The following is a 54,324-nucleotide window of genomic DNA, read 5'->3' as shown; positions in this document are numbered from 1 at the left end:
CGGTGAACCGGTCCGGCTCGGCGGTGGCCAGCTCCCGGTAGAGCTGGTCGGTCTGCTCGATCACCTCCAGAGCGCTCGCCGGCAGGGTGCGGCCGATCCGGGCGGCGAACCGGGCCACGCAGACCTCGAGGGCGCCGGTCAACAGGAGGGTGGCGTCCGGCATCGCCCGCCACTGGCGGGCGGTGGCCAGGATCTGTTCCGCCACCGTCCGGACGGGCGTGGCCCGGTGCTCGGCGTGCAGGATCGCCCCCTGGCACACGGCCACGCTGTCCACGCCACGGTCCTCGACGATCACATCGACGCCGTCCAGCAGCTCGGGGGTGAGGCGCTCCACCTCACGGAACTTCAGCGCCAGCAGCGCCAGCGTCTCCACGACCGGGTGCCCGGTCCGCAGGCAGACGTCCCCGCCCGAGGCAAGGGCGGCGATCACCCGCCCGGGCAGGGTGTCGGCGGCCTGGTCGGTCAGCTCGCCCAGCCGCAGACACCGCGAGCCGAGGGACGCGGCCGCCGCACAGACAGCGGTGGTCTTCCCGACCCCGTTGATGCCCTCCACGCTCACCCACAACGGCCGGCTGCGTCCCTCCCCGGTGCGGCGCGGCCCGGGAACCGTGATGGTGGTCATGACGGCCTCCGGCACACGAACAGCAGCTCGGTCGCCTGGCCGGGCACGGCGACAGCCGAGACCGCATCCAGCAGCGCCTTCGGCACCCGGGCAGCCAGATCCCGGTACCAGCCGACCGCACCGGCTCCGTACCGCTGGGTCAGCTCGGCGGCCACCTGCTCCGGCCCGGGCGGCAGCAGTCCCATCACGTCCTCCACGACCAGGCCCGCGGCCTCGACCGTCTTCGTGACCTCCTCGCGTGACCACTCGTACACGTGGACCCGGTACTGCAGCGGGCGCGGCGGCGGACCGAATGCCTGCGGCGTGGACAGGTACAGGACTCCGCCGGGGGTGAGCGCGGCTGCCGTGGCGGCGAGGCTCTTCACGCCGAGGTCGTACGGCAGGTGCTCGAGCGCCGAGGTGTAGAGCGCGAGATCGAACGGCGGCAACTGCGGCCAGGGCGCGGCGACATCGCACTCGACGAAGTCGACGGGGAACGGGCTGCCGTACTCCCTGCGCAGGCTAGTGAGCCTGATGCGGGCTTCGGCGAGGTTGTCCGGGCTGATGTCGAGGCCGACGTAGCGGACGATGTTCGGCGCGTACCGGTGCAGGAGAGGCAGGGCCAGGCCGCGGCCGCAGCACACGTCGAGCACGTTCGCGCCGTCCGCGCACCGCTCGGCGACGATCAGGTGCTGCATCAGGTTCATCACGCCGGACGGCTTCGCCTCCCCGCGGGCGAGCGCGGCGTAGAAGTCGTCCATCTGGTTGGTGCTGTAGGGGCCGATCATCGGGGTGCCCGGCCTCGTGCGGTACTGCTCGTCCTGTTCAGCGCTCATGCTGTCCCTCCCAGGGGAAGACGACCCAGGTGTCCGTCAGCGATGCGATGTAGTCGATACAGCGGCGGGGATCCGCTCCCTGCGTCCAGTTGGCCCGGTTCACGGCCAGGACGGCGGTGCGCACCCGGATGGGATGGAGGTCGCGGATCATCCGGGCGGTGTGGGCGAGGGTTGCGCCGCTGCCGGCGATGTCGTCGACGAGCAGCACGTCCAAGCCCGTGAGGTCGCCGAGCGAGGCGGGGTTCCGGGCGGTCGGGAGCGTGGTCTTGGCGGCGTTGACGCCGTCGCTGGTGGTGTGGGTGACCTCGACGGCCCGCACATCGTGGATACCGAGCCGGTGGGCGATCCACACGGCCGGGATCATGCCGCCGCGCACGATGCCCACCACGGCCTGCGGCGCTCCTGCAGCCACCGCCTGTTCGGCAAGGGTCCTCGTCGCGGCGGCGATGTCGTCCCACGTCAGGTACAGAGGGCCGGGCCGGTCACCCTCCACGAATGTCGACGACGTCGGCGGCGTGGCCATCTGCTCCACCTCCTCCTTGGTCCTGTCGCTGATTGGGGATCAGGCCGCGTTCCACTGGTCGGTGGCGAGGGCGAGGAACTGCTGGGAGAGCACCGCGTCGCTCTCGAACCGTCCACCGCGGTGCAGCGAGGTGGTGCGGGCGGCCTCCATCCGCACGCCCCGCATGCTCATGCACAGGTGCGTGCCGCGGACGGCCACGGCCACGTCGCCGCTGCCGATCACGCCGGCGACCTCTTGGGCGACCTGCCGGGTGAACCGCTCCTGGACCTGCAGGCGGCCGGCGTGCCGCTGTGCGATGCGGCCGAACTTCGACAGGCCCACGACCTGGCCGTCCGGCACGTATCCGGCGGCGACCTGAAGGTTCATGGGCAGCATGTGGTGCTCGCACAGTGACCACACGCTCATGCCGCCCACGACGACCAGCTGACCGTTCACGTGCGGCTCGGTGAAGCACGTCGCCGCAGCGGCGGCGGCGTCCGGGGTCAGGAAGGCGTGCCACCAGGCCGCGACCCGGTCCGGGGTGCCGGCCAGACCTTCGCGGGCGGGGTCCTCGCCCAGCTCGGTCAGGAGCTGGCTGATCAGGTCGGCGACCCTGCTGGTGTCGATGCGCGGGGCCGGCTGGGTGGGCGCGGGTACGGCGGGGATGTGCCTGGCGACGGAGCTCGTCATGAGCGACTTCTCTCTTCCGGAGGATGGAGAAGGAGGCACGCCGGTCAGCGGCCTCGGGCGTCGGGGAAGGCCAGGACGTGCAGCCGGGTGGTGAAGTACCAGTGCCGCCTCGCGACCGCGTCCGCGAGGAGACGGGTCATCGCGTTAACCGCCTCCACGGTGGTGCCCTCCGGCATCACCCACACCGGCGCGAGCCGGTGGGCGTCGGCCAGTTCGGCGATCCGGTCGAGGTCGGTGACCGAGGAGGCGACGAACTTGAACACGGCCCGTTTCGAGGCCACGAAGGCCTGCAGCGCGGCGGACGAGATGCTCCTGCCCTCCTCCACCCCGAAACTGGCGAGCTTCAGCGAGACGTTGAACCGGACTCCGTCGACCAGCAGCGCGCAGTCGGGCGCGATGGTGCCGTTCGTCTCGAACTCGACCCGCTTGCCGGCTGCCAGCAGCCCCTGGACGAGGGGCACCAGGCTGCGCTGCTGGATCAGCGGCTCGCCACCGGTGATCACGACCAGCTCGACCGGCGAGGAAGCGGCCCAGGCCACCAGATCCGTAACCGCCCGCTTCGTCGACTCCTGACGCGGGTCGAACTGGGACCAGTCCCAGGTGTACTTCGTGTCGCATCGCGTGCAGGTCAGGTTGCACCGGGACAGGCGTATGAACAGAGCCGGGTGCCCACAGCTCGGGCCCTCCCCTTGGAAGGTCGGCCTCTCGATGCCGAAGCACTCCGCAACAATCAGCCAAGCCCCGGCGTCGTTCGCCGGTAGTGCCGCGGAGGCCGGGCCCGGCGTGGTCACTGTGCCTTCACGTCGAACCGGGCCCAGCTGCGCGCGGTCTCGCGGACGCGGACAGCGACCAGGCGGCCGGAGATCGTCGGCTGGACGTTGTGGATGAACCAGGTGGCCAGGAACCGCGCCAGGCGTTCCGAGGTCGGCTCGAAGGGGAGGACCTCGTGCAGGTTGTGGTGGTCGAGTTCGGTGTCCAGGTACATCTTGAAGGGGGCGAGCGCCCCGAAGTCCGTGACGAAGCCGGGCTCCTCCAGCTCGGGCGCGGTCAGGATGACCTCGACCTCGTAGCTATGCCCGTGCTGGCGGGAGCATTTGTGCTCAGGCGGCAGGCCGGGCAGCCGGTGGCCGGCCTCAAAGTTGAAGGTCTTGCCGATGGTGAACGTTCCGGACGGCATCGGTAGAGCGCTGGCGTCCATGGACATGTCCTTCACGGTCGACGGGCGAATGGGCAAGGTTGGCGCGTCGGTCTCGCCAACCGCTGGTTTTTCGCGTCGGTTGGAAGCCAGCCTGAGAGGTGGTCCCCGGCAGCGGTCCCTCCTCCTCATGCGACCAGCTCCCAGGGCTCCAGCGGAGCGAAGGTCCTGCGCAGAGCCTCGATGAGCTTGCGCCGTGCGAGATCCACGACGATGACGTGGTGGTCGCTGATCCCGGCCATGTCCACGACCGTGACCTCCTGCACGGCCTGGACGGTCCAGGCGTCCATATAGCCCCGGTCGATGCGGCTCTCACCACCCTGTCCGATGCGGGCGTACCCGGCCGTCGCGGACAGTGCCTCGGGCTGGCCGAGGCGACGGGCCGCGAACCGGGCGGGATCGTGCATGCCGCAGTCGTGCATCATCTCGTCCAAGAACGTGCAGCTCTTCCACGTCCCGTCCGGCTGCTTGACGGCGCGGTGGCATCGATGCACCAGATCCGTGATGTCAGGCGAGTCCCAGTCGATCTCCGGTCGCGGCTCGCCGGTCGGCACGGGGTACTCGTTGGTGTCTCCGAATAGCCAGCAGGCGGCGCGTGAAAGGCCAGGCCGGGCACCGTGCTGCATCTTGACCTTGTCCACCAGCGCCGTCAGCTCGTACTCCTCCGCCTCCCGACCGGCCGGCGAGCAGAAGCTGCTGTGGAAGACAGCCGTGATGATCGACACCTCGGGGACGTCGGGCAGTCGCAGCACCACGTTGGCCGGGGGCGTCCGAAAGGTCTTCGGATGGTGGTACTGGGTGCCGATGGTGAAGGCGGACTCCCGTACCAGCAAGCCGACCGGGTTCCGGCCCTGGCCCATCTTCGCGCGGAAACCGCGCATTCCCAGCGCCTGCTGGGCGGCTCGCCATCGCCGCTCGGCGGCGGCCTTCTCGCCAACGGTGGCCTCCGGCCTGGTCTGGGAGTACGTGAGCTCCGTCATCCCGAGCCAGTCAGGCCGAAGCGGTTTCAGAACCTCCTCGTACGCCTGCCGCCACCGTGCGGGTAGCACCCCGGGCTCGTCCTCGGGGCCGCCGTCGTGCTCCAGGTTCATCAGCACGATGCGGACAACTTCACCGGACGCTATGCCCACGCTTCCCTCCCGTACCTCGCAGATCCAGCCAGCACCATCCCGGCGTCGGGGAGGCGAACCACAGGCGAACTAGGCGGTGGGCCGATCACGGTACTCGGCGGCGCGACACCGTGAACATGGTGGACGCAGCCAGCAACGCCGTCATCAGCCAAGACACCGGGGACGCGCTCCAGCACAGCGGCATGGTCCGGGGTGACGGTCGCATGGACGACATGGTGGGCGTGGCAGACCTGGACAGGGCTCAACAGCGAGGCAGCCTGCTGGATCAGGGCGAGGGCATGGCTGCCCATATGGAGACAGACGCGTACCGGTAGACCACTGGCCGACAGTTCGACGTGGCCGGTGACACTCATAGTGACCTTGAGCACGATGGCTGGATGTGCGGTGGTGGACTGGTCAGGCTGCCGCATTCTTGATCACCTCCACGCCCTCAATACGCAGAAGGTCTTCGACAGCGTTGCTGAGGCATGCTCCGTGCCACACGCGCAGTTCGAGGTCTTCGCTGGGGGTGGCGGTCTCCAGCCAGCATGCGTGGGCAATACGCCATGCATACCGGCGCTGTTCAACGATGTTCGGCGCCGGGTTCGCGGTGGTGGCGGCTTTCACACACGGTATGAGGTAGCGGAGGGCGTCAGTTAGCTCGTCGAGATGCTGATCAAGGATGTCCCGCGTCGGGCTGGAACGGCCTCGGCGCCATGCCCGGATGCGTCGTGCCATCTCCGGGACCCGGGCCAAGTCGGGGACGACAGCGGCTCCTTGGCGAGAGGGCGGCTCACGGCGGCGGAGCGTCAGCTGGGCCGCTGCGGTGGGGAGCGCGTCGACGACCATCGGGCTCCTGCCTCCTCTGTGTACCTGTATCCGGCCTTCGGCGAGGAGAAGGTCCTGGACGGCGGTCATCGTGGGTTGGGATATGGCGAAGCTGCGCATGAGGTTGCGCCGTGGCGGTAGTGGGGTGCCGGGCGGGTAGAGACCAGCGGCGATCTGCTGGACGAGTTGGTCGGCCAGGTGGCGCACGAAGTGGTCACGGTGCCCGCCGAGACGGGCGACGAGGATGCGGCGGCCAGAGGTTTCGGCCCTGCCGGCGGCGACGAGGTCGCTGAGAGCCAACTGCACGCGCTCGGGCCGCTCTCCGAGGTCGCGGGCTACGTTCCCCGGCGATAGTACGGAGCCGGGCGGGTAGGTGCCGTCCGCGACGGCTTGGGTGATGCGCGCGGCGATGCTGGCCACGGAGGAGGTCGGCGGGGCACTGTCCCGGACGGCACGGAGCAGGGCCCGCACGTGGAAGCTCCGCAGGACGACATCCTCGTACTGGGGCCCGTGGCGACGCAGGGTCGAGGCGAAGGCGGAGGCGATGAGTGCTTCCCACCGTGCCTGGTCCGCCGCGGACCCTGCTGCCGCCGCCCGGTACTCGTGCGCGGTCTGTTTCCACCGTCCGGCGATCTCGTCCAGCGTGCTGTGGGCACGCACGACGGCGGCGGGAGAAGATGCCGTGGGCGTGGAGACGGCTTGCCGCAACCGCTCGAGGTCGGCACCCAGCTGGTCTGCCTGGGCAGGATGCGGGTCCTGGTGTGACATCAGCCGGTCTGTCCTTCCTTGTACGGGGTGGCGTCGCGGTCGTTGGCCGGCGGGAGCTGTACCCCGGCACGGCGGGTCTGCAGGTGCTCGGGTTCGGTGACCGGGTGGCGTTGGACGCCGACTCCGGGCCGGTACCAGTACTGGGTGCCGTAGACCTGCGGCAATCCACTGTTCACACGGCACCGGTCGTACAGGCGCGCCCACTGATCCGGCCGCGCGGTCCCCTGACCGACTGCTGTATGGATCGCCTGGAGCGCGGTGTGCTGGAGGGCTGTGTCTCCGTCTGCGTGGAGTGCGATCTGCCACGCGGCCTCGGCCCCGGGAACGCCGACCAGATGGGTCCCGGGCCATCCGTGGACGTCGACGATGCGGTGGAGTACCCGGGCGTTCGCGAGATCGAGCTGTTGCATCGCGGCGAGCTTGGTCTCGGTGAAGTCGGCGGCCAGTCGGCGTCGGTACTGCCTCGCCGTCGTGGCCCGGTTGAGCAGGTCGTCGGCGATGTCGGGGCGCTGGACCACGGCGCCCGTCGTCGCTGCACGCGCCGAGGCTGCGGGAGGTGCATCCGCGGGGGCGTCCGCTTCCTGCGTCTGGGCGGGTGCGGCCGCTATGGAGTCGTGGGTGAGGGTCATCGGATCCTCCATGACGCGGGCAGCGTGCTGGCCGGGCGCGGGCCCCACAGCGGGCCTCGGGTCAGGGCCAGCAGGTGCATGTCGGCATCCCGGCGCTCGTGCTTCAGCCCCGCGCGGTGGCGTCGTTCGGCCAGCAGTTCGAGGCTGGCGACCGGGTGGAGGTGCACGGTGGTGTCGTGCAGCAGCACGTACTGGGTGCCGTACAGCTGCGGCTGCCCGTCGTGCATCAGCAGGCGGTCCGTCAGGTAGGCGAGGTGCCGGTCGGGGGCTCGTTGGTGGTTGACGGCCTCGGTCAGCAGGTGGAGGGCGAAGCGCTGGAAGTCGAGGTACCGGTCGCTCATCAGGACCGACCACCACGCGGCTTCGGCGGCAACGTCCCCGACCATGGCGGGTCCCGGCCAGCCGTAGGTGTGGAGGATCTGCGCGAGTTCGCGGGTTGCTCGCTGCTCCCAGCGGACCATGGTCAGCAGCTCGTCCTTGACGGGCACCCGGTCGCGCGTCGTCCGGGCGGTCAGCCCCTCCTGATGCAGACGGCACAGCAGCGCTGCCACCTCGCGGTTCAACGGCCCGGGAGACGAGAGCCCGGAGGTGTACGTGGTGTCGGGCTGGTGGGCTGGGGGGTGTTCGTGGGCGAGCAGTTCACGCATGCCGCGGGCCTCCCCACTGAGGGTGCCGCGCGCGGGTGCTGGTGGCCGGCCGCGCCCTACGGGAACGGTCTCCGTGGCCGGCTCGTGGCGTCGAGTGGGCTGCGCGGGCCTTGGGCTGGCCGGCGTCGTAGCGCCAGTGGGTCACGAGGGGCTTGTGGTCCAGGTCGCAGACGAGGCCGAGCGTGATGCCGGATCCGTCGTGGAGGTGGTAGTGCCCAGGGTGGTCCGGGACGAGGCCGGTGAAGCGGCCTCGGATGATGGCGGCCGCGGCCAGGTACGCCGGTACGACGGAGGTGTCCGTCACCTGGTTGTTCCCGGTCTCCACGCGGGCGACGGCGCGCAAGGCGGTCGCGGACAGGTTGACCGGCAGGGCGGCACTGGTGCGCAGCACGTGCCGCCAGGGACTCGCCATGCCCCGCGGGGGCAGGGCGGGGCTGTGGAGGTCGGCGAGACAGGACTCTCCTGCGGGCGCGGGCGGGGCGGGTGACGGGCAGTCGGCGTCCGGATGTGCGGTGGCGTAGTGCTGGAGGGCGCGTCCGGTCCGGGTGAGCAGAACAGCGTGGCACAGCCGCTCGCCGTCGCCTGCGGCGTCGTGCAGCAGGTACATGTCGACTCGGTCGTTGTAGGCCCAGGCCCCGGTGGCGGCCAGGTCGGCGAGCATCGGGCGGATCAGGCGCCGGCCGAGCCAGGGCTCGATTGCGTGAGCGGCGGCGAAGGCCCGGGCGATCCCCGGCGGGCACGCGAGCGTGTACGCGTCCTGCGGGTTCATCGGCGCGCACGTGCTGCTCCAGGTCCCGGGGAGTGCCGCGAGGGACGGCGGCAGCGTGGTGGCGGTGACCTGCTTCATGCGGCGGCCCCGGTGGTGTGGGGCGTGGGGCGGTACGGGGGGATGATGGAGCCGTCGGGCAGGAGCAGGCCGGTGTCCTCGAAGCGGATGATCCCGTTGCAGCACAGCCCCCATCCCTGCTGGGGGTAGGTGATCACGGGGTGCGCGGCCTCGCGGTCGGAGGCCTGCGCGCTCGGGCACGCGGGCGAGTGCGGACACGTACGCATCGTTCTTCCTCGGCAACTCGGCGGTGGAGACCCGCGCCGCGAAAGAGCGGTGCAGGCGAGGGTCATGGGTGGGGTGTGCCGTCAGGCGGCGCGCGGGCGGCGGCCGCTGGGGACCAGCGGCTCGTAGCGTCTGGCTCCGGGACGGCTGAGTGATCCGTCCTTGCGGAGGGCCGCCAGGACGACCGCGGTCTCGACCAGCCACACGCACTGCGGGCATGCGTGGATATCGGTGTGGAGACCGGCGGCTTCAAGCGTGCCAATCGTCAGCGTCGTGGTCCGGAGCCGGCCGCACCACAGCCAGCAGCGTCCGCCCTGGCCGGCGCGGACCTGCCGCAACAGGTCCTGGAGACATGGAGCGCAGGAGAAGAGCGGCAGGTGTGTGCCAGCGGTCACGGCGACGCCGACGTGGTGCAGTTGCCGCTGCGCGGGGTGGGGGCCGAGCCAGCAGCAGCCGTCGGCGAGTTCCTCCGGAGTCATACCGGCCCCCTCCGGGGCAGGGACTGCGCGACGGTGCCCGTGATCGCGGGAGTGATGCTCCAGACGGAGGTGATGCCAGCGATGGTGATGCCGGCCCGAAGGCGGCGCCCGTCCCGGCAGGCGGCCGTGTGAGCAGTCCGGCTGGCGGGATCGGTGATCCATTCGACCAGCAGCATGGCAGTCCGCGGCGGGAGGAAGGAGGAATAGGTCCGCAGTTCGGTGTGCAGCCACCGCACAGCGGCCTGCGGGTGAGAGGGGCTGTATCCCTCCCGCAGCACCTGAACCTCCGTCGTCCTCGGACTGCGCCCGTGCCGCTCGCACACCCAGACGACCTGCGACACGTCAGCGGGAAGCGGTGCCGGTTCTCCCCAGTCGACCGAGACCATGGCATCCTCGCCGTCCTCATCGATCCGTAAATCCTCCGCGCCGGTTGCCGGGGCGCCCCGGCGCGCGCTGACCATGCCGACGAGCCTGCTGCCCCGCTCCCCGGGGACCTGGGATCCGGACGGGGGGCTGTCGGCGGCGATGCCGGTGAGAACGGTGCGGAGCTGACGGGCGTCAGCCAATGGGACCATCCCGTCCCCGCGTTCGTCCGGCGGGCACAGCCATCGCAGGCCAAAGGGTGTGCCCTGGACACTGCAGCGTGGGGGCGGCAGGACAACGGTCGCATCGTCCCTCAGCAGCGCGGCCCCCGGGACGTCGCTCTTCGCGAGCACGCGCGCCGCGACGAAGAAGTAGACGCAGCCGCCTCGCTCGTCCAGCAGGACCGGGCCCGTACGCAGGCCGTGCGCGGCGAAGACCCGACAGACGCGCCGCGCGAGATCGGACGGCATCCGCACGGCGTCCCAGGTCTCGCCCGCCGCGGCCGCACAGGCACGGTTGACCACCAGCGATGCGCTCACAGCCGTTCTCCTCTCTCACCGGGACCCGCGGTGCGCTCTATGCCGGGGCTACGGGCGCTGTCGAAGGGGGGAAGCAGCATGGCCATCGCGGACGGCGTGAGGCGGTCGGGGCTGCGAGCTGCGTGATCCAGCGGGGCGCGCCGGCCGGGCTGTAGCGCGAACGTGGGCCGGACGGGGCTCGTGATCACCGCGGACATGACGTTCACCGAATCCCCTTCGGGGCAAGGTCAGTTGTGGGTACGTTGAGCAAACCGCGACAAGCGCCGCGCGGGTATGCAGCCGAGGGCAGCAACCGCGCTAACGGTGCTAAAGATCGTTTCCAGGGCGGGAGGACACGATGGCGCGCACGCGCAACGACCGGCTGGCGGCCGTGATCAGCGAAACCGGGTGGACCCAGGCCCAGGTGGCGGCCCGCTTCGTGAAGGTCGCCGCCGAGTCCGGGGCCCACGAGCTGACGCACATCGCTCGCTCGCACATCTCCTTGTGGGTCCTGGGTGCGATCCCCAGTGGCCGGGCACCTCGTATCTTGTGCGAGACGCTCTCCAGAGGGCTCGCCCGCCCTGTCACCCTTGCCGACATCGGGCTCGCCGCTGCGTCCCCGGCAACCACGCAGCCTCTGGGCTGGGATGCCGACACACTCACTGCCCTTCACGAACTCGGGGGAGACGACATGGACATGCACCGTCGGCACATACTGTCGGCCGCCGCCTACTCGGTCGCGGGCCTCGCGCTGCCCGATACCGCCTGGTGGGACACGACGGCCGCGCACGCGCGGCAGCGCCCTGCGGGAGCAGGCCGCCTCGTCGGCCGCAGCGACGTGGACGCCGTCCGAGAGCTTCTCGCGTTCTTCTCTCTGCGCGACCAACGCCGCGGCGGCGGTCACGGCCGCCTGGCCGTCGTCGCCTACCTGCACACCGACGTCGCCCAGTGCCTGAGCGGCCGATACCCCAACGAGACCGTGCAGCGGGAGATGCTGTCCGTCGTCGGTGAACTCACCTACCTCAGCGGCTGGATGGGCTTCGACGCATGCGAGCACACCATCGCCCAGCAGTACTTCACGCTGGCGACCAAGCTCGCCGCCGAAGCCGACGACCCCACACTGGCCGCCCACATCCTGCGGGCCATGGCCCACCAGGCCGTCTACCTCGGCCACCACCAGCAGGCCCTCGACCTTGCGGAAGCATCGGTAGAGCGCCACCGCTACACCCTCGCCTCCCCGCGCGAGCGTGCCCTGCTGGGCGTCGTCCACGGCCGCGCCCTGGCCGCTGCCGGCCGCAAGAAGGAAGCCCTGGCCGCCCTCCAGCAGGCCGACCGCGACCTCGATGCCGCCCGCCCGGGAGACACCGAGCCCGGCCGGGTGTGGTTCTTCCAGGAGGCGAGTCTGTCCCATGAGACCGCCTGCGCCCTGCGCGACCTGGGCGATCTCAAGGGCGCCGAGGCCGAGTTCGTGCGCAGCGTCCGCACCAGGAAGGCCACCGCCTTCACCCGAACCCACGCCGTCACCCTCGGATACCTCGGCGCGGTCCAGGCACAGCAGGGCAGCGTCGAAGCAGCCTGCGCGACCTGGTCCCGGGCCCTCGACGCCATGGACGGCATCCAGTCCGGCCGGGCCCGGGACACGGTGACCACCATGCGCCGTGTGCTCTCCCCCTTCCGCAACCGCGGCATCCCAGCCGTCGCCGAGGTCGATGCCCGCGCCGCGAAGATCCTGCGCCCAGTAGCCTGACCGGGCCATGGCAACCGTCAGCCACCCGGCCAGGGCACAGTCCTGCCGCAGGCACGAGAAGGGACGGCAATGAACGCCGAGCCGATCAAGGTAGAGCCCATCGCGACCGTCATCGGAGGACGGGTCGACCCGACCGACGACCACTGGGGCGGCACCCGCGCCATCATCCGACTGGACCCGGCCTACCCGCTCGAAGTCGTCCAGGGCCTGGAGGAGTTCTCCCACCTCATCGTCGTCTGGCAGTTCCACCGCGCCTCGCCCCAGGACATCGCGCTCCACGCCCGCAGCCCCCGCAACAACCCTCGCTGGCCAGCCACCGGCACCTTCGTCCACCGCAACCACCGCCGCCCCAACCAGCTGGCCACCAGCTTCCCCCGCCTCCTGAGCGTGGACGGCCTCGATCTCCACGTGGCCGACCTGGACGCGGTCGACGGAACGCCGATCGTCGACCTTGCCCCCTACTTCCAGGAGTTGGGCCCCCGCGGCTCGCTCCGGCAGCCGGACTGGCCCGGTGAAATGCTGAAGCACTACTGGGACGACCCGACCGGACGCTGACGGCGCTGCACAGCGTGCTCGCTGTGCGGGAGCCCCCGATAGCGCTCGTGCTTCGTGGCGGCCCTGCTCGGTTCCCGGAAGGACACAGGTCACCTGGCGCCGGGTCCGGCGCCGCGCGCAGGCAACGTTCACCGAATCCCCCAAGGGTCGACGGAGCCCCGGCTTCCGTCGGAAGCCGCCCGTCAACTCTTCGACGCGTACGTATTCAGCGCATATTGCAATACGTAATACGGTGTGGCGGCAGCAACGGTCCACAACAACGCCGGCCCCGACGATCAGGCCGGCGCCCGGGGGACAGCGAGGGAATGCGCATGGGCATGCCACGGCGCGAGGAACGCCAGGTCGGTCTCGGTCGACACGGAATCGACGGCCACTACAACCCCGGCGTCCGGGGCCGTAGGACCCCTGGGCGGCGGTCGAGCGGGGTGCCCGAAGAGGTCTGGGATCAGAACGACGTTCGAGACGCCTTAGCCTCTTACGACTTCGGTGCACTATGCAGGCTGATTCGCCAGCACACTGGGTGGGGCCAGCTCAAGCTGGCCACCATTCTGGGGGTCAGTCAGAGCCTCGTGTCGCAGTGGGAATGCGGCAAGAGTCGTGTCACGGACATCAACAAGCTCGACGTCCTTCTCCACGCGCTGGGAACCCCTCTCGCCGTCTTTCCGCTAGGACCGCAGACTTCAACAGCAGGCACCAACGCAGGACCTGTGCAGCCAGTCGACTCCCTCACGGAACAAGCAGCAGAGGAGTCCCTCGCCTTCGCACGGCTGATCGCTCCGGGCAATGTCGACGAGAGCGAGCTGGACCGGCTGTCCACCGAGCTCTGTCGGATCGCGATCGACTATGTGCACGCCCCCGTTCGCCCCCTGTTCAAGGACCTGCGCAAGGTCAGGAACCGAACCTTCGACCTCATCCACGGTCAGCAGCACATTTCCCACCGGGAAAGGCTGTTCCTGCTCGGAGGAACAGCGTGCCTCCTTCTCGCCCACGCATCGCAGAACATGGGAAACGAGGCGGCCGCACTAGCGCAGTTGCATACGGCCTGGACGTGCGCCGAACAGATCGACCACCGTGGGCTCCAGGCCTGGACGCGCGGCACCGATGCCCTGGTCGCCGAATGGTCTCCCCGCCGTCGCCGCGCTCTCGCCCTGGCCCAAGAAGCCGACAAGCTAGCTCCCCCTGGCGAGTCCCGCATCCGCATCGCGGCCATCGAGGCCCGCACCGCAGCACGCCTCGGCGACCGCGACCGCGCGTTGACCGCCCTGGAACGCATGCAGGACGCCCAGACACAGAGCCCCGTCGAAGACGAACTCAGTGATCTCGGCGGCATCCTCAGCTTCCCACCCGCCAAGCAGCACTACTACGCCGGAACCGTTTACAGTCTCCTCGGCGACCACGAACAAGCGGAACACCATGCCTCCGAAGCCCTTCGCCGATACGCCTCAGGACCGCCAGAAGAGCGCTCGTACGGCGACGAGGCCCTCGCACTCATCGACGTCATCACCGCCCGCTTGGCCCTCGGAGACCTCGATTCCGCTGGCGCTCACCTACAACGGATCCTCGGCCTGCCGCCAGCCCTGCGCATCCGTCAGCTCGAGGACGGGCTCCACCGTGTGGACGCGATGCTCCAGAAGCCAGCCCTTGTCAAGAGCCGTGAAGCCCAGCAACTGACCGAGCTCACCCGGGGATACGAGGTCATCAGCAGCGTCCTCCCGATAGCGTCCACGTGATGACGACCATCACCACACAGCCAGAAGACGCCGCCCGCGCCGGCTGCCACGCGCTCGGCATCGATGCGCGAGGTCTGATGCCCCTACGCGAGCACGCGACCTCCGTCTACCGCCTACCCAACGAGGACGCCGTGGCGCGAGTCAGCCCCCGCGCCAAGAGCGATGCCATCGTCAGGGGCGTCGCTCTGGCTGGCTGGCTCGTGGATCAGGGTTACCCCGCGACCGAACCGCTGGATGTCGCACAGCCATTCACCCACGGGCCGTACGTGATCAACTTCTGGCGGTACTACCCCCAGCACAACCGCGACCAGCCCGCCCCTGAACATCTCGGTCGGCTTCTGCGCCAGCTCCACGACCTCCCGCCCCCGCCCATGGCACTGCCGGTATACCAACCGCTCGCCTCGCTCTGCACCGCCATCGGACGGAGCCGTCTCCCGGCGGAGATACGCAGTTGGCTCACCGAAGCCACCCGCGAACTCCTGGACGCCTACAGCCGTCTGGACTTCCCCCTCGGCACTGGGCTCATTCACGGAGATGCCTACCCTGGCAACCTGATCTGGGATGGCTCCTCCGTCCGGCTCGGTGACTGGGACGAAGCTGCCCTCGGCCCCCGCGAGCTCGACCTCGCCAGCACCCATCACGGGGCGGTCAGGTTCGGCCGCCCGCAGCAACTGATCAACGCATTCACTCGCGCCTACGGCTATGACGCGTCCGCCTGGAGCGGCCTCTCCACTCTCGTCGCCATCCGCGACTTCCACACCCTCGGCGCCTTCATCAAGCGCGCGGACGCAGGGGACCTACGTGCCGCTGCCCAGCTCCATCACCGGATTGCCACCCTCCAGGACGGGAACCGCAACGCACGCTGGAACACCTTCTGATTCCGACCAAGCTAGGCATACTCCGCGGGCTTCACTGGCCATTGCGCTGTTTCGTCACGTTCAAGGTGTTCGGTGATCTCGCAGCGATCGCCTGGCATCAGGCGGATCGTCACCTCCACCGGCGTGTTCGTTCGGGCAGAGGTTCCCACAGTGGTGGACTCGAGAAGCGGCACCCCTGTGGAGATGCGCAGCATGGCGGCTTCTTCTCGACTGGGCATGCGGGCACCCCATGTGCGCTCCCAGGCGAGCGGCCCATGGCCAGCCTCTTCCAGCCGGTCGAGGTAGTCGCCGGGCCCTGATGACGGCTCAGCCACGTGGGGGGCCTCTTCAGCGGCCGCAGGGGCGATCCAAGTTTCGACGAGCTGACATGGGTCTTGTCCTGCCGACGCTGCCACGTGTTGCAGCCGAAGGGTCTTGTGGCCGGGTTCCAGGCGCAGGAGCTCTGCGATGCGAGGGGGTGCCGGCTCGGAGCTCGTCCGCGGGGCGCTGATCTCCCAGGCGTCGTCCGCCGGGCCGGCGTCCGTGAAGTGGTACCCCGCGGTGTCGCGCGTGACGAGGCCATTGTGGACGAGGCGTTGCCGCGACGGGGTGTCGCATACAACGGACCCGCCGCGCCGGCTCTGGCGGATGAGCCCCTCTTGTTCCAGGGCCTTGTAGGCGTGGTGAGCGGTTGCGTAGGCGACGCCCTGGCCAGCTGCGTAGTCGGCGATCTTCGGCAGGACGGTTTCTGGCGGGTAGGTGCCGTCCTTGATCTTGCCGCGCAGGTCGTCCGCCAGCTTCTGCCATTTCGGCGTCCGGGGCTCGGCCATCGGGGTTGAGGTCTCCTCAGCTCGTACTGCTCTCTGGCCGCCAGGTTAGGCCACGCCCTCATCGCGTTCGACCAGTTCCCGGGCACCCACCCTCCCCCGAACCTCAATAGATTCAGATCTATTGACCTCTCGCCCCTCCTCGTGGTGTGATCAGTCCCGCGAATAGATCTAGATCTATTCGCGGGACTGACTGTATTTGCACCTCTTTGGGCTGCATCCACCGGGCGAACAGCCCTGCTCGTGGGCGTGACTGCGCAGCAGGGCGGGCCTGAACCGAACACTTCACGACTTGAGGAGCTGAGCTGTGCCGAATCTGATGGGTGCGCTCTCCCCCGGCAACCTGCGGGGGGACGCCGACGGCAGGGGCAGGGCCTCCAGCACACCGTCCACTCGGTTAACCACCGAGTTGCTCACGGTGCATGAACTGAAGGCTCGGCAACGTCCGTGCTCCGAGGGCCGGGTGCGCCTGGGGGCCGTGAACGTTGCGGGCCACGTCACCGCCGGCGCGACCGCTCGGGTATCGGTGACGGTCACGTCTCGGTCCGTCGACGCCGAGTTGGTGGCGGCCCGGACTGGTGCCGCGGTGCTAAACGATTTCGTGCGGGTGCTTGAGGCGGCGGGCATCACGCGGATCACGAGTGGCGGCACTGTCGTCTGCCGGATGGGCCGGGGGACTGTCCGTCTGAAGGTCACGGTGCCGTCCATGTGTGTGCCGGCCGTGGCGCTGGAGAAGCTGGTGACCGCGGTCGAAGGGCCGGGGCGCTCCGTTACCTTGCCGCTTGCAGGGCGGTGGGCGATATGAAGGTCCCGCTCCGGCTGATCCGCTCCGCCACGCTGAAGACGCTGCAGGACGACTCCCTCGCGCTGGCCTTGATGCGCGTGATCACGGTGGTGCAGCTCCGGGAGCTGCGTTCCTCCTGCTCCGAACTCGCCGACGAGGCGCAGCTGCTCCGGTTCCGCCGGAACCGTGCGCTGGATGTGCTCGGACAGATCACCACCGATGACCCCGTGGTGTCCGAACTGCTCCGCGTCGCGCGCGAGATTCTCGCGAGCGACGACGGGCTGGTGGACACCGACGGTTCCTCGGCGTGGCGCGAGGAGGAGCAGCAGTGACTGCTCCGGGCCCCCTCGCCGAGGTTCTGGCCGGCTTTCGCCGTACTCAAGGAGATCCCCGCTCCTGGACGCCGAATCAGCGGGCTGTCCACGAAGCTCTTGCAGCGCTCGCTGCCCAGGAGTACGCCCGTGAACGGGCGCGCGTCCTGCGGGCCTGGCGGAACGGGCCGGCGGGCAACCGGCAGCGTGAGGACGGGGCGCCGTGGCCGTCCTGATCCCTCGCGATGGTGTCCGTGCCTGTGACGGAATGCCCCTCGAAGTCTTCTTTCCTCCTCCCGGTGGTGGCAGCAGGAGCACGGCCAAGGCCCGGGCGATCTGCAGCGGTTGCCCGGTCCGCGAGGAGTGCCTGGCCGAGGCGATGTCCTTCCGTGCGGACCAGCAGTACGGCGTCTCGGGCGGGAAGACCGCCCGGACCCGGCAGAAGCTTCTGCGCGCCGCCGACCCCCGCCCGGACCCCGGCGATCCGCTCTGATCCCGGGCGCCCCGCGACTGAACCGCCCTTCCGGGGCCTGCCCCCGCCGTCCCGGGGTGCAGACGAATACCGACAGCACCACGTACTCGCAGTGCCCATAGGGGCGCGGGCTTCCGCCCGCACAACCAGCACCGTCAGCTCCGCCGAGAGGATCCGCCTGTCATGCCACGCACCAGCCCGTCCCAGAATCGCAGCAGGAAGTCCGCTGCGAAGAAGGCGGCGTCCGCGGCGCTGGAATCGGCGGTCCTGGACGAGGCCCGTCTCAGGGCCGACGGCCTTGTCGGCGAGGCCGAGCAGAAGGCGAATGCCCTGCGCTCGGAGGCGGCCAACTCCGCCCAGCGTGTGCTCGTTGAGGCGCGCGCCCAAGCCGAGACCCTGCTCGAGGACGCCGAGCGTCTGGCGGAGACGACCCGGGCCGAGGCCCTCGCGGAGGCCGAGTCCACCGTCACCGAGCTGCTCGCCGAGGCCGCGGCCGAGGCTGACGAGGTCCGGTCCGCCGCCGAGGGGAGGGCCGCCGCGGTCCTCGACGACGCTCGCAGCAGGGCCGAGAAGCTCGTCGAGCAGGCGACGGCCGACGCCGAGACCGCGGCCGCCGAACTGCTCGCCCAGGCCGAGGACGGCGCCGCGGCTGTCCTCGACGACGCTCGTCAGGAAGCCGGCCGAATTCGTGGCAGCGCTGCGGCCTGTGCAGAGAGGGCGCGCTCGGAGGCGGAAGCGCTCGCCCGTGACCTTCGCCTCCAGGCCGAGCGCAAGGCGGACGACCTCCGTGCCGCCGCGCAGGTTGAGGCCGACGAGATCCGGGACACTGCCACGCGCGAAGGCGAGCGGATCCTCGGCCAGGCCCGCGGGCGCGCTGATGACGTCCTCGCCGATGCGCAGCGGACTCTGGCGGCCGGCCGGGCCGACGCCGAGCAGATCCGTACCGACGCGACCGCGGAAGCCGACCGCGCCCGTGCTCTCGCCGCCGAAGACGTCGGCAGGGCCCAGGCTGAGGCCCGTCGTACCCGTGAGGACGCCGACCGCACCCGCGCCGAGGCCCTGGGAGTCGCCGAGGCGATCCGCGCGCGGGCCGAGGCCGCTGCGACTGCTCTGCGCACCAGCGCGCAGGAGGAAGCGGAACAGCTGCGGACGCAGGTTCAGGCAGAAGCGGAATCTGTTCGGCGCTACACCGAGGACATCGCTGCACAGCGCATCAAGGCGGCCACGGACAACGCCGAACTCATCCGGGTCCAGTTGGTGAAGGACCTCGAGACCGCTGCTGCCGTGCGCGCCGCCGCGGAGCAGGAGAAGGAGGCCGCCGCAGCTCTCACCGCCGAGGCCGAGCAGAAGATGGCCGACGCGCTCAACCCGACCGTCGTCAAACTGAAGGCCCGGCAGCTGAAGAGGAAGGACCGGGAAGCACAGCGCAAGGAGCGCCTCGAGCGCCGGCGGACCGGTGGCGAGGAGGTCACCTGGGTCCACTGGGTGCTGATCGGCGTCATCATCCTCGGTGCCGCGGCGATCGGCGCGATCGGCTTCACCGGCTCCTACACGGCCGTCCGCGACCTGGCGATCCAGAAGGGCTTCGGCGGGTTCTCCAACTGGCTGCCGATCGGTGTCGACGCCGGGATCATCGTCCTGCTCGCCTTCGACCTGCTGCTGACCTGGCGGCGCATGGCATTCCCGCTCCTGCGGCACGCCGCCTGGGGCCTGACAGGCGCAACCATCTGGTTCAACGCCTCGGCGAGCTGGGGCGATCCGGTGGCGGTCGGCATGCACACCGTCATGCCGGTGCTGTTCGTCCTGGCCACCGAGGGCGGCCGGCATGCCGTGGCCCATGTCGCCGCGATCAGCAGCGGCCGGCACATCGAGCCGGTCGGCCTGGACCGCTGGCTGCTGGCGTTCCCCTCCACCGCTTCTCTCGTCCGTCGCATGCGGGTGTGGAAGATCCGCGGGCTGGACGAGGCCCTGGAGCAGGAGCGCGAGCGCGTGGTCTACCTGAGCAAGCTCAAGCAGAAGCACGGGAAGTGGAAGTGGCGATGGAAGGCCACCGAAGAGCAGTTGCGGCCGCTGCTTCTCGCCCGTCTCGGTATCCCGGTCTCGCAGACCCTCGCCGAGCAGAAGGCCGAGACCGAGACCGGGATACCGCTCTCGCCGGGGTCTCGTCCGGGACCGGGCGAGACCGGGACCGGGTCTCGCGAGACTGCCGGGACCGGTGAGACCACGTCCCGTGAGACCGGCGGGACCGAGTCTCGTGAGACCCGGTCCCGCCGTCGGCGGAGGCGCGAGACCGAGACCTCCCGTCCGGCCGAGACCGGCGAGACCACGTCTCGCGAGACTGCGAACCCGCAGGTGGAGACCCAGTCTCGCGAGACCGAGACCCCGCAGTCTCCCCCGAAGAGCGAGACCGGGACCACGAAGGTCTCAGACCTCGGCCCCATCCAGTCCGAGATCCAGAAGCTGCTGGATGCGATGTGGTCTCGCGGCGGTGCCGAGACCGTGAAGCTCGGCACCGACAAGAAGCCGGGTGAGGCCGAGACCATCACCGGCCGGCCCCGGGCCACCGCCGCCAAGCGCCTGAACGCAGCACGCGCGCTGTACAAGACCGGCCGCCGGCACGTGGTCGCGACCGAGACCCCCCGCGAGACCGAGACCCAGGCCAGACCCCGAACCGGAACCGAGAACTGACCCGCCGACACCCAAGGGAGACCACCGTGGCGTACACCGAGCTGAAGGCCGAGACCGCTCTCGGCACCAAGGACATCCTGCGGTCCGCCCGCACCGAGATCATTGCCGAGATGCGGCGCCGACACCCCGGGGACACGGACGCGCAGTTCAAGGCCCTGGACCTGCCGCTGCGCATGACGATCCACTTCGGCCTCGCCGACCTCGACAGCCACCACCCCGCGAAGGGCGCCACCCCCGTGTCCTCCGCCACGCTGACCGCGGCGACGGCCCGCGGCGCCCGGGACATCCTGAGCTCCGCTCTCGACCGGCTGGAAGCCGAGATACTGCGCCGCCACCCGGGCGACACGCGCGCCCAGCTCGCCGCGCTGGAGGCGCCGCTGCGCACCGTCGTCCACTACGACATCGCCGACCTCGACCTCGACGGCCCGCTGTCCGTCGACGCGTGCCTGCACCCGCCGTACGACGCCGCTCCTCGCGCGCTCACCGGCCCGACCCCTGACGGATCGACACATTCAGTGACCACCCCCGGCTCTCCCGCCGGTCAGGGCGACGTTGCGGATACGGCGCCCGCCAGCAGCCGTGCGCCGTTGTGGAAGGCCGCGCTGGACCTGCTGCGCCCCGGCCGCACGGGCGCAGCAGCAGCCCCCTCCGGCCCGGACAAGCCCCACCCCGACAGTCACCATGCGTGATGTAAAGCGGGGTGCGTCAACGTCAACGTCAAGGACGCCAAGGTGACGCAGGCGCCCCAAAATCCTTCTCAGGGCCGGAAAATACGCCTCTGATCAGCAATTTTGACGTTGACGCGGCTGCTCGACGTTGACGTTGACGCCACAGCTTCACATCACAGCCACCACGCAAAGTTACGAGCATCGCCCGCCCCTGAGTGGAGGAACAGCACCGTGAGCACCCCCGATGACGGCATGGCGCCCGCCGAACCGACGGCGACCGCGCCGACGCCCGGCGCGGCACCGGTCCTGGCGCCAGGCGTGGCCACGCCGGCGGATGCGGGTGCTCCTCGCTCTGCTCGCGGTAGCTCTGCGTCACGGAAGGGTGAGGTCGGTGGGGTGCTCATCCCGGGCGGGGTCCTGGGTGCGCTGATTGCGCTGTGCTGGCTGGTCCACCAGTTCGGCCTGCCGGCCGTGGTCTTCGCTCTCCTGGCTGTCGCGGCCTCTGCCACGGCCGCCGTTGTCATCAAGACCTCGCGGCGTACGGCCAGGGCGGCCAGCGGGCGGGGCCGTGCGGTGCGGTCCACCGGGGGCGCCGGGCCGGGGCGCGCCATGAGCCCGGGCCGCGGGCCGGGGCGGTCTGGTGGCCTTCCTGCCCCGCGGCGTGGTGGCGGCTCCGGCAAGGCGGGCGGTGCGGCACGGAAGCCGACCGGGATGGGGTCCGTCAAGGGGATGTCCTCGCGTGCCGGTTCGGCTCCGGCGAACTCGGCGTCCCGCACGCTCGGGAAGACCGTAGGGGCGGCTCGGGCCCTGACGGGGCCCAAGCCGCACAAGGGAAGCCTGTTCGGCGGGGCGACGCGCCCGGCAGGTGTGAACGGCGGGCGCGGAGCGGCGCCGGGCAGTGCGCCGGGCGCCTCCTCTCGGGGCGGCAAGTCCCGTACGCCCGCTGGGGCGGCCGGGTCGCGCCGGGCGTGGGGTGGTCTTCTGGGCCGCAGGAACGGTAGAAGCGGAATCGCTCCTGGCGGCAAGGGCGCGGGGAAGCGGAACCAGGGCAAGGGTGGTCCGCAGGGCGGCGCGGGCGCGGCGAAGAATACCGGCAAGGGCACTGCTGCGGGCACCTCCGGCGCGACGAAGGCGAAGAAGAAGGGGGCCAGCGGCGGGAAGGCCACGGCGCCGGGTGCCAGGGGCACGAGGTTCAGCCTGTTCCGCAAGCGGCGCAAGCAGGGCGCCACGGCCTCACCGGGTACCGGCCCCGCGACCGGCGCGAAGCCGAAGAAGGGCCGGGGCGCCGGGAAGAAGGGCAAGGTCGGCTCGGCGAAGGCGCCGCGGCACCGCCGGTACACCTGGAAGCAGCCGCACCTGAAGCTCGCGGCCGCCGCCGGCCAGTTCTACACCCGGCACACCAGCCCCGCGTTCCGGCGCCGACTGCGCACGGCGGGCAAGCCGGTGCGCGCCGTGTACCGCAGGGTGCGGCGGCACGGCGGCAAGGGCCTGGCCAACGTGCTGCGGTTCGGCGGACGGACGGTGCTGCGCGTGCACACGGCCCTGAAGGGCGTGCGCTTCTCGACCTTGGGCCCGAACTGGCTCCGGCCGCTGAGCCGGGTGCTGTCCTGGGCCACCAGCCCGGCGGCCGCACTGGTCACCCTCTCGCGCAAGTGGGGGTGGCTGAACGCCTGGATCTACAAGACCGCCACGTCCCGCCCCGCCTCGGCGGCTGCGGGCCCGGGCGGCACGCCGGCCGCCAACGCGCCGGCCGCAGGAGGGCACCAGCCGGTCCCCTCGCCTGCCTCACCGATCTCACCGAAGGGAAGTACTCCCGTGGACAACTCGCCCGTGCAGCACGCCTACCCGCTCATGCGGGCGGCCGAGAGCATCCGGCTGGCCGGAGTGGCGTTCGCCTCCGCGCCCGCCGACTCGATGAAGGGCTACGAGGCCGTGATCGAGCACCTCGGGTCGCTCAACCTGGCGATGTTCGAGCTGCTGCAGTGCATCGCCACGGTCACCGAGGACGAGTTCAAGGTGAACGCGGCCGTTCCCGGGGCGTTCCGGGAGATCTCGCTGCACTTCCTCCTGCTGGGCGAGTTCATCGACGGCGCGCACGTGGTGTACCGGCAGGTGCACGCCGAGCAGCTCGACAACATCGAGAACCCCACATGGCAGGGCCGCAAGTGGGATATATCGGCGAACTGGGGGTCGGTGATCCCCATGCACTCCTGGGCAGCGCCGCAGGTACACGCCATGCCGCTGCTGTTCGCGGCCGCGGCCATCCGGGAGGCCGGGGCCAGCATCCAGCTGCACCCGTCCGGCTCGATGGTCGGCTACGAGATGACGATCGAGCACCTGGCCCCGCTGGCGGAGGAGTTGGGCCTGCTGATGGCGACCGTGGCCGCAGTCACCGAGTCGGAGTTCCGTGTCAGCGCGGCCGTCTCCGAGATGCACCGCGATGCCGGGACGCGCTTCCGCGACCTGGGCGGGTGGATCCAGGCCGTTCACGTGGCCTACCGGCAGATCCACGAGGAGCAGATCCGCAACCTGGAGGAGCCCAGCTACCAGGCCGCGAAGTGGGACCAGTCGCGCAACACGTAGCCGCAACAGGCCCCAGTCCCCCTCCCCCGCGCGGGCTCTGCGCCCCGTGCGTCGCCCGCACTGACCTGAAGGAGTTCTGCACCATGTCCCGCAAGCAGGACCGGGAGCCCACCCCCTGGGTGCACGGGGTGTTCTCGACACCGCTGTTCACCTCCGGGGTGGTCTACCTCGGCGGCGTCGGCCTGGGCACCGTCGAGGACCTGGGCCACGCCGTGCCGTTGGACCTGCTCGGTATCGGGTCGGTCGGCGGCGTCATAGCCGCCGCCACCGCCCGCTACCTGCGCACCGGCGGGCCCGGCCGCAGCACGAAGGCCCGGTGGTTCCACTCCGCGTTCAGCGGGATCTGGACCGGGGCAGCGGTCGCCTGGCTGAACTGGACTGCCCACGGCACCCCGTGGACCCTGACCTCGGCCGGCGTCCTGGGCGCGGCCACCGCGGTGATCGGCCCGTTCTACAGCTTCGACCGTTTCCTTCGCGGCGAGGAGATCGCCGCGCAGTGGGCGAAGGAAGAAGCGTCCCTGGCGCGGCCGCTGACGGACTGGGCCGACCTGTTCGCGGCAGCGGGGGCGCGCGGCGTCGTCGTCGAACGCAAGGACACCTCCCACAACGGGTTCGAGCTGACGCTCCGGCTGACGGAGACCGACTTCGACGGCCTGCTCCCGCTGCTGAAGAAGCTGGAGATGAAGGCGGGGGTGCGCCCGGGCTCGCTGACGCTGCGGCCCGGTGAGATGGCCAACGAGGCGTACCTGTCGGTCTCCACCCGCAATGTGCTCGCCGAGCTCGTCACGCTCGAGCCGGGCGACCACCCCCTCACGATCAACGAGCCGCTCACGCTGGGGATGCTGGAGAGCGGCGAGCCCATCGAGCTGCTGATGCGCCAGAACTCGGTGTTCATCGCGGGGAAGAAGGGCAGCGGCAAGTCGGTGCTGCTGCACGTGCTGATCTCGCTGCTGGCCCGCTGCACCGACGCCGTGATCTGGATGGTCGACATGGCCGGCGGCAACACGGCCAAGCGCTGGGTCCGCCCGTGGGTGGAGGGCTGGAAGGACAAGGACGGCACCGTCATCGACCGGCCGCTGATCGACTGGGTCGCCATCACAGAGGACGAAGCCGTGCGGATGTACAACGCGGCGCACGACATCGCGGACGAGCGGGCCAAGACGATGCGCGGCGGCAAGATCGTGCCCAGCCGGAAGCGGCCGGCCATCATCGTCATCACCGAGGAAGGCTCCGACCTGATGGCCTGGTCCACGGCCGCGGTCAAGCCCAAGACGCGTGGTGTGAAGAAGGGCAGGAAGGCGGCAATCGACTACGTCGACGTCGCGCAGCGCGGCACCGGCCCGAATACGGGCGGCGGCGAGATCGAGTCCCAGTACGACACCGTGTTCGGCCTGCGGTTCCCTCGCCGGGGCGAAGGCCAGTACGTCTTCCCCGACTTCTACCACCAGGTGAATCTCGCCGCGCTGCCCGGCAACGGCGCCTGCTACTGCAAGACGCAGCTCATGGCACCCACGGACCCGCCGCAGAAGGGCCGTATCGCCTTCATCAACGACGACGAGGAGTGCGACGACATCGAGCAGATGTCTGCCAAACGGTGGCAGATCCGGCCCGACCTCGACGCCGAGGCCGTGGCCGTCGCCGAGCGGTGGGGGTACGCCGAGCGGTGGTCCGACCCCGAGCGGATCGGCTGGCTGCTGGACGCCTACGGCCTGGAGCACCCCGCCACAGCAACGACCGGTCCCTCGGCACAGGCTCCCGGGGGCGGCACGGCCACGATGCAGGCCGCCCCGCCCGCACCGCCGGCCGTCCCCGGCAGCAGCGGCCCGCAGGGTCCGGGCGGCTTCCCCCTGCCCAAGCCGCTCGGCGACCTTCCGTCCCCCCAGGACTACCTCAAGAAGTACGGGACCGGCCCGAAGCCGCCCGCCTCCGGCAACGCGTCGGCTCCGGCCGACGGATCCGGCGCGCAGGACCCGGCGGTCGAGGCCGCCATCGCCAACGCGCTTCAGCAGATGGTGAGCTGGACGGAACATGCCGCGGAGAACCGCGAGAAGCTCGCCAAGGACGCGAACGCCAAGCCCCGGCAGCACCCGCGCCGCGACGAGGTCATCGACATGGTCCGCCAGGCCGGACCCGGCGGCATCACGATCGACGACTGCATCAAGACGCTCGCCGAGCGGTACCCCGAGGAGAAGCCGCCCTCGCGGCAGTCGGTCACGAACTGGTTCGCCGCCACCGAGCAGATCATCCAGCCCGGAGGCAAGAAGACCCCCTATATCTGGTCGGATCCGGACCACCCCGCCGCCGGAGACCAGGACGAGGGCGAGGCCGAGGAGGCCGAACCCCTCGCCGGCGGGGACCTCGAGCTGTTTCTCCTCGCCGTCGAGCTGGTCGTCTCCACCCAGTTCGGGTCCGTCTCGATGCTCCAGCGCAAGCTCCGCGTCGGCTTCGCCAAGGCCCTGTGGCTGATGGACCAGATGACCGCAAGGAACGTCGTCGGCCCCCGCGACAGCGCCAAGGCCCGCGAGGTCCTCGTCGCCGCCGACGGCCTCGGCACCCTGCTCGCCAGCCTCAAGCACGAGGCACAGGAGTAACCCTTCGCGGCCGCAGCGACAGCTCCCGCCCCACGGAACGGACCGGCCGACACCACCGGCCGACGCTTCCCTCAACCGCAAGGAGATTCCCCGCACATGACGACCGAGCCCGCCCAGTCCACCGAGTACGAAGCACGTGCCCGCCAACTGCTGGCCGAAGCGTACGACGACGCCCCCGCACGCCACGTCCCCACACCCGGCCCGGTTGCCCCGGGAATCGCGCCTCTTGTGGTCCCCGAGGGGTACACCGTCCGCGAGACCCACCGGACCCACGCCGATGGAACCACCGAGGTGGTCCGCGAGATAGCCCCGCCCGCGCCGGCCGGGCAGGCGGACGCCTCCCCGGACACGGACGATCAGGGCCGTCCGGACTGGCTGGCGGCCCACCGCGCACGCATCAGGCTCAGCGCCTATCTCACCGGCGCCGGCGCCGTCACCGTGCTGGGCGGCGTGTACGGTTCCGACATCGTCGGCACCATCACTGCGGGCGCCGCAGCCCTCTGGGCTGCCACCGTCACCGTCCTGAAGGTAGTAGCCGGCACCGTCGTCGTTGGCGTCGCGTTGCGGATCGCCTTCGGCGGGCGCAAGCGCCGGGGCACCTTCGAAGGCACCGTCCGCGGCACCTGGCGCTAGGACCAGCAGCCCCTCCCCGGCACACAAGACCGGCCAGCCCAGCGCATCGGCTGGTCACGAGGCTCAAGAACGCCTCCCGGCACAGCAGACTCACCCGTACCGTACGACCCGTGGCCACCGTAGGCCTCAACCCGAAGGAAAGGACCTAGGCATGGACGAGCGCCTGGCCACGCCCGGCAGCGAGCGTGACCGGCGCGGCATCCTCACCCCGACCGGCACCGCTGCAGAGGCGGGCACCGGTTGCGGCAGGAGCAGCGCCATATCCCGCACCCGACGGCAGCTGGCGGCCGCCGCCGCGACGGCCGCGGCCATCAGCGTGCTGTGCGCCTGCGGGTCCTCCGGCCACGGCACCGCGGCCGAGGAGTCCCCGGCCGACGACGGCCGGCAGGCGGTGGCCGCGGTCGCGAAGCGGTACATGGAGGCGTGGATGGTCAAGCCGGCCCGGCCCAAGGAGATGTGCGAGCTGGAGACCACGTCGGCGCGCCCCAACTACAGCAAGGACGGGGGATCTGCCGAGGGGTGCGTCAGCACCTACGAGGGCTACTTCAAGGACCAGGACACCGACAGCGGCCGGCCACCGCTGACCGTCTCCGTCGACAACGTCCAGGACGTCGTCGCCTCCCGCACCCACCCCGCCGGCAAGGGAGTACTCGCCACCCTCCGGCGCGACGGTGAGGAGCCGTCACGGTACGCCCTGCGGCTGGTCCAGGAGGGCGGGTCCTGGCGCGTCGAGCAGAATTCCGATGTCGGCTCGCGCTACCGCAACACCGCAGACCCGGTCGCCGACGTCCTGTTGCACGCGAAGTAGCACCAGACCCGGGCGCCTTCGCCGCGGCGCCGACGCCGCTGCCCGTCGCGAGACGAAGGACAGCGCCAGCACTGAGAGTTCCACCGACCAGACGGGCGGTCACCGAGCAGGAACATCTGTTTGGTGACCGCCCGTCCGGCGTACGCGGGGCCTGACGGCACCCGTGACCCGGATCGCCCCCGCACCATGGCGATGCCCTTCAGCCGTTGACTCAGCACAGCCTCGAGCAGGGGGCTGGCCGGTCTCGCGCGGGCCGCAGAGGCGGACAGCACTACGACCATCGACCGGCGGAACACCCGTGAGCACGCCGGGGGTTCGAGCGGGACGCTTCCTAAGTCTTGACACCCCCACCCCCCTCGAAGTACAGTCTTAGGAAACATCTCGGGGCTGCCCCGCCACCCAGTCCGGAACCCTCCCCTGCGTCGCTCGGCACAACCCGGCCACGGACACCCAGACCCATGTCAGCGGGTCACGCCCGACCTCTCCACAACTCACCTCGCCCTGGAGGAGTTCGCCATGCCCAGACGCCTGCTCATCGCACGCGCCCTCGCCCTTGCCAGATAGACGCACCCCAACAGGGTGCACCGCCCCCGGCCACGCCCCGGGGCCTCGGACCGGAGGTTCCATGACCGCCACCACTCGCGCCCGGACCATCATCAAGCGCTACTCCGACGACTGCTACGGCACGACCGGGGAAACCCCGGAGACCGCGCTCGCCGACCTCGTTGCCGATCTGATGCTCTGGGCAGCACTCAACAGGCTCTCCTGGAGCGAAGCCATCGACAACGCCCGCTTCCACGCCTCCACCGGCAACCCGTGCACCCTCTGCGGCGACGACATCCAGTTCCTCGACAGCGAAGGCCACTGCCCGGACTGCGCCATATAGCCCGGCATTCCGGGCCCACTCCCCCGCTCCCCTCCGACGCGCACGGGCCACGAGCAGCACCAGGGCGCGCCTTCGCACCACGCCACCGCCTGGAGACCCCCTTGACTCGCCCTCTCGGTCATCAGCAGCTGTTCGCCCTCGACTCCCTCGCGCGCCTGAACTCCGGCTCTTGGTGGCCGGGTTGCGGCTGGGTGATCGGCACTGTGTCCGACACGATCCGCGTCCTCGACTCCCTCGTCCGGCGCGGCCTCGCCCGTCCGGCTGCACACCGTGGAATGCACCGGTACGCGGTGACAGAGGCCGGTCTCAACCATCTTGGGTGGTTCACATGCATGGACTGCGACCGGCTCACCCGGCACCCGCGCTACACAGCCGAACGGGAACAGGCCTCACGCTGCGAAGCGTGCCACCGCACAGCAACAGCAGCGGACGCCAGGGAAGTCGGCCAGGGCGAAGCCGACGAGCACAAGGGGCTCAGGACCGCACCGACAGCGGTGCCTGGGCGCCCGTCGCGGGACGCGGTCTTCATCCACAGGCCGACGACCGCATCCTTTCCGGGTCAGCACCCCATGTTCCGGAAAGGGAGTTCGCCCATGAGTACCACCGCTGCGCCCCGTCGCCCTCATCTCCCGAAAGCCCCGGTGGACTGCGATCTGGTGCGCAATGTCGCCCGGGTCGAGACGCCGATGATCACGGAGATGGTTGCGGCCATGTTCCACCTGGAGCGGCTCGCACAGAGGGTCGGGACGCCGCAGGAGGAGGTGGAGGCGTACGAGGGCAGGGCCGATCTGGCCCGTCACCGTCGCTACGTTCTGGACGCGGACGCCAGGATCCGCCGGGCGCTGGACCAGCTGACCGAGCCGTACGCCAAGCTGGCCGGTCCCGAGGTCGGCGAGGCCACAGCCCACGCTGCCTGATTGCCCGGATGGCCCGTGCGACCCGCTCGCACGGGCCATCCGCCTTTCCCCGGCACAGCTTTCCCCCGTTCGTTGCCGCGGTCTCGAACGGGATCCGGTGCGCGTCCGTCGGCTGGTCCGGCGGGGCAGTTGAGGCCCTGTGTCCCCTGCGGCAAGGGGGCGCGGCCGGCGTGTGCCGGCCGGACGGGCGCGAGGGCTCACCTGGATCGACAACGGCAGCTCGGCGCCAGCGCTGTCAGCACGGAGTGCGGAGCCGGGCGATCTCCGGCTCCGCGGGCTCGGGCAGGGCAGGGCAGGGCAGGGCACTCGCAGCCTGCCCGCTTCTTAAGTCTTGACTCGCCGGCACCTGCGCCTGTACAGTCTTAGGAGACATCGCGGGGTGCGTCCCACCCGGGCCGCTCCCGTAAGCCCCGTCCAGGAAGACCGAACTGCCCCGCCCGGAGCACGAATTCTTGCTCGCGGCGGACCTGCGCCGCCGCTTTGTGCGCCTCGCACGCCCGTCTTGCCGTTGGGTCATTGCGCTCCGCGCAGCAGTGCATCGCCCTGCGCCGGCAGTGCCCGAAGGGACTGCGGCCGTGCGACGCCGCATCGGCTGCCCCGTTCAGCCCAGCCGACCGGACGGTGCCCCCGCTCACCCCTCAACCAGAAAGCCCGATATGCCCAAGCAGCGACTTGGCTTCAACCGCCCCTTCGTCGGCCAGCGCGCCAGCAGCGGCCCGGCAACTGCCAGTGAAACGACGCGGCCCTACCGCTACGGATCCACCCCGCTGATGTCCCGCCCCGCGGTAGACGACGAGCCCCGCCACCGTGCGAACCGGCCCGAGGCGAAAGCCGACTCCGCCGACATCGCCGAGTGGCGCCTGCCCCCGGCGCTGCGGCTTGAACAGGAACGGGCCGAACTCCACGACCAGTTCGACGCCCTGGGCCGCGCTGTAGCAGCGGCCTTCAACGAGGGCGGTGTCGAAGGCGGCGGATGGGTCCATCAGGCCGGCGATGCCTGCTACGGCTCGGTGACCTTGAGCCACCCGCGCGGGCTGGGACTGCACATCTGGCACGAGAACAAGCACCGCAAAGGCGGGGCCGGCCGTCGCCTGACGGTGAAGGGCACCTATCCGCACGGTTCATCAGTCCATCGTGCAGATCACATCACCGTCTCCCTGGACCGCGAACCGCGCGCCATGGCCCGTGACATCGTCCGCCGCTTCCTCCCCGGGTACCTGGCGACGATCGATCAGGCGATCGCAGCCGCGCAGGAAGCCGAGCGGCACCGCCAGGCCCGCGCGGCGGTGAACCGGCGCATCGAGCAGATACTGCCCCGCGTCTGCGGCATCGGCGGGGTCAAGCCCCACCAGGACCCGGGGCGTACCCAGTCGTACTGGTCCCGGCCGGGCGTTGCCACCGGCCAGGCATCCGTGCTCGCCTCCGGCAGCACGACGCTGGCCACCAGCGCGTGCTCCATGGACCTGAAGCTGACCGATGTGCCGACCGAAGTCGCCCTGCAGATTCTTGAGCTGATCAGCAACGGCGCGGTGCTGGAGGGCACCGTGCTGCCCCAGGCGATCGCCCCGGCCCAGCCGGAACTGAGCACGGCGGTGCGCATCATCCCCGGCGAGACCATGCTCTCCGCGCGTCTCCTCCCGGCAGCCGAGCGCTCCGGCAGGACCTGAGCCGAACGTCGCCGGCAGACGCGGAATCCGTCCACAGCCCTGCCAGATCACCCTCGACGTCGGCCGTTGATTCACGGCCGGCCACCGCAACAACGGGCCATGGCCCGCATTCTGGAAAGGAAGAACCCATGTTCACCAAGCTCTTCGGCAGCAAGACGCCCCAGACCCAGTCCGTCGTCGACCTGGCCAAGCAGGCCGCGGTCAGCCTCGAGAAGCGCGGTCTCAGCTCCGCGCGCGCCGCCGTCTACCTCGTGCTCGACCGTTCCGGCTCGATGCGCCGCTTCTACAAGGACGGAAGCGTGCAGCACCTCGCCGAGCAAGCCTTGGGCCTGTCCGCCAATCTGGACGACGACGGCACCGTGCCCGTCATCCTCTTCTCCACCAACGTCGACGGCACCACCGAGGTCACCCTCGACGACTACGCCGGCCGTATAGAGCAGGTGCACCGCAAGCTCGGTGCCATGGGCCGCACCAACTACGACACGGCCATCGCCGCGGTCGTCGAGCACTACCAGAAGTCCGGCGCCACCGACCCGGCCTTCGTGATCTTCCAGAGCGACGGCAACCCGGACAACCGGGCCGCTGCCGAGAAGGCCCTGCGGGACGCCTCAAAGCTGCCGATGTTCTGGGCCTTCGTGGGCTTCGGAGACCGCATCAGCTTCCTGGAGAAGCTCGACGACCTGGAGGGCCGCGCGGTGGACAACGCCGGCTTCTTCCACGCCGGTGACCCTCGCCGCGTGACGGACGGCGACCTCTACGACGGCCTCACCAAGGACTTCGGCCCCTGGCTCACCTCCGCCCGCCGCGCCGGAATCCTGCGCTAGCACCCCGCCGTCGACCACGCACTCCCCCGATCTCCGCGGGCCGGCCGCCGCCCGAGAAGGTGACGGCCGGCCCGCGACATCTGCAGCCGGTCGCCTTCGCCGCTTCGCATCCGTCCCCCTTCCCGCCCCGCACCGAGGAGCACCACATGACCGAGCCCGGCCCCACCGACTCCTACGCGCACCAGGCCCGACTCGCCGGCACCCTGGTCTGCGGCCTTCACACCCTGATCCGCTACGCCGCCCGCGAGCCCGCCCTCTCCGCGGCCCTGGCCGTCATCGACACCACCGAGATGAACGGCCCCCTCGACCGCGCCGGTCTGCAGGCCGCGCTCGCCGAAGCCGAGCGGGAACGCGACCTGTACTCCGCCCTCGCCGAGCGTGGGAAGCGACGTGAGGAGGCGGGGCTGGGCCCCGGCGCTCCCTGTGCCTGCGGTCACCCGGCCGCCGCCCACGCCCACAGGCTCACCGACGACGACCGGCTGCCGTGCCACCGCGATGACTGCCGCTGCCTCGACCTGGCCTTCTCCCAGGAGACCCGCTGATGGAGCAGCGTCAGACCGCTGTGCTGGTCATGGAGGCACTCGTCCAGGCCCTGGCCGGCAACGCGCAGGCGGCCATCGAAGCGCTCGACCAGCTCGGCGGGAACCTGGATGCGACGGAATGTACGGGGTGTGCTGCGCTCTCGCTGCAGCCGGCACCAAGGCCCTGGGAAGGCTCCACGGGCCGCAGGAGGCGGACACGTACCTGGTGATCGAGGAACTGGTCCCGGGCGCGCTCGCCCAGGACCCGGCCCGGGGCTTCGCCACCCGGTTCGTCACCGCCTACGCCAACGACGACGCCGACACCGCGGTGGGGTTGTACAAGGCGGCGCGGCACGCCGGGGTCGTGCCCTTCACCGAGTCGGTGCACGCCCTTCTAGCAACCGTGGCCAGCCTCACCGCACTCGCGCTCGAGGAAACGGCGCCGGGGAGCTGAAGTCCGCCCGACCAGGACGTACGGAAGGGCGTGCCGTACTCTCGTCACAATCAAGCTTTAAGAGACAGGACACCGTACATGACCCGCAGCGACGAGCTCATGACCCTCCAGGAGATCGCCGACGCCTATGGAGTGACCAAGACCGCCGCGCACAAGTGGCACAAGGCCCCCTCGCAACGGGACCAGCCACCGAGGGACCCGTCGCCGCTGCGCACGGTCGCCAAGGCTATGGGCGTGGAGGTCCCCGAGGCGGACGAGGCCAGGCCGCGCTACCCACGCGAGGTCGTGGAGGCCTTCGCCAAGGCCGTCGGCTATGCCCGCCCGGACGGCAAGCCCATCACCGAGATCCTGGGCAAGCGCCGCTGGCTGCCCATCGCTCCGACCATCGACCCGCACCCAGGCGGCCGCCGACGCTACTACATCAACCACGTCGCCGCGCATCTGGGCGTGAAGGTTCCGTCGATTGAGCGCTACCGCGTCCGGCACGATGACTTTCCAGAATCCGACGGGCCGGAAGAAGTCGGCAGGGTGGACGAACTCGGCAGGGCGTTCTGGTTCGCCGAGAGCATCAACCCGTACTTCCGACGCCACGGCTGGAAGCAGCTCGAACAGCCCACCGACTGACAGTGCCGGCGGGCTGGCTCAGCCTGTCCCCTGGAGCAGTCCGCCAGCTGTCACGGCTACACCAGTACCGTCAGCGATCCGGAGGAACCCGATGGACGACAACCCCCTCGTCATCATGGCCGACGAGATGCAGACCATCGCTCACGACCAAGCCTGGGGCGAACTTCACCGGCTGATGCGCATGTCCGCCTTCGACCCCTGCCGGTACAGGCCCCTCTTCGTCCCCGGCCCCGAGCCGCGGAGCCGCTAGGTAAGGCGCTGACCTGCGAAGATACCAAAAATATGGTACAGTCTTAAGAGACGGACGGGGGTGAAGGAACCGCCCCCGGACTCCGATCCGCCCATGAGCGGTGTCCATCGCGGCCCAGCACAGCCCCGGCCGCACCAAAGCCGTCCGTCCCTCTCCGGGGATCGTCCTCTTCAGCTCCTCGGCACGAATCGCCGACCGGCTCCCCCGGCGCGCCCTTTGCCGATCTCAACGCGGGCGGGCGCCCCGCCGCCCACGGCCCAGGAAGGAATTCCCGCATGAGCCCAGCGCACCCAGGCGGCTCGCACGAGCCGCCCACTCCAGCGCTCTCATCCCCGACCCCGAGAGGTCCACCGAGCTTGTCCGACACGATCGACTACCTTGCCGAAGTTCACCTTCTCATCCGTGCCCGCCAGGAGATGAAAGCCCGCCAGGACGAGTTCCTCGCCGGGTTCAAGGACGCCGACGGCGTCGTCATACCGGCTCTGCAGGACGCGTGGGCAGAAATACGCACGGACTGCCTGATGGACACCGAGCGGCACCTCGACGCCCTGATCGCCCGTCTGACCGAGTTGTTCGGCCCGCCGCTGCCCGGCCACGCCTTCAGCCTTACCTTCGCCGGTCCCGAGCGCTACGACGGCGAGGCGCCGTACACCTGGGTCGTCAACGGCGACGACCTCGACAGCGCCCGCCGCAACCTTGCCGCCCTCCCCTCCTTCCGCGAGTGGTTCGAGGAGCAGGCTTCCTGGGACGAGCCGGACGAGGACCCGGACGTCCTCTTCCGCTCCGAGACCAAGTACAGCCACCCGGGCATCCCCGACGTCGGGTGCTACAACGACCTGCGCAGGGAGCAGGCCGCCGCGCTGGACACGCAGACCGCTCGCCCGGAGCTGACGGACAACGCCCGTCCGGAGCTGGGGGCCTGATGGTGAACCACCGCTTTGCCGCCCCCGCCGTCGACCGGGTCGCCCGCCTGCTGATCCGGGCCGCCGACACAGTGGCCGCCCGCTCCCGGGTGCCCAACCCGATGGCGGCCACCCGCGTCGTCCTGGCGAACCTGGCCGACCAGAACCTCTCCGGCGCGGACTTCTACGGAGAGATCACCAACATGCTGGACAAGCTGGGCTTCACCTGGCCGGATGGCCTGTGCCACCAGTGCCATGAGCCGCTGACCGACGAGCAGGCCGAGGCGGGCGGCCTGTGTCGGGCGTGCGATCCGTGGGTGTGTGCCTGCGCCTTCGCCAATCCTGCTGGCCAGTGCAGTGCGGAGGCTGTCACCTGACCTGCTCCGGGCAGGGCGAGCCGATGCCGCCGTGCACCTGCGGGTGCGACATCGCGTTCGGCGATTACGGCGACTACGACACCGAATCCCCCGCCAGCCGCCAGCACTTCGTCGACACCGGCCGCTTCCTGCGCCCCGGAGAAATCCTCACCGCCGACTGAACACGACGGCAGCGCCCGGCCTCGCCGGGCGCCCCTGCCGCACCCATCCGAAGGAGCCCATGCTGGCAACCTCCGACCTTGACGTTCTGCTCTCCCACGCCGACAGCCAGCAGGAGACCGTCATCCGCGCAGCCGCCCGTGCAGCCGGACTGCTGTGGCTGTGCCGCAACACCGCCTGCCGGAGGGACAATCCGCGCTCCGCCCGCACGTGCGGGAGCTGCGGGTGCGGCAAGAACGGCAAGCCCGTCGGCGACATCTTCCCCAGTCCCTACGGTGCTTCCCCGAGGAGGTGGCGCGCCCTGCGCAAGGCCATCACCCAGTGGTGCACCGAGCACAACCGGCCGCTGCCCGACGGCGTCACCTTCGCATACTGGGGCGACCGCGACGAGGACTGCGGCTGGGCCGCTGCCGCCCCGTCCTTCCACTACGGCGGCCAGCAGGTCGCCGCTCCCGAGCTGGCCTGCGACGAAGCGGTATCCGAAGCCTTGAACGGGCTCAACCACCATTCGGCTCCCTCGTACGGGGGCGATATGCGCATCGCTGTGCACCGCTGACCACCAGCCCCCGCCCCACCGGTACCCGGGCGCGACCGCGCGACCCACGGCTCCTCGCCCGCGCCCAGGCCTGCGCCCGCCATTTCGTGAAAGGAGAACCCACCACGTGACCGACCTGAAGCCGGAGCAGGACTCCCCCACTGCCGAGTACGGATTCCTGGAGCCGCTCGACGACGACGCCCTCCAGCACGTCCGCCAGGCCGTCAACAGGCTGCTGTACGCGCGGCGCGCCGCCGAGCTGACCGCGTTGGTGGAAGCCGAGTTCGCATCCACCACCCGTCACGGCGACGCCATGGACAGCACGGCGGCAGTAGTCCGCGTCATCTTCAGCACCGTGTGGAACAGCTCGCGCGGCACCTACTGGGACGACGAGGTGAGCGTTCACCACGCCGACGGCATGGTCACCGCTGGCTGCCATTGCCCGGAGGCGTACGACCTCCTGGACGAGCTCACCACGCTCGCGCCGCCGGCCGACGGGGAGCGCCTGGTCGTCGACCTTCCCGCGCTGAAGACTGCCGAGCGCCTGACGTGCATCGTGTGCGACCACCCCGGGTGCGCCATCCCCGGCAGCGAGCCCGAGGTGTGGGGCTGCGAGAACTGCGCAAGTCCCCTTGCCGTCCGCCACCACGAGCACCGGAGCAACACCGCGTGCCCCGGCTTCGTCCCGCTCGGCAGGGCCCAGGGGCCCGCTCTCGCCCTCCGTTCGGAGCACCTCGGTACCGCCGCTACCGGCGGCGGGAACGCGGTTCCGTAGACGGCGTGGCCAAGATGCGGTCACCGTACAACTCTGCATGACGAATCTCCGTGAAGAAGTGACCAACTCCTTCGTAGGGCCCGGTCATCTCGGCGAGCCGCACACCCAGGTGTGCCTTCCGCCGGAAGCCGCCGAGCTCCCTGATAACGGCATCGCGCAGCACCGGGTCGGCGCCTCGCTCTTTCAGGCACGCGAGGATGCGTTCCTGCAGGCCGCCTCGTGCGAGCTCGTTGGCCAGGAGGGCCACGACTGCCGCCTTCCCGACGCGGCGCCGCGCTGCCCACTTGAAGATGTTCATCGTGCCTTCTTCCTTTGGTGAGGTGAGTGGTCAGATGCCGTTGTGGCTTGTGCTGGTGGCGGCCAGGGCGATGGCACCGGCCATCAGGTCGCTCTCGAGGAAGCCGACGTCGGCAAGCCGCGACGGAGCGGCGTAGGCTTGGAGGATGCGTTTGGTCATCTGTATGGCGGGGGCTGGCCTGCGGGCGATGGATGCGGCCGTCCTGCGGACGCTGCGCTCCAGTTCCTCGGTGGGGGCGACCGTGTGCAGCAGTCCCATCTGCTGGGCCGAGGTGGCGTCGATGACCCGGCTGGTCAGGACCATCTCCGTGGTGCGGGCGAGGCCGATCTGGCCGATGATCCGCGCCAGCGCGCCACCCCACACCGGCGGCAGGCCGAGTGCTGCCTCGGGCAGCCGGAAGGTGGAGTCCGGGCTGCCGATGCGCAGATCGCAGGCGGCCGCCAAGCCCACGCCGGCGCCGACGGCCCGGCCGTGCAGCTGAGCCACGGTCACGAGGTCGGGTAGGGCCAGGGCCTCGAAGAGCAGGCGGGTCTTCTCACCGATGCGCGGCACCGCGGCGGGGGCCCCGGTCAGCTCGCGCCGGTCGCCGCCCAGGCAGAAGTCCGGGCCGACGGCACTCAGCACGACCGTGCGGAGGTCGGCGGGCCTGCCGCGCAGGACGGCGAGCAGGTCGTCCACCAGGGCCTCGTCGAGGACGTTGCCTCGGTCCGGCCTGGTGAGCTGGACGTACAGCACCGCCCCGTCACGGTGCACGGACACGTTCTTCATGCCGTCGGACACGGGGGCTTCTCCTTCATCGTGACGTTGCGGGAACAGCGGCGGGGTTAGCGGAGCGTCAGCGAGGTGATGCGCCGGAAGGCCATCCGCGGCTCCCAGCGCGGTGGTGCTGCGAGTTGCAGGTGGGGGAACCGGCGCAGGTAGGCGCGCAGGAAGGCGGCTGCTTCCAGCCGGGCGAGGCCCGAGCCGAGGCAGTAGTGCACCCCGCCGCCGAAGGCGAGGTGAGGACCGCGGCCGCCGCGGTCGACACGGAAGCGGCCGGCCTCGTCCGTGCTGGCAGGGTCGTGGTGTGCCGAGCCCACCAGGACGTACACCAGCTGTCCCTCCCGGACCCTGGCACCGCCAACGACCGTGTCCTGACGGGCGATCCGGCTGCACACCTGGACCGGAGGGTCGAAGCGCAGCACCTCCTCGACCGCGTCGCCGACTGCGTGCGGGTTGCGCCGCAGCCAGTGGGCCTGTTCGGGGTGGGCCGCCATCAGCCAGGCGGTGCTGTTGAGCAGCGAGCTGGTCGTCTCCACGCCGGCCATCAGCATGAAGGTGGCCACGCTGCGCACCGCCTCGTCCGCTGCCGCCCGGTCCGGCTCGTGGGCGTCCCAGGCCCGCAGCCAGGCGGTGATGGCGTCGTCTTGGGGGCTGCGTCGCCGGTCGCGCACGAGCGCCCGGAAGTAATGCGCCATTGCCTCCGCGGCCTGGTCGGCCTGCGCAAGCTGCGGTGCTGTGGGGAAGAGCTCCTGCGCGTAGGAGATGTGGTGGACGCAGGAGCGGAGCAGCGGGAGGTCCTGGGCGGGCAGGCCCATCCAGCGGCCGATGGTGATGATCGGCAGTTCTTCGGCGACCACGGCGGTGAAGTCGGCGGGGCTGTCCTCGAGATGATCGGCCAGCCGGTCCAGCAAGACGGTGGTGGTGTGCTCGACCAGGGGCTCGAGGCGCTGCAGCGCGGGCCGGTCGAAGACGGCGCCGAGCGCGCGGCGTTGCTGGGTGTGGACGGGCGGGTTGAGGGTGATCAGCATGCGGCCCAGCTCGCGGGAAGCCGGCGTGGTCCACCGGGCGCCCTGCTGCTCCCGCCATGTGGCGTCCAGCGTGAGCAGGGACCGGCTGCGCAGGGCCGCGGAGCAGGCGCGGTAGCTGGTCAGGAGCAGTCCCCACGGGGTCGGCACGGCATCGCCCAGGGACCGGAGCTGCGCGTAGAGGGGGTAGGGGTCCGCCTGGCCTCGTGCGGACCGGATGGAGGACAGCAGTGCCACGGCCGCCCGCGAATTGGCGCCGGTTGCTGTGTGGCGGTCGGCCGGGATGTCCTCGACGTGGGGTTCCCTCAGGTCGGGCATGGTTGGTCTCCCTTCACTCGCCGCTCGCTCAGGCGATGTGCAAGGAGTCTGTTTCGCCCGCCCTGTGGATGAATTCCGGCCAAGTACGGCGGGCAGCGGGGGTGGTGCCGGGGCTATTGTCCGCGACGGCTTGACGGCGATGGCCCGGCCGGGCGGCGACCGTATAGTCGCCACCATGCCCCGTACCGCATCCGCCCCTGCGTGGCCGGAGGCGTGCCGTCTGCGCCGACGGTTCGCCGTGGCCGCCTGGGGCCTGGCCCTCCCCGTTGCCGGCGGCGCCGCAGCCGCGGCCATCGCCGCGGCGATGGTGCACAACGACATCGCGTCCCTGGTGCTGGTCGGCAATGCCGCCGTCATGGCGAGGGCCGCCTACGCCTGTGTCTCTCGCGTACGGGCAGTGCGCTCACGCGTCGTTGGCAGCGCGGCCGCTCTGCTGCTCGCCGCGGCCGGCCGTGGAGGCGATCTGCGCCGGGCCGCCGAGGATTTCGAGCTCTGCATGGTCGGGGCCCGTTCGGCCGCGGGTCTGCGGATTCTCCCGAAGAAGGCCGCCGAGGCCTTCGGCCGCGATGTCGTGCGCGAAGCCGAGCACGGGGAGCTGACCACCGGCACCCTGTCGCGCGTCAGTCTGGTCGAGCGCGCGGTGCACGACGGTCAGCGCGCGGCCGACGGGTGTGCGGGCGGTGTCGTCGAGGGGCTCTGAGGGTCAGCGGCGGTTGGTGCCCCGGCGTGGGGAGTACTCCTCCCAGCGCTCTTGTTCGTACTGGTCCTGGAGGTCCTGGATGCGCGGGTCGCTGTAGCGGGGTTCGAGGAAGATGTTGCGGTAGTCCGGCTTGGGAGACAGGGGCTGGGGCCGCCGTCGGGGAGCCGGCCGCGGGCCTTGAGCCGGCCGACGGTACACGGGGTGCACTGCTTCTCCATTCTCAACATCGGGGGCTGGGTGGGGCGATGACGGTGCGGACGGTGCCGGCCTTCGTCTGCCGTCCAGTGCCGACGTCTCACCATGAGCGTGCCGCGGACGGGGACGGACCGGGGCTGTTGAGGGGCTGCTGCTCATTCCGGTTCAGGGCCTCGCGCGCCTCCTTCATGAAGAGCAGCTCGCCGTCGTGTCCGGCCCGCTGGCACGTCCGGTCCGCCCGTTCCCGCGCAAGGGTGCTCCCGGCCTGCAAGGCGTCGAGGAGCGCGCCCACTTCGGCGGCCGCGGCGCGGACGAGCGCGGCGTCCGTGTCCTGGCCGCGGTACCAGCTGGCGGTGCGTTCGACCTTGCGCCACTTCTCGGCACATGCCACCGCCGCAGCATAGGCATCAGCTGCCCGGACGGCGGCGGAGGCCGTGGCCGGGGCGCCGGGGCGCGCGGGTACAGCACCCGACGGCGCGGTGTCTGCGCCGAGTGCTTGTGCGGCCTGCTGCGCGTTCTCGTTCATCTGGCGCACCGCGTGCCGGAGCCGGTGCTGTGCGCGTGCGGCCGCTTGTCTCAGCTCGTAGGCGATTTCGGCGGCCAGGGGGTCGACGGGCGGGACGGTCACCGGCTGTCCCGGTCGCGGGCCGGTGGGCGGGGTGTCACTCACTACGGCTTCCTTGAAAAAGGCGGCAAGGCCGTCGCCTTGGGCCTGCGGGGTGTAGGGGTTCACTGCGCGGCGGGCGACCAGCGCCCGCTGGTGATCCTGCCTACGCGGTTGAGGAGTTCGTTGTGCTGCTCGATGTCCTGCTCGACCGCTTCGAGTAGGGGAGAGGACGTCTGGAAGCGGTTGTTGTTGTAGTCGGGTGCAGGGTGGATCTGCCAGTTGCCGGCGGCGATGCCGCATCCGGCCGCAATCGTCTGCCACTGGGGCAGACGTCCGTGACCGACCGCCGACTCGTAGGTGTCGACCAGCGCGGCGATCGGCTGGGCGGCGCGGTCGAAGGCATGGGCCGCTGCGCGCGTCGCTTCGTGGGCCTCGATGAGGTTCAGGAGCCGGGAGTTCCAGCGGCCGTCCTCAACTCCGGTGCGCAGCACGGCGTAGTGGCTGTCCATGGCCTCTCGCGCGGTGGCGTACTCGGTCCACAGCGGCGCGGCGCGGGTGAGGTGGGGCTTCAGCTCCTGCTGGAAGCGGGCGATGTTCCACAGCTCACGGGCGGCACGGAGCTCTTCCTCGAGGGCGATCCGGTCCTCGCGCGGCATCTGTGGGTCGAAGGGGAGGGGCTGGGGTTCGGGCTCGTGGCCGGTGAATTCGCGGAAACGGAAGACGCGCTGGGGGCCCCATGGGCGGTCGACGGTCTCCACGGACAGCAGATGCGGGTGATGGCCGGTGGCGCTCACGGATCTCCTCGGGGGTCTTCCTTGTCATCCATGGCCCCCGGGGGCAGGACGGAGTGCTCCTCCTGCCCCGGGGGTGTGTGGAGCACTCAGGCCGCGTCGGGGCTCTGCTTGCCCGCGCGGCGCTTGGCGTGGGCGCCGGCGCCGACCGCCGCGGCCCCCAGGGCGAGCAGTCCGCCGGCCGCGATGCTCAGCGCGGTGCTGCCGTCAGCGCCGGTCGAGGCGAGGCTGGCAGCCGCCGGAGGGGAGGCGAGGTCGGCCGTACGGTCGCCTGCGGAGGTGCCGGTGTGCTCCTTGGAGTTCCCGCGGTCCTGGCCGTCGCTCTTGTCGCCGTCAGACGAACTGCCGTCGTCGTGGCGGCGCGTGTCGTCGGAGTCGTCGCCCTTGTGCCCGTCGTGCTTACCGGGGTCCGTGCTCGGATCGGGGGTGGGCCGGGGAGTCGGCTTCCCGTGGTCGGGGGTGGGGTCCGTGCCGGGGTCCGGCGTGGGCTTGTCGGGGTCCGGCTTCGGATCGGGCTTCGGGTCGGGGGTCGGCTTCCCGGGGTCGGGCGTCGGGTCGGGTGTGGGCTTGCCCGGGTCGGGGGTGGGGTCCGTGCCGGGGTCCGGGGTCGGCTTCCCCGGATCCGGCGTGGGGTCCTCCGTGCCCGGGTCGGGTGTGGGCTTGCCCGGGTCGGGGGTGGGGTCCGTGCCGGGGTCCGGGGTCGGCTTCCCCGGATCCGGCGTGGGGTCCTCCGTGCCCGGGTCGGGTGTGGGCTTGCCCGGGTCAGGGGTGGGGTCCGTGCCCGGCTCGGGGTTACCCGGGCCGGTCGTCGGGCCTGCGCCGTGCTCCGGCCCGCTCGGGGCCGTCACCGTCACCGTTGCCGACCGGGCCGCCTCCGCGGCCGTCTCGGCGTCCGACTGCGATGTGTGATCCGGTGCGCTCGAGACCGGCTTGGAGCCGGCGGGAATCTCGGTTGCGGACGCGCTCGGGGCCACCAGGACACCGGTCGCGGCGACGACTGCAGCCGTCGCCGCCGCGCGCAGGACGCGCATGCGGGTCTTACGCATGAAAGGGATCAACCTCTCTTCTAGAGATGCATGAGGCACAGGCCCGTCACCGCTCTCGGGAGCCGTGCAGCGCCTGCCAACTCCCGAAGTCTCTGCCGCCCGCCCTGTGGATAAATTCCGCAACCGTCACGCCCAAAGCGGCACATACAGCGCACTCATTGCATATCGGGATTGACTTCGCGATGACAGCCTGCGTGAGCAGTTGCCCGGTGGCGGACTCCGGGCTTCGTGAGCCCGCGTCAGCAACGCCTGGCGCCCCTCAAACACACTCGAACGCACAGTTGTTCGCCCGCGGCTAGGGTGCGAGAAGGACCCGTTCCCGATCATCGGAGGCACGCATGAGCAAGGTCACCAACAGCATCACCGGAGGCGTGATCACCGGAGCCGTGTGGCAGGGCGAGGACATGACCGTCGTCGGTGGCTGCGAGCACGGCCGGCTGGCGTCCTCCAGGTCGGGCTCCGTGGCGGAGGACGATTCGGTGCTGACGCGCTGGGAGTCCCATCAGATCGCCGACATGCTGCGGCACTACGCGACCTTGGATGGGACCACCGCGCGGCTTGCCCGTTCGTGGGCTGACGAGTTGAGCACTCCGGGCCGCCGGCCCGGCCGCTGACCTCAGCACGGCGGTGCTTCACCCGCCAGGGGGATTGTGGCGAGGTGATCCCAGTGGATGTACTGACCGGTGTGCCACTGCGCGACCAGCGACAGGGACGTGATCCTCAGCGTCACCGGTCCGTACGGGCAGTCCGAGAGCCATGCCTTGAGCTCGGCGCGGTCGGCCCGCTGGGTGGGAGTCGGCGAACCGTAGCCCAGGGACAGATGGGGATAGTAACTCGCGGGTATACGTGGGAAGTTGTCCTGGGTGACCTCCGCGCCCGCCCGGGCGGTCAGGTCCCACAGCCGACGGGCCGGTGCCCCCGGACGTCCCGGGCACTCGATCGCTACGCGCCCGACACTGGGCCGGTCGAGGGTGACGTCGAAGGGTGCGATCTGCTCGCACTCCCCCGTCACGATCTCGGCGATCTTCTCGGCCTGACCGGGGGCGAGGTCGTCCAACGGCTGGCCGTGGAGAAGGGTGATGTGCGCCCATTGCGCCTCTACGGGTGCGATTCCGGGCCGGTGCGTCAACTCCCGGTAGGGATCGACCAGTTTGCGGTGTATGAGGGCGGTATCAACCGTTAGGTGCCAGTGGAGGTCTTTCCGGAAGGCCGGGTAGGGGTACCGGCGGTTGGTGACCTCGTCGAAGAAGCTGTCCATGTCGTTCTCCCGTCGTCGTGGGGTGGGTGTCCGTTCGGCTCCCGCCGCTGATGCGCGGGGCCGGGGGATGTTCGCGGCCGCTATGGGTGGTGCGCCGTGCGGGGTGTGAGGTGCCGGCGGGTGAGGGTCAGGACTGCCACGGCCAGGGCTGCTCCGGTGAGGGCGATGCCGGTGGCGGCGGTGTGCCCGTACGCTGCGGCGGCGCCGGTCAGGGCGGTGCCGGCGGACTGGCCGAGGCCGAGGCAGGCGATGAGCCAGGCGGATGCCTCGCCGAGTGTGCCGTCGGGTGCGAGGTGGTCCAGGGCGGTGAAGGCGGTGATGAGGAAGGGTGCGAGGAAGAGTCCGGGCACGGTGGCGGCAAGGACGGCCCAGGCGGGGGACGGGTCGGGGAGCACCAGCAGCAGGCCGAGGAGTATTCCGGCTGCGGTGCTGCGGAGTTGGGCGGGCGGCTGGCCGGGCCAGAGGCGGCGTCCGTAGAGCAGTCCGCCGGTGAGGCTGCCGACGGCGAGGGCGGCCGGTATCAGGGTGGCGAGGTATCCGGCGTGGTGGCGTTCTGCCGCTGCGAGGGCGATGACGTTCAGGGCGCCGAGGGCGATCCCGGTGCCGAGGAAGGCGGCGGCGAGTGCGCGCGGTCCGGGCGCGTGGAGGGGGCCGAGCCAGGTGGCGGCCGTGCGCGGGGCCGGTGTCCAGCAGCGGGCGGGGTCGGCGCTGAGGAAGAGGGCGACTCCGGCGAGTCCGGTCAGGGCGGTGGCGCCGAGGACCGTGCCGGGGCTGGAGCAGTTGTTGAGGACGAGGACCAGGAGGGGGCCGGCGATGAAGACGCACTCCTGGGCGCATCCGTCGAGGGCGAGGGCGGCGCGGCGCGCGTCGGCGCGGCGCAGGACGTGGGGCCACAGCACGCGCAGGGCTGCTTCGAGGGGTGGTGTGCTCACTCCGGCGAGCGCGGTGACGGCGGCTGCGGCGGCGGGCTGGCCGGCGGGGTGGAGGAGGGCGAGGGCGGTGAAAGCGGCGGTGGAGCAGGCGGTGCTGAGGGTGAGGGTGGTGGTGTGGCCGCGGCGGTCGAGCAGCCGGCCGAGGGCGGGCTGGCCGAGGGCTGCGGTCAGCCCGTAGACGGCGGCGAGGGTGCCGGCCAGGGAGAGGGAGCCGTGGTCGGCGCGTACGGCGAGGAGGATCGCCAGCGGTGCCATGGCGACGGGGAGGTGGCCGATGACGGCGCCGGCCAGGAGGCGGGCGACGTGGGGTGCGGTGAGCACGTCGCGGTAGCGGACCGGGGCGGGCGGGGCCGGGGGCGGTGCGGTGGTGGTCACGCGGTGCTGTCCTTTGCGTCAAGGCATCGTCCCGGCCCGCCGTCTGGCAGGATCGGGGGCCGGTGGACGGGGTGCCTGCGGTGAGCGAGGAAATTGCGCGCGGAAAGCTCCCGCCCCGGGCTGCGCCGCAGGGCGGGAATCGGGAGTTTCAGCCGCCGTTGGGGAATACCGGGGGCGTCCATCCCACATATTTGGCGCCCCATTTGCTTTCGATGAGGTCGGCGTCGACCACGTCGATATAGCCGTTGCGGAGAATGTCGTTCGAGGCGACTTTGCCGCCGCCGAGGTAAACGGCGATGTGGCCTGCGCGATGGCCCGTGTCCCAATACATCAGGGCGCCGGGCGGCGGGTGGCGGTCGCCGTCGTGGCGCATCTCTTTGGGGACAACGGTGTAGTGGTCGATGGCGTACGTGACGCCGGAGAAATTCCAGCCGTAGACGATCGCCGTGAAGGCAAGACACCTCGCGTACCAGTCGCCGGTGGAATTGATGCCGGCGTGGGCCTTGGCCCACGCGATGGCCTGTTCGACGGTGCGGGGGTTGTGCAGGGCCCAGGTCTGGCGGCCGTCGGTGAATTTGCCGCTGCCGTTCTTGGTGTTGCCGGTCGGAGTGGCCGGGCACTTGCCGGTGGTGCCGGACGTGGCGGGGTCGGCGGTGCTGGTGGTGGAGGCGGTGCCCTTGCGGCCGAGGTCGATGCCGGCTTCCTTGGCGATGCCCCGGGCCTCGGACTCGTGGCCGGAGTAGAGGGTGGGGAACTTCGATATCTGGACGGCCTGGGCGACTTCGCCCATGGGGCGGGTCTGCCAGTTGGGTATCTGCATCAGACCGCGGTTGGTGCCGCGGCCCTTGAAGAAGGACTCGGCGGCGAAGGTCGGGGTCATGATCTGCTCGACCGTTCCCCAGTCGGCGCTGGGGCGCTGCTGGAAGAGGCCGCGGCTGTCGAGGTCGCCGTAGTTGAGGTTTTGCAGTCCGCTCTCCTGCAGGGCGGTCATCAGGGCGATCAGGGTGGCCCGGCCGGGCAGGCCGAGTTTCTGGGCGACCTGGTCGATGGTCTTGGCGTTGGTGATCTGCTGCTGGCGGATGCTGCCGGTGCTCTGCCCGCGGCTGCTGCTGTTGACGGGCGTTGCGTTGTCGGTGCCGGGCCCGGAGTCCTGGCAGGAGGCTGCCGCTGCATCGGGGGCGGGCATGAAGGAGCCCAGCAGGATCAGCACGAGGCAGAACACGGCGGCGCCGATGGCTCCGAACTTCAGCCCGATGCCCTTCTTGACGACGCCGGATGCCTTGAGTGCCGCGTGGGCGAGGTCGGTTCCGTCCACGCCGCTACTCCTCGATTCCGAGGACGCGGGTGACCATCCAGGGCGCGCCGGTGTCGGCGCGGGAGACCTCGAGCGTCAGGCGCCGCTCGTAGGTGTAGTTGTCGGTGCCCTTGACGTCGACGGTGACGGTGGCCAGGCGCCAGACGCGGATGGGGGTGTCGGGGGCGGGCCGCTGGTCGCGGCCGGCGGGTTCGGTGATGACGACCTTCGACGGCTTGGCCTCGCGGGCCTGGGCGGCGACCAGCTTGTTGAAGTCGCGGTCGTCGTGCCGGCGCAGGTTGGCGGTCAGGGGGGCGGAGGCGTAGGGGGCGGCGCGCTGGACGGCGGCGGTGTGGGAGCCGTCCTGCAGCGGCAGGCGGGTGGAGTACCCGGTGGCGAATCCTTTCGCCACGTCGTCGGGGTTGGTCAGGGCCGGGGCGGGGCTGCCCGGGGCGACGGGCACCGGCGGGGTGTCGGGCTCGTGTTCGTCCGCGCTCGTGGTGGGGGTGGCGCGGGGTGTGGCGGTGGTGCGGTCGGAGGAGTGCTCCGGCCACAGCCAGGCAGCCCCCAGCACCGCACCAGCGATGACCAGGGCGAGGAGAGGGACGGTCAGGGGGGTGGGGGTGTTCTTGCGCTCGTTCTTGATCCACTGCGCGCGGGCGTCCCGCCGCGCGGAGCGCCAGGCGCGGGCGGCCTTGCGGCGCTTGCGGCGCGGGAGCTGCGCGAGGTCCTCGGGCAGCTGCTCCTTGCGCAGGGCCTCGCGCCATTCGGCGGCCGAGCTGGGGACGGGCGGGGCCTGGCCGGGGCGCGGGTCCGGCCCGGGGCCGGTGGCAGGGGGTATCTCGTGGTCGTCGTCATGCATGGCGGCGCTCCGTACGTGGCTGCGAGGGCGCAGAAGAAAGGGGGAATGAGGGCGTGACGGGATGGCCCCGGGGCGGTCCAGCCGCCCAAGGGGGGGCGGCCGGACCGGGGGTTCACGGCTGGGCCTTAAGGCCCGGTCAGGTCATGCGTCCTTGCCGGGCGGGGCCGGCGGCAGTGCGGGTGCGGACGGCCTCGGCCGGGAAGCGCCCGGGGTCACCGGGGTGCCGGTGACCGTGCGGGGGGCACGGGGTGCCGGGCGCTCGGGCCCGGCGGGCGGCGGCGGGTAGGACCGGAACCGGCCGGTGCCGTGGTCGGCGGAGCCGACGACGGTGCCGCGCAGGACGCGCGTCTGCGGCGCGGTGGGGTCGGGGATCCCAGTCCAGGGCGGTGAGCCGTAACGCACGCCGTAGCCCCCAGCCGCAGTGCCGCTTCCGGTGCCGGGGTGCATGGCTGCTGCGGTCCGGCGGCCGCGGGCACCGTTGCCCGCCTTCTGCCCTGCTGCCTGGGCCTTTTGCTGCGCCCCGGGGTTCCTCGCAGGCCCGGGTGTGCCCAGTCCCGTCCCGGCGCCATGGCCGCCGGGCCCACCCGTGGGATGGGGCGGTTGAACGGGCGGGGGCGGGTAGTTAGGCGCCGGGGGATGGTTCGGGCGGGGCGGGTAATTGGGCGGAGGGGGGAAATTACGGGATTGGTGGGTGCGGGTCGCAGCTGCAGCGCCCGACATGTCAGAACCGGAGGATCCGCCGCCGGTGACCGCTACCGGCTGGCGGTCCATGTCACCGAAGCCGGGGCGGTTGCTCTTGCCGGAGAAGGCCTTGCGCAGGCGGCGGGCGCTGGCCATGCGGCCGATGGTGCCGAGGAAACCGCGGCCGGCCAGCTGGGCGCCGCCGGCGGAGACGATGCCGTCGAGGCGCCCCTTGACCTTGAAGGCCATGACGGTGGCGCAGATGTTCAGCGCGGAGACCATGAGCCAGCCGTAGGTGCCCAGCATGGTGAGCATGGCGCAGGAGACGACCATGACGGAGCCGAGCAGCATGGTGGAGGTGAAGGAGACGAGCACCAGGCCCAGAAGCATCTCGAACCACGCCACACCCCATTGGCGCGGCTTGCCGGGGATGCACCACAGGGTGGCGAAGGCCACGCCGCAGACCAGGAGCATCAGTGCGCCGATCAGCGAGGCCAGGGTGGCGAAGGCCATCACGATGACCAGGGCGCAGAAGATCGTGGCGCTGACGATGGCCGCGGCGAGCACGGCGATGCGTCCGCCGGGTGTGTGGCCCTGGCGCCAGTTGACCGCGGCCTTGCCGACGGTCTTGTCGGTGAGGGTCGTTTTGAGGTAGTCCTCCCGGCCGTCCATGTCGTCCTTGAGCTTGACGATCGACGGGCCCCACTTCTGGCAGGCCTTGATGGTGCCGAGGTCGGCCACGCACCAGGGGGTGACCACGTACGTCCTCCACACGGCGTCGGCCGCGCGGCGCATGGTGTCGTCCTTGGCGTTGCCCGACCATTGGGGTTCGGGCGTCTTGAACGGCATGGCGGCGTCGTCGGTGCCGGTCAGGCCGGCGCCGATGGTGGTCATGGCGAGGTCCGAGCCGACTTTGCGGCCGTTGTCCACGCCCTTGACCCACGTTCCGGGGCTGACCAGCAAGGTGGTGGCCAGGGCCGCGCTGGCGGCGACCCAGGCGAGCTGCCCGAGCGGGGAGGTCTGGGAGCGCCGTGCCCAGGCGGTGAAGCCGCCGACCGCGAGGGCCGCGGGCAGGAACATCTGCACCATCGGTGCTGCGGCGGCGCCGATGGCGTGCTCGATGGGCTTTTCGATCTCCGGCAGGGAGACGAAGTTGAAGCACCACTCGACGATGACGACGGCGGCCCGGCCGATGACGGTCAGGATCCGCATGAGGAACTCGGCGATGCCGTTCATCCAGCCGTCGATCAGGTCGCCGCCGGTCAAGTCCGAGCTGAGCTGCTTGTCGAGCTGGAAGACGTCCGGGCTGTAGGTCTCGAAGAGCGTCCCCTGGCCGTCGGGCTTGATGGGAGAGGGCATCAACTCGCCGACGCCGCCCGGCGCGTAGTCGTCGGGGCCGTCGGCGGCCGCGGCCGGCGCCAGGGCGCCGAGCGTGGCCAGGATGCCGAGGAGCGGGATCAGCGCGGTGCGGGTGCGCGGCAGGCTCAGCCGCACACGCAGGAACAGGACGAAGAAGCGGTCCAGCAACGGCGTCAGCCGCCGCGCGCCGCGCGCCAACGGTGTGAACGCGCGGGCCAGGGCGCGCTGTGGGGGTGTCATGGTGGGCTGTCTCCTGGTGGACAGGGCGGCGTCGGCCGGCCCGCGGGTGCGGATCATGCGGCCTCCGACGATTCCGGCCCGTGCCTGTGGACAGATTCCGGACGCGCCTCGCCTGCCGCGCCCGCGGTGGCCTGGGTGCGCTGGTAGCCCTCGGCCTGGTCCTTCGGGTTGGTCGACAGCAGGCGGAACACCTCGGCGGTGGGAGCGTCGAACTGCATGGTGGCCACGCGGTCGCGCCGGTCACGGATGATGCAGTGACCGTGCTTGATTTCGCCGCGGATGTCCTTGCCCACGCCGTGGATCAGGGCCCGCGTGGCATCCGAGACCGGCAGGCGCAGCAACTCCGCCATGGCGTTCTGCTGCGCGGCCGTGGACTGCTCGAAGGCCAGCACCGTGGTGATCGCCTCCAGGACACCGTCGAGGCCGAGCAGGCTCTTGGGGTCCTGGGTGTCGATGGCCAGGGAGGTGTCGAGCGCGCGGCCGGTGCGTGCGATGTAGTCCAGGAAGCGGCGCCCGTCGTCCGTTCCGGTCAGTACATGGACTTCCGGCACGGCGACCACTTTGGGGAGGTTGCGCAGGTCGGCGCGGGCGGAGGTGGACAGCGCGTACGCGATCAGCCCGCGCATGAGCGCAAGGCAGACCCGCTCGGTCATCGTCATGTCACGTGGCGCCGTACCGGCCTGAGGCATCGTCAGGCCCGGAACCTGCACGAGCCACAGTCCCGGCTCCGGGCGCAGCGGGGAGGCCCCCGGGCGGGGGCGGCCGAGCAGGGGCGCGCCCAGCGGGGTGCGGGAGAGTTCCTCGAGGGCCTGGCCGGCCTCGGCCGCCAGGGCGTCGTCGCTGTGCTTGAGGAGTTCGATCACCCGCCAGGAGGCGGCGTCCTCATGCTGGGAGATCTCGTTGCACGCCTTGAGCAGATGCGTCTCGACGCCGGCTTCGCGCATACGCTCGGGCAGGATGATCAGCAGCTGGGAGACGACCTGCAGAGCGGCGTCACCCTGGGGCAGCAGCCGGTAAAGATCGGCCACGGCCGGGGTGTCGATACCGCAGGTGACGTGGTGGGAGTCGATGCCGTAGTACTCGCCCGTGCGGATCAGGCCGCCTTCATCGCCCTTGAACCCCAACATGAGGGCAAATGCACCTTTTTGGGCAGCGATGAGGGTTGCGAGCATCATGCTGGTGGTCTTGCCGCGGCCGGAGCGGCCAACGAAGGCCGTCGTGGTCGCATCGCCCCTGGCACTGCCGGCGGTGATGTCCAGGCGGCATACCCCCGGGGTCGTGCCGGTGAGCAGTCCGGCGACCGGGCCCTCGTCGTCGCCGGCCTCCGAGCCGCCCCAGAACATCGAGGCGGCCAGCGCGCTGGTGTCGCGGATGTGGCCGAGGTCCAGCACGCGCAGCATGTCGCCGATCTGGGACTCCAGCCACAGTTCGCGCTGCTCTTCGCTGGCGATACCCACGTCGATGCTCAGGCCGGCGTAGTGGGCGACGACCGCGTCGCAGCGGGCCCGCAGGTCCTCCAGCGACTCGGTGGAGGAGACGATCAAGCGCGGGTGGTCGGCCAGCAGCGTCATGCCGTCGCGGGACATCCGCTTGCGCAGATGCTCCATGACGATCTCGGTTTCCTCCGTCTCGGCAAAGGTCTCCCCCGCGCTGTTCTCGGCCGCGGACTTGCGCTGTTCCTTGGCCGTGGTGCGGACCTTGTCGACCTCCTTGATGGCCTGGCCCCGGGTCCAGACGTTGAAGCGCACGGATGCCTCCGGGCACACCAGGGCCTCAGCTCCGGTATCGGGGTGGGAGTAGGTGATCTCCGACAGGCAGCGCAGCCACTCCTGTTCGCCGGGGGTGTGCAACTCGGCGGGGAAGGTCGGCATGGCCAGGACGCTCACCCACGCCGCCGTCTCGCCGCGGGCGTCGAGCATGCGCAGGTGGTCGGCGTGCGGGACGGCCTTGGACTGGGTCAGGCGGACCAGGGAGGCGCCGGTGATGGCCGGCAGGTGGGGCGGGGCGGGCTGGGGGCGGTAGGACTCGCGGGAGACGGCCCACGCGAGCAGTTCCACCGGGGCGATCCGGGCCCGCCAGGGGGTGGCCTCCAGGCGGCGCTCGAGGCGGCGGGCCAGGGCGTCGAGCTGGGCGAGCTCGCCGTCGGCGAGGCCGGTGCGGGCCAGGCCGAGCGCGCCGGTGGTGGCCTTCTTCACGGTGGCGTTGGCCGCCGAGTCCCTCTCGGCGATCTTCACCCCGAGCAGGAGGTGACGCTGCGGCAGGTCGAGCAGGTCCAGGCGGTTGGCCCACATGTCCGCGACCGCCTCGACGTCGCCGGCGGTGAAGATGCGCCGCGCCTCGGCACGGTAGGCCTCGCCGTCCAGGCGCGACCAAAGGATCTTCAGGTGGCAGTCGTAGCCGGGGAGGATCTTCGCCAGGGCCAGGGCGGCCGCGTCCTGCTCGGCGTCCTGCCTCTCCTCCGGCATGAGGTCGGTGTTCGCGGCCGACAGGACGAACCATGCCTCGGCCGCTGTGTCCGTGACGATCAGGCCGTCGGATATCGCCTCCAGCTGAGGCTCCTTCATCAGCCGCTCGGCGCCCAGGCCCAGGAGCCGGCCCAGACGCGAGGCGCCCTTCTTCGCGGCCTTCGTCGTGCTGCTCATCGGTGGATCTCCTTACAAGGGGCGGTAGTTCAGTGGCGGGGCGACGGGCGGCGCGGCGGGGGTCATCGGCCCGGCTCCTTCGCCGGGTCGGTGCCGCGGGCGAAGGCGCGGGCCTGGGCCTGGGTGAGGTAGAGGACCTGGACCTCGGCAGGGGCAGCACCGGTGCGGGAGACCAAGTGCATGCGCCCGGGCCCGCCATCGGACCGGGCCGTGGGCGGCGGTTCGCCGCCGGTGGCCCAGCGCCAGGTGGTGTCGCTGGGGTGTGCGAGCAGGCGGGTGGTGAAGCGGTCGCGGGCGCGGCCGGGCAGGTTCCGGGGGACGTCGTGGCAGGCCATCACCACCCGTACGCCGGCCGTGCGGCCGTGCGCGAGCAGCGTGGTCAGGGCCTCTGCCGCCGCTCCGGTGCAGACGGCTTCGGCGGTGGCGGCGCTTTCGATCATCAGCACGCGCTGCCGTCCGCCGGGCCCGCTGCGTACCTGCTCGGCCAGCGCGGCCAGGTGACGGGCCAGGGCGTCGGGGTGTTCCACGCGGGTCATGCCGGGCAGGTGGTGTGCCCAGGTGTGCTCGAAGTGCAGGTCGAGCAGGTCGACCTCCACGCCGCGGCGCAGGTACTGCGCGACCAGGCCCCGCAGCGCGACGGTGCAGCCGTGGCCGGCCCCGCCGGCCAGCAGGACGTGCCCGTGCTCGGGGGTCAGCAGCACCGGCAGGTCGCCGACGCCGAAGCCGAGGACCGGGTGCTGCGCGGCCTCGACGGTGCGGGCGAGCCCGGGCAGGGTCAGCGGGGCGATCTGGCGCAGTCCCTGGACGGCGGGCGGCTGCACATCGGGGCGGGCGGGACGCATCCGGGAGATCAGGGTCGACAGCTTCACCGGCTCGCCTCCTTCTTCTTTTCGGGGCCGCGGGCCAGGGCGCGGGCTTCGGTGTCGGTCAGGTACAGGGCCTGAAGGCCCGTCATGGTGGTGTCGGCGACGTGGTGCATCCGGCCCGGGAGCAGGGAGGTGCGGGGTACGGCCCAGATCTCGGGGGCGATGCGGGACCACAGGGCGGCGGTGCCGGCGACCAGGCGGGCGGGGAAGACCTCGCGCACGGCCACCGTGCCGAGGCCGGGCACGCTGCCGCGCGGGTTGCCCGCGATGCTCTGGATCCCCGCGGCCCGGCCGGCCACCAGCACCGTAGCCAGGGCCTCGACCGCTGGTGCCTCCTGAAGCTGGCTCTCGGGCCGGGTCAGGGACCAGTAGTGGCGCAGGCCCTGCACCAGGCCGTAGAGGTTCTCGATCAGCAGCACCCGCCGCCCCGCCCACTCCCCCGCCCCGGCGGCGGGCGCACGGCGGCGCAGCGCCTGGGCGCTGTCGAGCAGGTGGGTGTGGATCGCGGCAAGGCCGGTGAAGACCTCGGCGCGCGGCAGCTTCCTCGCCCATGTGTGGGAGATGCCGCCGACATCGAGGATCTCCAGGCTCGCCCCCAGGGCGAGCGCCTGGGCGCCGATGGTGCGCAGCACCGTGGTGGTGCCGCCGCCGCTGGGGGTCGCCACCAGGACGTTCTCGAGGTGGGCGGGCAGGAAGACGGGCTCGTCGCCGTCGGCCAGGCCCAGCAGCGGGCCGTCCGCCCGGTCGAGGGCGGTAAGGGTGTGCGGGTCGGTGAGGCGGACGGTGCTGCGAAGTGCCTGGATGGGCATGACGGTCTGCAACTCCTTCAGTCCTTTCGGCGGGTGCGCTTGGCGGTCTTGGCCCGGGCGCGCGAAACGGCGTCCGGTCCGTAGAGCCGCAGCCGTGGCCTGATCTGCGCGCTCTTGCCGCAGGAGTCGGCGACGTCCGCCTCCTCGCCCGCGGCGAACGCCGGCCCGAACATGGGCATCTGCTCCAGGTGCGGGGCCCTCTCCCCCAGCCGCTGAGTCCGCAGCCGTAGGCCCAGGCGCGGCGCGGGAACGCGGCCGCGGCCGATCACCGGGCGCACCCCGAGCGCGAGGTAGCCCGCCCGCACCTGCCACAGCAGGAGGTTGGTGCGCCGCCAGTACGCGGTGGACCGCTTGGCCCCGTAGAACGTCAGCAGCAGCGGCGGCAGCAGGAAGAGAGGAACCATCAGCGGCTTGGAGGGGAAGCCGGCCACCAGCAGCAACAGCCCCCACCACACGGGGAAGAAGATGAAGCCGTACTTCAGCGTCGTGCGGGGGATGCCCTCGCCCAGGTCCAGGCCGAGGAGCTCGTGCTGCCGGGTTTCGATGTCCCAGTGCTGGGTGTAGGTGTAGGAGTTCCGCATGGCGGCGGCCCCGTCACCCGGTGAAGACCGCGGCGATCTTTCCGCCGATGGTCTTGAGGATGGATATGGCGGTGTTGGGGGTCCAGATCATCACCGCGACCACGGCGCCGCCGAGGCAGTGGGTGATCAGCGCTCCCCACTCTTTTTTCATCCAGTGGCCGAACGCGCGAACGGCCAGGACCGCGCCGAAGAGCGAGCCGACGATCGCGAGGACCCACTGAACCAGGCTGTCTCCGCCCATGGGTGTCTCCTAAAAGCGTGCGAATGGTGCAAATAGAGGGGTGTGGGGCCGCGATGTCGCGGGGTCGTGGCCGGCCCCGGG

At 71.0% G+C, this 54,324-nt stretch carries 62 protein-coding genes (1 of these 62 cut by a window edge); 30 read left to right on the top strand and 32 right to left on the bottom strand.

Annotated elements, in window-relative coordinates:
* The 7 genes from AB8735_RS39250 to AB8735_RS39220 form a co-directional block, all read right to left on the bottom strand.
* Positions 1-622, bottom strand: partial view of a thymidylate kinase gene (locus AB8735_RS39250; RefSeq protein ID WP_372412692.1) — the 5' portion only. Its footprint begins 101 nt before the window's first position; the window shows 622 of its 723 coding nt (coding positions 1-622); its start codon is at positions 620-622; its stop codon lies off the left edge, out of view.
* Positions 619-1,437, bottom strand: a complete 819-nt coding sequence (locus tag AB8735_RS39245) for a class I SAM-dependent methyltransferase (protein WP_372412691.1) — start codon at positions 1,435-1,437, stop codon at positions 619-621. The genes AB8735_RS39250 and AB8735_RS39245 overlap by 4 nt, the downstream gene beginning before the upstream one ends.
* Complete coding sequence (locus tag AB8735_RS39240) at positions 1,427-1,960, bottom strand: phosphoribosyltransferase (RefSeq protein ID WP_372412689.1); 534 nt, start codon at positions 1,958-1,960, stop codon at positions 1,427-1,429. Before AB8735_RS39240 ends, AB8735_RS39245 begins: the two co-directional genes overlap by 11 nt.
* A 39-nt stretch (positions 1,961-1,999) precedes the next feature.
* Complete coding sequence (folE, locus tag AB8735_RS39235) at positions 2,000-2,629, bottom strand: GTP cyclohydrolase I (RefSeq protein ID WP_372412688.1); 630 nt, start codon at positions 2,627-2,629, stop codon at positions 2,000-2,002.
* A gap of 44 nt (positions 2,630-2,673) precedes the next feature.
* Positions 2,674-3,420: a 7-carboxy-7-deazaguanine synthase QueE gene (locus tag AB8735_RS39230; RefSeq protein WP_372412686.1), complete on the bottom strand. Its 747-nt coding sequence runs from the start codon at positions 3,418-3,420 to the stop codon at positions 2,674-2,676.
* On the bottom strand, positions 3,417-3,827 hold the full coding sequence (locus AB8735_RS39225; RefSeq protein ID WP_372412684.1) for a 6-pyruvoyl tetrahydropterin synthase family protein: 411 nt from the start codon (positions 3,825-3,827) through the stop codon (positions 3,417-3,419). Before AB8735_RS39225 ends, AB8735_RS39230 begins: the two co-directional genes overlap by 4 nt.
* Positions 3,828-3,952: 125 nt before the next feature.
* Positions 3,953-4,954 carry an endonuclease/exonuclease/phosphatase family protein gene (locus tag AB8735_RS39220; protein ID WP_372412682.1) on the bottom strand — a complete coding sequence of 334 codons (1,002 nt, stop codon included), beginning with the start codon at positions 4,952-4,954 and terminating at the stop codon, positions 3,953-3,955.
* 116 nt (positions 4,955-5,070) lie between these two features.
* Between AB8735_RS39220 and AB8735_RS39215 the strand changes: the two genes are divergently transcribed.
* A complete protein-coding gene (locus AB8735_RS39215; protein WP_372412680.1) occupies positions 5,071-5,268 on the top strand; it encodes a hypothetical protein in 198 nt (65 codons plus the stop codon).
* A gap of 82 nt (positions 5,269-5,350) precedes the next feature.
* Here AB8735_RS39215 and AB8735_RS39210 read toward each other — a convergent pair whose 3' ends face one another.
* The 7 genes from AB8735_RS39210 to AB8735_RS39180 form a co-directional block, all read right to left on the bottom strand.
* Positions 5,351-6,529 carry a GntR family transcriptional regulator gene (locus tag AB8735_RS39210; RefSeq protein ID WP_372412678.1) on the bottom strand — a complete coding sequence of 393 codons (1,179 nt, stop codon included), beginning with the start codon at positions 6,527-6,529 and terminating at the stop codon, positions 5,351-5,353.
* Positions 6,529-7,158, bottom strand: coding sequence for a DUF6624 domain-containing protein (locus AB8735_RS39205; RefSeq protein WP_372412677.1), 630 nt, complete (start codon positions 7,156-7,158; stop codon positions 6,529-6,531). Before AB8735_RS39205 ends, AB8735_RS39210 begins: the two co-directional genes overlap by 1 nt.
* Positions 7,155-7,805 carry a DUF6624 domain-containing protein gene (locus AB8735_RS39200; RefSeq protein WP_372412675.1) on the bottom strand — a complete coding sequence of 217 codons (651 nt, stop codon included), beginning with the start codon at positions 7,803-7,805 and terminating at the stop codon, positions 7,155-7,157. Before AB8735_RS39200 ends, AB8735_RS39205 begins: the two co-directional genes overlap by 4 nt.
* The gene (locus AB8735_RS39195) at positions 7,798-8,652 is read right to left on the bottom strand and encodes a hypothetical protein (RefSeq protein ID WP_372412674.1); all 855 of its coding nucleotides are present in this window, start codon (positions 8,650-8,652) and stop codon (positions 7,798-7,800) included. The genes AB8735_RS39200 and AB8735_RS39195 overlap by 8 nt, the downstream gene beginning before the upstream one ends.
* Positions 8,649-8,858: a DUF5999 family protein gene (locus AB8735_RS39190; protein ID WP_372412672.1), complete on the bottom strand. Its 210-nt coding sequence runs from the start codon at positions 8,856-8,858 to the stop codon at positions 8,649-8,651. The genes AB8735_RS39195 and AB8735_RS39190 overlap by 4 nt, the downstream gene beginning before the upstream one ends.
* A gap of 81 nt (positions 8,859-8,939) precedes the next feature.
* On the bottom strand, positions 8,940-9,335 hold the full coding sequence (locus AB8735_RS39185; RefSeq protein WP_372412670.1) for a hypothetical protein: 396 nt from the start codon (positions 9,333-9,335) through the stop codon (positions 8,940-8,942).
* Positions 9,332-10,237 carry a hypothetical protein gene (locus tag AB8735_RS39180; protein WP_372412668.1) on the bottom strand — a complete coding sequence of 302 codons (906 nt, stop codon included), beginning with the start codon at positions 10,235-10,237 and terminating at the stop codon, positions 9,332-9,334. The genes AB8735_RS39185 and AB8735_RS39180 overlap by 4 nt, the downstream gene beginning before the upstream one ends.
* 337 nt (positions 10,238-10,574) lie before the next feature.
* Between AB8735_RS39180 and AB8735_RS39175 the strand changes: the two genes are divergently transcribed.
* The 4 genes from AB8735_RS39175 to AB8735_RS39160 all read left to right on the top strand — a co-directional run bounded on the left by AB8735_RS39175 (position 10,575) and on the right by AB8735_RS39160 (position 15,126).
* Positions 10,575-11,963 carry a Tat pathway signal protein gene (locus tag AB8735_RS39175; protein WP_372412667.1) on the top strand — a complete coding sequence of 463 codons (1,389 nt, stop codon included), beginning with the start codon at positions 10,575-10,577 and terminating at the stop codon, positions 11,961-11,963.
* 69 nt (positions 11,964-12,032) lie between these two features.
* Complete coding sequence (locus AB8735_RS39170; protein WP_372412665.1) at positions 12,033-12,518, top strand: SAM-dependent methyltransferase; 486 nt, start codon at positions 12,033-12,035, stop codon at positions 12,516-12,518.
* A 425-nt stretch (positions 12,519-12,943) separates the two neighbouring features.
* Positions 12,944-14,248, top strand: coding sequence for an XRE family transcriptional regulator (locus tag AB8735_RS39165; RefSeq protein ID WP_372412663.1), 1,305 nt, complete (start codon positions 12,944-12,946; stop codon positions 14,246-14,248).
* A complete protein-coding gene (locus AB8735_RS39160) occupies positions 14,248-15,126 on the top strand; it encodes a phosphotransferase (protein ID WP_372412661.1) in 879 nt (292 codons plus the stop codon). Before AB8735_RS39165 ends, AB8735_RS39160 begins: the two co-directional genes overlap by 1 nt.
* Before the next feature lie 11 nt (positions 15,127-15,137).
* Here the strand turns inward: AB8735_RS39160 and AB8735_RS39155 are convergent, their stop codons facing one another.
* Positions 15,138-15,935, bottom strand: coding sequence for a GntR family transcriptional regulator (locus AB8735_RS39155; protein ID WP_372412659.1), 798 nt, complete (start codon positions 15,933-15,935; stop codon positions 15,138-15,140).
* 304 nt (positions 15,936-16,239) lie between these two features.
* Between AB8735_RS39155 and AB8735_RS39150 the strand changes: the two genes are divergently transcribed.
* The 23 genes from AB8735_RS39150 to AB8735_RS39040 all read left to right on the top strand — a co-directional run bounded on the left by AB8735_RS39150 (position 16,240) and on the right by AB8735_RS39040 (position 36,361).
* Positions 16,240-16,737 carry a hypothetical protein gene (locus AB8735_RS39150; RefSeq protein WP_372412657.1) on the top strand — a complete coding sequence of 166 codons (498 nt, stop codon included), beginning with the start codon at positions 16,240-16,242 and terminating at the stop codon, positions 16,735-16,737.
* Positions 16,734-17,048, top strand: coding sequence for a hypothetical protein (locus AB8735_RS39145; RefSeq protein ID WP_372412655.1), 315 nt, complete (start codon positions 16,734-16,736; stop codon positions 17,046-17,048). The genes AB8735_RS39150 and AB8735_RS39145 overlap by 4 nt, the downstream gene beginning before the upstream one ends.
* Before the next feature lie 247 nt (positions 17,049-17,295).
* On the top strand, positions 17,296-17,520 hold the full coding sequence (locus AB8735_RS39140) for a WhiB family transcriptional regulator (protein WP_372412653.1): 225 nt from the start codon (positions 17,296-17,298) through the stop codon (positions 17,518-17,520).
* A 162-nt stretch (positions 17,521-17,682) separates the two neighbouring features.
* Positions 17,683-20,187, top strand: a complete 2,505-nt coding sequence (locus AB8735_RS39135) for a DUF2637 domain-containing protein (protein ID WP_372412652.1) — start codon at positions 17,683-17,685, stop codon at positions 20,185-20,187.
* A 26-nt stretch (positions 20,188-20,213) separates the two neighbouring features.
* Positions 20,214-20,876 carry a hypothetical protein gene (locus tag AB8735_RS39130; RefSeq protein WP_372412650.1) on the top strand — a complete coding sequence of 221 codons (663 nt, stop codon included), beginning with the start codon at positions 20,214-20,216 and terminating at the stop codon, positions 20,874-20,876.
* A 690-nt stretch (positions 20,877-21,566) separates the two neighbouring features.
* On the top strand, positions 21,567-23,438 hold the full coding sequence (locus AB8735_RS39125) for a hypothetical protein (protein ID WP_372412648.1): 1,872 nt from the start codon (positions 21,567-21,569) through the stop codon (positions 23,436-23,438).
* Between the two features lie 83 nt (positions 23,439-23,521).
* Entirely contained in the window at positions 23,522-26,029 is a 2,508-nt protein-coding gene (locus AB8735_RS39120) for a DNA translocase FtsK (protein ID WP_372412646.1), read from the top strand.
* Between the two features lie 96 nt (positions 26,030-26,125).
* Positions 26,126-26,662 carry a hypothetical protein gene (locus AB8735_RS39115; protein WP_372412644.1) on the top strand — a complete coding sequence of 179 codons (537 nt, stop codon included), beginning with the start codon at positions 26,126-26,128 and terminating at the stop codon, positions 26,660-26,662.
* A gap of 151 nt (positions 26,663-26,813) precedes the next feature.
* Positions 26,814-27,470, top strand: a complete 657-nt coding sequence (locus tag AB8735_RS39110) for a hypothetical protein (protein WP_372412642.1) — start codon at positions 26,814-26,816, stop codon at positions 27,468-27,470.
* Between the two features lie 625 nt (positions 27,471-28,095).
* Positions 28,096-28,356, top strand: a complete 261-nt coding sequence (locus tag AB8735_RS39105; RefSeq protein ID WP_372412641.1) for a hypothetical protein — start codon at positions 28,096-28,098, stop codon at positions 28,354-28,356.
* A gap of 593 nt (positions 28,357-28,949) precedes the next feature.
* Positions 28,950-29,273 (top strand): hypothetical protein, encoded by a 324-nt coding sequence (locus tag AB8735_RS39100; protein ID WP_372412639.1) that lies wholly within the window; start codon positions 28,950-28,952, stop codon positions 29,271-29,273.
* Between the two features lie 656 nt (positions 29,274-29,929).
* A complete protein-coding gene (locus AB8735_RS39095; RefSeq protein ID WP_372412637.1) occupies positions 29,930-30,940 on the top strand; it encodes a hypothetical protein in 1,011 nt (336 codons plus the stop codon).
* A 128-nt stretch (positions 30,941-31,068) separates the two neighbouring features.
* On the top strand, positions 31,069-31,764 hold the full coding sequence (locus tag AB8735_RS39090) for a VWA domain-containing protein (RefSeq protein ID WP_372412636.1): 696 nt from the start codon (positions 31,069-31,071) through the stop codon (positions 31,762-31,764).
* Between the two features lie 146 nt (positions 31,765-31,910).
* On the top strand, positions 31,911-32,306 hold the full coding sequence (locus tag AB8735_RS39085; protein WP_372412635.1) for a hypothetical protein: 396 nt from the start codon (positions 31,911-31,913) through the stop codon (positions 32,304-32,306).
* On the top strand, positions 32,306-32,515 hold the full coding sequence (locus tag AB8735_RS39080) for a hypothetical protein (RefSeq protein WP_372412633.1): 210 nt from the start codon (positions 32,306-32,308) through the stop codon (positions 32,513-32,515). Before AB8735_RS39085 ends, AB8735_RS39080 begins: the two co-directional genes overlap by 1 nt.
* A complete protein-coding gene (locus tag AB8735_RS39075) occupies positions 32,512-32,739 on the top strand; it encodes a hypothetical protein (RefSeq protein WP_372412632.1) in 228 nt (75 codons plus the stop codon). Before AB8735_RS39080 ends, AB8735_RS39075 begins: the two co-directional genes overlap by 4 nt.
* Before the next feature lie 78 nt (positions 32,740-32,817).
* On the top strand, positions 32,818-33,363 hold the full coding sequence (locus AB8735_RS39070) for a hypothetical protein (RefSeq protein ID WP_372412630.1): 546 nt from the start codon (positions 32,818-32,820) through the stop codon (positions 33,361-33,363).
* Between the two features lie 91 nt (positions 33,364-33,454).
* Complete coding sequence (locus tag AB8735_RS39065) at positions 33,455-33,613, top strand: hypothetical protein (protein WP_372412628.1); 159 nt, start codon at positions 33,455-33,457, stop codon at positions 33,611-33,613.
* A gap of 356 nt (positions 33,614-33,969) precedes the next feature.
* Positions 33,970-34,536, top strand: a complete 567-nt coding sequence (locus AB8735_RS39060; RefSeq protein ID WP_372412627.1) for a hypothetical protein — start codon at positions 33,970-33,972, stop codon at positions 34,534-34,536.
* The gene (locus tag AB8735_RS39055; protein ID WP_372412625.1) at positions 34,536-34,892 is read left to right on the top strand and encodes a hypothetical protein; all 357 of its coding nucleotides are present in this window, start codon (positions 34,536-34,538) and stop codon (positions 34,890-34,892) included. Before AB8735_RS39060 ends, AB8735_RS39055 begins: the two co-directional genes overlap by 1 nt.
* Positions 34,893-34,915: 23 nt before the next feature.
* Complete coding sequence (locus tag AB8735_RS39050; protein ID WP_372412623.1) at positions 34,916-35,053, top strand: hypothetical protein; 138 nt, start codon at positions 34,916-34,918, stop codon at positions 35,051-35,053.
* 59 nt (positions 35,054-35,112) lie between these two features.
* Positions 35,113-35,607, top strand: a complete 495-nt coding sequence (locus AB8735_RS39045; protein ID WP_372412621.1) for a hypothetical protein — start codon at positions 35,113-35,115, stop codon at positions 35,605-35,607.
* Positions 35,608-35,713: 106 nt separating this feature from the next.
* Positions 35,714-36,361, top strand: a complete 648-nt coding sequence (locus tag AB8735_RS39040) for a hypothetical protein (RefSeq protein ID WP_372412620.1) — start codon at positions 35,714-35,716, stop codon at positions 36,359-36,361.
* Here the strand turns inward: AB8735_RS39040 and AB8735_RS39035 are convergent.
* Genes AB8735_RS39035 through AB8735_RS39025 form a run of 3 tightly spaced genes read right to left on the bottom strand, consistent with a single transcriptional unit; the run spans position 36,333 to position 38,764 of the window.
* Positions 36,333-36,659: a hypothetical protein gene (locus AB8735_RS39035; protein ID WP_372412618.1), complete on the bottom strand. Its 327-nt coding sequence runs from the start codon at positions 36,657-36,659 to the stop codon at positions 36,333-36,335. The two genes, AB8735_RS39040 and AB8735_RS39035, sit on opposite strands and share 29 nt — an antisense overlap.
* A 30-nt stretch (positions 36,660-36,689) precedes the next feature.
* Positions 36,690-37,439, bottom strand: coding sequence for an enoyl-CoA hydratase/isomerase family protein (locus tag AB8735_RS39030; RefSeq protein ID WP_372412617.1), 750 nt, complete (start codon positions 37,437-37,439; stop codon positions 36,690-36,692).
* Positions 37,440-37,483: 44 nt separating this feature from the next.
* Positions 37,484-38,764, bottom strand: a complete 1,281-nt coding sequence (locus AB8735_RS39025) for a cytochrome P450 (RefSeq protein ID WP_372412615.1) — start codon at positions 38,762-38,764, stop codon at positions 37,484-37,486.
* A 175-nt stretch (positions 38,765-38,939) separates the two neighbouring features.
* Between AB8735_RS39025 and AB8735_RS39020 the strand changes: the two genes are divergently transcribed.
* Positions 38,940-39,464, top strand: coding sequence for a hypothetical protein (locus AB8735_RS39020; protein WP_372412613.1), 525 nt, complete (start codon positions 38,940-38,942; stop codon positions 39,462-39,464).
* Positions 39,465-39,467: 3 nt separating this feature from the next.
* On the opposite strand, the gene AB8735_RS39015 is transcribed toward AB8735_RS39020, so the two are convergent.
* The 4 genes from AB8735_RS39015 to AB8735_RS39000 all read right to left on the bottom strand — a co-directional run bounded on the left by AB8735_RS39015 (position 39,468) and on the right by AB8735_RS39000 (position 42,103).
* Positions 39,468-39,671, bottom strand: coding sequence for a hypothetical protein (locus AB8735_RS39015; protein ID WP_372412611.1), 204 nt, complete (start codon positions 39,669-39,671; stop codon positions 39,468-39,470).
* 88 nt (positions 39,672-39,759) lie between these two features.
* Positions 39,760-40,329: a hypothetical protein gene (locus AB8735_RS39010; protein ID WP_372412609.1), complete on the bottom strand. Its 570-nt coding sequence runs from the start codon at positions 40,327-40,329 to the stop codon at positions 39,760-39,762.
* A gap of 59 nt (positions 40,330-40,388) precedes the next feature.
* The gene (locus tag AB8735_RS39005) at positions 40,389-41,060 is read right to left on the bottom strand and encodes a hypothetical protein (protein WP_372412607.1); all 672 of its coding nucleotides are present in this window, start codon (positions 41,058-41,060) and stop codon (positions 40,389-40,391) included.
* An 86-nt stretch (positions 41,061-41,146) separates the two neighbouring features.
* On the bottom strand, positions 41,147-42,103 hold the full coding sequence (locus tag AB8735_RS39000) for a hypothetical protein (RefSeq protein WP_372412606.1): 957 nt from the start codon (positions 42,101-42,103) through the stop codon (positions 41,147-41,149).
* Between the two features lie 338 nt (positions 42,104-42,441).
* On the opposite strand from AB8735_RS39000, the gene AB8735_RS38995 reads away from it, so the two are divergent.
* Positions 42,442-42,717: a hypothetical protein gene (locus tag AB8735_RS38995; protein WP_372412605.1), complete on the top strand. Its 276-nt coding sequence runs from the start codon at positions 42,442-42,444 to the stop codon at positions 42,715-42,717.
* Between the two features lie 2 nt (positions 42,718-42,719).
* On the opposite strand, the gene AB8735_RS38990 is transcribed toward AB8735_RS38995, so the two are convergent.
* From AB8735_RS38990 to AB8735_RS38945, 10 genes are all read right to left on the bottom strand, one after another.
* Positions 42,720-43,361: a 2'-5' RNA ligase family protein gene (locus tag AB8735_RS38990; RefSeq protein ID WP_372412603.1), complete on the bottom strand. Its 642-nt coding sequence runs from the start codon at positions 43,359-43,361 to the stop codon at positions 42,720-42,722.
* Between the two features lie 80 nt (positions 43,362-43,441).
* Positions 43,442-44,668 carry an MFS transporter gene (locus AB8735_RS38985; RefSeq protein ID WP_372412602.1) on the bottom strand — a complete coding sequence of 409 codons (1,227 nt, stop codon included), beginning with the start codon at positions 44,666-44,668 and terminating at the stop codon, positions 43,442-43,444.
* Between the two features lie 148 nt (positions 44,669-44,816).
* A complete protein-coding gene (locus AB8735_RS38980; RefSeq protein WP_372412600.1) occupies positions 44,817-45,983 on the bottom strand; it encodes a peptidase M23 in 1,167 nt (388 codons plus the stop codon).
* A gap of 4 nt (positions 45,984-45,987) precedes the next feature.
* Positions 45,988-46,824, bottom strand: coding sequence for a hypothetical protein (locus AB8735_RS38975; protein WP_372412599.1), 837 nt, complete (start codon positions 46,822-46,824; stop codon positions 45,988-45,990).
* Between the two features lie 141 nt (positions 46,825-46,965).
* Entirely contained in the window at positions 46,966-49,161 is a 2,196-nt protein-coding gene (locus AB8735_RS38970) for a hypothetical protein (RefSeq protein WP_372412598.1), read from the bottom strand.
* The gene (locus AB8735_RS38965; RefSeq protein ID WP_372412596.1) at positions 49,158-51,746 is read right to left on the bottom strand and encodes an ATP-binding protein; all 2,589 of its coding nucleotides are present in this window, start codon (positions 51,744-51,746) and stop codon (positions 49,158-49,160) included. The genes AB8735_RS38970 and AB8735_RS38965 overlap by 4 nt, the downstream gene beginning before the upstream one ends.
* 62 nt (positions 51,747-51,808) lie before the next feature.
* Positions 51,809-52,615 (bottom strand): hypothetical protein, encoded by an 807-nt coding sequence (locus AB8735_RS38960; RefSeq protein WP_372412594.1) that lies wholly within the window; start codon positions 52,613-52,615, stop codon positions 51,809-51,811.
* Positions 52,612-53,421: a cell division protein FtsK gene (locus tag AB8735_RS38955; protein ID WP_372412592.1), complete on the bottom strand. Its 810-nt coding sequence runs from the start codon at positions 53,419-53,421 to the stop codon at positions 52,612-52,614. Before AB8735_RS38955 ends, AB8735_RS38960 begins: the two co-directional genes overlap by 4 nt.
* A 17-nt stretch (positions 53,422-53,438) precedes the next feature.
* On the bottom strand, positions 53,439-54,002 hold the full coding sequence (locus AB8735_RS38950) for a hypothetical protein (protein ID WP_372412590.1): 564 nt from the start codon (positions 54,000-54,002) through the stop codon (positions 53,439-53,441).
* Positions 54,003-54,015: 13 nt separating this feature from the next.
* Positions 54,016-54,243 (bottom strand): hypothetical protein, encoded by a 228-nt coding sequence (locus tag AB8735_RS38945; RefSeq protein WP_372412588.1) that lies wholly within the window; start codon positions 54,241-54,243, stop codon positions 54,016-54,018.
* Positions 54,244-54,324 lie beyond the last annotated feature (81 nt).

This window comes from Streptomyces luteireticuli, assembly GCF_041519305.1.
GTDB lineage: Bacteria > Actinomycetota > Actinomycetes > Streptomycetales > Streptomycetaceae > Streptomyces > Streptomyces luteireticuli.
This window is presented reverse-complemented; position numbering and strand designations above follow the sequence as displayed.

What these genes read in the sequence shown, in the direction of transcription:
- AB8735_RS38945 (WP_372412588.1), bottom strand. Translation starts at nt 54,243, where the DNA reads ATGGGCGGAGACAGCCTGGTTCAGTGGGTCCTCGCGATCGTCGGCTCG.
- AB8735_RS38970 (WP_372412598.1), bottom strand. Translation starts at nt 49,161, where the DNA reads ATGATCCGCACCCGCGGGCCGGCCGACGCCGCCCTGTCCACCAGGAGA.
- AB8735_RS39175 (WP_372412667.1), top strand. Translation starts at nt 10,575, where the DNA reads ATGGCGCGCACGCGCAACGACCGGCTGGCGGCCGTGATCAGCGAAACC.
- AB8735_RS39140 (WP_372412653.1), top strand. Translation starts at nt 17,296, where the DNA reads ATGCCCCTCGAAGTCTTCTTTCCTCCTCCCGGTGGTGGCAGCAGGAGC.
- AB8735_RS38990 (WP_372412603.1), bottom strand. Translation starts at nt 43,361, where the DNA reads ATGGACAGCTTCTTCGACGAGGTCACCAACCGCCGGTACCCCTACCCG.
- AB8735_RS38965 (WP_372412596.1), bottom strand. Translation starts at nt 51,746, where the DNA reads ATGAGCAGCACGACGAAGGCCGCGAAGAAGGGCGCCTCGCGTCTGGGC.
- AB8735_RS39170 (WP_372412665.1), top strand. Translation starts at nt 12,033, where the DNA reads ATGAACGCCGAGCCGATCAAGGTAGAGCCCATCGCGACCGTCATCGGA.
- AB8735_RS39225 (WP_372412684.1), bottom strand. Translation starts at nt 3,827, where the DNA reads ATGGACGCCAGCGCTCTACCGATGCCGTCCGGAACGTTCACCATCGGC.
- AB8735_RS39195 (WP_372412674.1), bottom strand. Translation starts at nt 8,652, where the DNA reads ATGAAGCAGGTCACCGCCACCACGCTGCCGCCGTCCCTCGCGGCACTC.
- AB8735_RS39240 (WP_372412689.1), bottom strand. Translation starts at nt 1,960, where the DNA reads ATGGCCACGCCGCCGACGTCGTCGACATTCGTGGAGGGTGACCGGCCC.
- AB8735_RS38975 (WP_372412599.1), bottom strand. Translation starts at nt 46,824, where the DNA reads ATGCATGACGACGACCACGAGATACCCCCTGCCACCGGCCCCGGGCCG.
- AB8735_RS39020 (WP_372412613.1), top strand. Translation starts at nt 38,940, where the DNA reads ATGCCCCGTACCGCATCCGCCCCTGCGTGGCCGGAGGCGTGCCGTCTG.
- AB8735_RS39135 (WP_372412652.1), top strand. Translation starts at nt 17,683, where the DNA reads ATGCCACGCACCAGCCCGTCCCAGAATCGCAGCAGGAAGTCCGCTGCG.
- AB8735_RS39210 (WP_372412678.1), bottom strand. Translation starts at nt 6,529, where the DNA reads ATGTCACACCAGGACCCGCATCCTGCCCAGGCAGACCAGCTGGGTGCC.
- AB8735_RS39045 (WP_372412621.1), top strand. Translation starts at nt 35,113, where the DNA reads ATGCTGGCAACCTCCGACCTTGACGTTCTGCTCTCCCACGCCGACAGC.
- AB8735_RS38955 (WP_372412592.1), bottom strand. Translation starts at nt 53,421, where the DNA reads ATGCCCATCCAGGCACTTCGCAGCACCGTCCGCCTCACCGACCCGCAC.
- AB8735_RS39205 (WP_372412677.1), bottom strand. Translation starts at nt 7,158, where the DNA reads ATGACCCTCACCCACGACTCCATAGCGGCCGCACCCGCCCAGACGCAG.
- AB8735_RS38950 (WP_372412590.1), bottom strand. Translation starts at nt 54,002, where the DNA reads ATGCGGAACTCCTACACCTACACCCAGCACTGGGACATCGAAACCCGG.
- AB8735_RS39055 (WP_372412625.1), top strand. Translation starts at nt 34,536, where the DNA reads ATGGTGAACCACCGCTTTGCCGCCCCCGCCGTCGACCGGGTCGCCCGC.
- AB8735_RS39125 (WP_372412648.1), top strand. Translation starts at nt 21,567, where the DNA reads ATGGGGTCCGTCAAGGGGATGTCCTCGCGTGCCGGTTCGGCTCCGGCG.
- AB8735_RS39215 (WP_372412680.1), top strand. Translation starts at nt 5,071, where the DNA reads ATGGTGGACGCAGCCAGCAACGCCGTCATCAGCCAAGACACCGGGGAC.
- AB8735_RS39050 (WP_372412623.1), top strand. Translation starts at nt 34,916, where the DNA reads ATGCCGCCGTGCACCTGCGGGTGCGACATCGCGTTCGGCGATTACGGC.
- AB8735_RS39190 (WP_372412672.1), bottom strand. Translation starts at nt 8,858, where the DNA reads ATGCGTACGTGTCCGCACTCGCCCGCGTGCCCGAGCGCGCAGGCCTCC.
- AB8735_RS39120 (WP_372412646.1), top strand. Translation starts at nt 23,522, where the DNA reads ATGTCCCGCAAGCAGGACCGGGAGCCCACCCCCTGGGTGCACGGGGTG.
- AB8735_RS39025 (WP_372412615.1), bottom strand. Translation starts at nt 38,764, where the DNA reads ATGCCCGACCTGAGGGAACCCCACGTCGAGGACATCCCGGCCGACCGC.
- AB8735_RS39085 (WP_372412635.1), top strand. Translation starts at nt 31,911, where the DNA reads ATGACCGAGCCCGGCCCCACCGACTCCTACGCGCACCAGGCCCGACTC.
- AB8735_RS39080 (WP_372412633.1), top strand. Translation starts at nt 32,306, where the DNA reads ATGGAGCAGCGTCAGACCGCTGTGCTGGTCATGGAGGCACTCGTCCAG.
- AB8735_RS39185 (WP_372412670.1), bottom strand. Translation starts at nt 9,335, where the DNA reads ATGACTCCGGAGGAACTCGCCGACGGCTGCTGCTGGCTCGGCCCCCAC.
- AB8735_RS39115 (WP_372412644.1), top strand. Translation starts at nt 26,126, where the DNA reads ATGACGACCGAGCCCGCCCAGTCCACCGAGTACGAAGCACGTGCCCGC.
- AB8735_RS38995 (WP_372412605.1), top strand. Translation starts at nt 42,442, where the DNA reads ATGAGCAAGGTCACCAACAGCATCACCGGAGGCGTGATCACCGGAGCC.
- AB8735_RS39090 (WP_372412636.1), top strand. Translation starts at nt 31,069, where the DNA reads ATGTTCACCAAGCTCTTCGGCAGCAAGACGCCCCAGACCCAGTCCGTC.
- AB8735_RS39105 (WP_372412641.1), top strand. Translation starts at nt 28,096, where the DNA reads ATGACCGCCACCACTCGCGCCCGGACCATCATCAAGCGCTACTCCGAC.
- AB8735_RS39110 (WP_372412642.1), top strand. Translation starts at nt 26,814, where the DNA reads ATGGACGAGCGCCTGGCCACGCCCGGCAGCGAGCGTGACCGGCGCGGC.
- AB8735_RS39160 (WP_372412661.1), top strand. Translation starts at nt 14,248, where the DNA reads ATGACGACCATCACCACACAGCCAGAAGACGCCGCCCGCGCCGGCTGC.
- AB8735_RS39095 (WP_372412637.1), top strand. Translation starts at nt 29,930, where the DNA reads ATGCCCAAGCAGCGACTTGGCTTCAACCGCCCCTTCGTCGGCCAGCGC.
- AB8735_RS39155 (WP_372412659.1), bottom strand. Translation starts at nt 15,935, where the DNA reads ATGGCCGAGCCCCGGACGCCGAAATGGCAGAAGCTGGCGGACGACCTG.
- AB8735_RS39035 (WP_372412618.1), bottom strand. Translation starts at nt 36,659, where the DNA reads ATGAACATCTTCAAGTGGGCAGCGCGGCGCCGCGTCGGGAAGGCGGCA.
- AB8735_RS39145 (WP_372412655.1), top strand. Translation starts at nt 16,734, where the DNA reads ATGAAGGTCCCGCTCCGGCTGATCCGCTCCGCCACGCTGAAGACGCTG.
- AB8735_RS39100 (WP_372412639.1), top strand. Translation starts at nt 28,950, where the DNA reads ATGAGTACCACCGCTGCGCCCCGTCGCCCTCATCTCCCGAAAGCCCCG.
- AB8735_RS39000 (WP_372412606.1), bottom strand. Translation starts at nt 42,103, where the DNA reads ATGCGTAAGACCCGCATGCGCGTCCTGCGCGCGGCGGCGACGGCTGCA.
- folE (WP_372412688.1), bottom strand. Translation starts at nt 2,629, where the DNA reads ATGACGAGCTCCGTCGCCAGGCACATCCCCGCCGTACCCGCGCCCACC.
- AB8735_RS39200 (WP_372412675.1), bottom strand. Translation starts at nt 7,805, where the DNA reads ATGCGTGAACTGCTCGCCCACGAACACCCCCCAGCCCACCAGCCCGAC.
- AB8735_RS39065 (WP_372412628.1), top strand. Translation starts at nt 33,455, where the DNA reads ATGGACGACAACCCCCTCGTCATCATGGCCGACGAGATGCAGACCATC.
- AB8735_RS39245 (WP_372412691.1), bottom strand. Translation starts at nt 1,437, where the DNA reads ATGAGCGCTGAACAGGACGAGCAGTACCGCACGAGGCCGGGCACCCCG.
- AB8735_RS39070 (WP_372412630.1), top strand. Translation starts at nt 32,818, where the DNA reads ATGACCCGCAGCGACGAGCTCATGACCCTCCAGGAGATCGCCGACGCC.